Below are 54662 nucleotides of genomic sequence, written 5' to 3'. Positions count from 1 at the left end.
CGCGGCCGCTGGGGCCGGCGGGCGCCTGAGCGCGGCCCGCCGACCGGGACCGCCGCGGGGTCCCCGAAACCGCAGCGCCCAGCCGCGTTGCCTTGGGCCAAGGCGAGGTCTATACCGGCGCCGGGCGTCCCGGGTGCGGCAGGCCGCCGGACCGGCCATCGTCAGCACGACGGTCTCGCGGGGTCTGTCCCGGGACGTGCGATCGGGGCGCGATGAGGACGCATGATGACGGAGCCGACCCGCGTGGCGAAGACGACGAAAGCGGCCGATGAGGGCGGCGTCCTCGAGACGATCAAGGTCGTCGTCCAGGCCCTCCTGATCGCCCTGGTGGTGCGCACCTTCCTGTTCCAGCCGTTCAACATCCCGTCCGGGTCGCTCATCCCGACCCTGCTGATCGGCGACTACCTGTTCGTGTCGAAATACAGCTACGGCTATTCCAAATATTCGTTCCCGTTCAGCCCGCCGCTCTTCAACGGGCGCATCTGGGCGGCCGAGCCCCAGCGCGGCGACATCGCGGTGTTCAAGCTGCCGCGGGACAATTCGACCGACTACATCAAGCGCGTCATCGGCCTGCCGGGCGACCGCATCCAGATGGTCGACGGCGTCCTCACCATCAACGGCCAGGCCATCAAGAAGGAGGCCGTCGGCAAGCAGGACGTCTCCGCCGGCGCCGGCTACCGCGACCGGGCCACCTTCTACCGCGAGACGCTGCCGAACGGGATCAGCTACGTCATCCAGGAACTGGACATCTACGGCAACAAGCTCGGCCGCAACACGCCGGTCTACCAGGTGCCGGCCGGCCATTTCTTCATGATGGGCGACAACCGCGACAACTCGCTCGACAGCCGCGACATGACCTCCCAGGGCGTCGGCTACGTGCCGTTCGAGAACTTCGTCGGGCGCGCCGAGATCATCTTCTTCTCGGTCAACGAGGAGGGCGCGGCCTGGAAGGTGTGGGAGTGGCCCTGGACGGTGCGCTGGAACCGCCTGTTCAAGCCCGTGCACTGAGGGTCCATGGCCCGTCGACCCAAGCCAGACCTCGCCGTCCTGGAACGCTCCATCGGCCACGTCTTCAACGACCGCGCGCTCATCGACCGGGCGCTCACCCATATCAGCGCGCTCCCCGGCACGCCGGCGAACGGGCCGCACTACCAGCGGCTGGAGTTCCTGGGCGACCGCGTGCTCGGCCTGGCGGTGGCCGAGATGCTCTACCGCGCCTTCCCGAAGGCCAGCGAGGGCGAACTCTCGCGCCGGCTCGGCCATCTGGTCCGCAAGGAGACCTGCGCCGAAGTCGCCATGCAGTGGGACGTCGGGCCCTTCATTCGTCTCGGCATTGGGGAAAGCCAGTCGGGCCTGCGCAAGAAGGAAGCCATCCTGGGCGATGTCTGCGAGGCGGTGATCGCTGCGGTTTATCTGGACGGCGGCTTTCAGGCGGCGCAGGCTCTCGTGGAGCGCGCGTTCGGGCCCAAGATGAGCGAGCCCGGCCGGGCGACCCGCGATCCCAAGTCGATGCTGCAGGAATGGGCGCTGGGCCTCGCGCGTCCGGTGCCGGTCTATGAGGAGCGCGTCCGGTCCGGGCCGGACCACGCGCCGATGTTCCGGATCGCCGCCGTCGTCGAGGGCTTCGAGCCCTGCGACGGGGAGGGGCGGTCCAAGAGGCTGGCCGAGCAGGCCGCCGCCGAAGCGTTTCTGCGCCGCGAAGGCGTGCTGAAGGATTGAACGATGACCGATGAACCCGCCACGACCGAGGCGCGGGAGCCCGCCTCCGAGACGGAGCGCGAAGGCAGCCGGTGCGGCTTCGTGGCCCTGATCGGCGCGCCGAACGCCGGCAAGTCGACGCTGATCAACGCCCTCGTGGGCGCGAAGGTGTCGATCGTGTCGCGCAAGGTGCAGACCACGCGCGCGCTCGTCCGGGGCATCGCCCTGGAAGGCGCGTCGCAGATCATCGTGGTCGACACGCCCGGCATCTTCGCCCCGAAGCGCCGGCTCGACCGCGCCATGGTGACCTCCGCCTGGGGCGGCGCGGGCGACGCCGACGTGGTCGCCCTGCTGGTGGACGCCCGCAAGGGCGTCGACGAGGAGGTCGAGTCGATCCTGGAGAAACTGGGTGAGCTGAAGCGGCCCAAGGTGTTGATCCTGAACAAGATCGACACCGTCGACCGGACCCGGCTCTTGGCCCTGGCGCAGGACCTCAACGCCCGCCACCCCTTCCGCGAGACCTTCATGATCTCCGCCCTGAACGGCGACGGGGTCGACAAGGTGCGCCATGTGCTGGCCGGCATGATGGCCGAGGGGCCCTGGCTCTACCCCGAGGACCAGGTCTCGGACGCGCCGCTGCGCATCCTGGCGGCGGAGATCACCCGCGAGAAGATGTTCGAGCGCCTCCATGACGAGCTGCCCTACCAGTCCACCGTCGAGACCGACCAGTGGACGGTGATGAAGGACGGGTCGGCCCGGGTGGAGCAGACGATCTACGTGGCGCGCGAGAGCCAGCGCAAGATCGTGCTGGGCAAGGGCGGGCAGACCATCAAGGCCATCGGCGAGATGTCCCGCAAGGAGATTGCGGAGGCGGCCGAGACGAAGGTGCACCTCTTCCTCTTCGTCAAGGTGCGGGAGAACTGGGCCGACGACCCGGCCCGCTACCGCGAGATGGGCCTGGAGTTCCCGCGCGGAGGCTGAGCAGACCATCAGGGAGGCCCGCCGGCCTTGGAGTGGCGTGACGAGGGCATCGTACTGGGCGTGCGCCGGCACGGGGAGGGCAGCGCCCTCGTCGAGCTGATGACGCGCGAGCACGGACGCCATTCGGGCCTCGTGAGGGGCGCGCGGTCGTCCCGCATGGCGCCCGTGCTGCAGGCCGGGAACGCCGTCCAGGCGGTGTGGCGGGCGCGCCTCGACGAGCATCTGGGCTCGTACCAGATCGAGGGCGCGACCATGCGGGCCGCCCAGCTGATGGGCTCGCCGGCCGCGCTCTACGGCCTCTCGGTGCTAGGCGCCCTGGTGCGGCTCTTGCCCGAGCGGGACCCGCATCCGGCCGTCTACGAGGCGCTCGGCGTCGTGATCGGCGCGCTGGACGACCCGGCGCTGGCCGCTGCGCTCGTCATCCGCTTCGAGCTCGCGATCCTGACGGAGCTCGGCTTCGGGCTCGACCTTCTGCAATGCGCCGTGACGGGCGGCCGCGACGACCTCACCTATGTGTCGCCGAAATCGGGCCGGGCCGTCAGCGAGGACGCCGCCGGGCCCTGGCGCGACAAGCTGCTGGCCCTTCCCGCTTTCCTGCGCGAAGGGCAGGGCAGGGCGCTGCCCCGGCGCGAGGAGCTCGCCGCCGGCTTCGCCCTCACGGGCCACTTCCTGGCCCGCCACGTCTACGAGCCGCGCGGCCTGGCGGCGCCCGAGACCCGCTCCGCCTTCATCGCGGCGGCGCTGGACACGGGGGAGCGCGAGGCGAAGCGCGGTGGATAACGGCGGTCGCCCCGGGGGGCGGCGGCTTGCGCCGACTCTGGACGTTCGCTAAGCGTTCACGGTGGCGCGTCCCGCTCCGGGACGAAAGAGGATCGCATGGGCAAGCCGGTCGAGCCGCCTCCCGGGGGAGGGGTCGAGAGCATCAGTCTGAAGGAGGCGCTGGAAGAGCGCTACCTGGCCTATGCGCTCTCCACGATCATGCACCGCGCCCTTCCGGACGCCCGGGACGGGCTGAAGCCGGTGCACCGGCGCATCCTGCACGCCATGCGGCTCTTGCGGCTCGATCCGGGGACGGCCTTCAAGAAATGCGCCCGCATCGTCGGCGACGTCATCGGCAAATTCCACCCGCATGGCGACCAGGCCGTCTACGACGCGCTGGTGCGCCTGGCGCAGGACTTCGCGCAGCGCTACCCGCTGGTCGACGGCCAGGGCAATTTCGGCAATATCGACGGCGATAATGCCGCCGCCTACCGCTACACCGAAGCCCGCATGACCGAGGTGGCGCGGCTGCTGCTGGAGGGCATCGACGAGGACGCTGTCGACTTCCGCGACACCTATAACGGCGAGGACGAGGAGCCGATCGTGCTCCCGGCCGCCTTCCCGAACCTGCTGGCCAACGGGTCGCAGGGCATCGCGGTCGGCATGGCGACGTCCATCCCGCCGCACAACGCGGCCGAGCTCTGCGACGCGGCGCTCTACCTGATCAGCCACCCCAAGGCCACCTCCGAGCAGCTCCTGACCTTCGTGCCCGGGCCCGACTTCCCGACCGGCGGCGTCATCGTCGAGCCCCGGCCCAGCATGCTGGAGACCTACAAGACGGGCCGCGGCTCGTTCCGGGTGCGGGCGCGCTGGGAGAAGGAGGAGACGGGCCGGGGCAACTGGGTCGTGGTGATCACCGAGATCCCCTACCTCGTGTCGAAGGGCCGCCTCATCGAGAAGCTGGCGGAGCTGCTCAACGAGAAGAAGCTTCCGCTCGTCGGCGACGTCCGCGACGAGTCCGCCGAGGACGTGCGCGTTGTCATCGAGCCGCGGGCCCGCACCGTCGACCCGGCGATCATGATGGAATCGCTGTTCCGGCTGTCCGAGCTGGAAAGCCGCATCGGCATGAACATGAACGTGCTGTCGGGGGGCGTCATCCCCCGCGTGCTCGGTCTGGCCGAGGCGCTGCGCGAGTGGCTCGACCACCGCCGCGTCGTGCTGCTGCGGCGCTCGCGCCACCGCCTCGCCCATATCGAGAAGCGCCTGGAGATCCTCCAGGGCATGCTGATCGTCTATCTGGACCTCGACCGGGTGATCAAGATCATCCGCGAGGAGGACGAGCCGAAGCTCGAATTGATGCGCGTCTTCGAGCTGACCGAGAACCAGGCCGAGGCGATCCTCAACACGCGCCTGCGGTCATTGCGCAAGCTGGAGGAGATGGAGCTCAAGCGCGAGCTCGCCAGCCTGCAGGCCGAGAAGGGCCAGATCGAGAAGCTGCTCGGCTCCGAGGACGCCCAGTGGAAGACGATCTCGTGGGAGATCCGCGAGGTCCGCAAGACCTTCGGGCCGGAGACCAAGATCGGCAAGCGCCGCACCAGCTTCGCGGACGCGCCGGACGCCTCGACGGTCGACCTCGCCGAGGCCATGGTGGAGCGCGAGCCGCTCACCGTGGTGGTCACCCAGAAGGGCTGGATCCGCGCCCTGAAGGGCCATGTCCAGGATCTCTCGTCGCTGCAGTTCAAGGGCGACGACGCCCTGCACACCTCCTTCTTCTCCGAGAGCACGGCGAAGATCCTGGTGCTGGCGACCAACGGCAAGGTGTTCACCCTGGAAGCCTCGCGCCTGCCCGGCGGGCGCGGCTTCGGCGACCCGGTGCGCCTGCTGGCCGACATCGACCAGGGCGCCGAGATCGTGCATGTCTGGCCCCACCGGCCGGGCGCGAAGCTGCTGTTCTGCTCCACCGAGGGGCGCGGCTTCGTGGCGAGCTCCGACGACGTGGTGGCCAACACCAAGAAGGGCAAGCAGGTGCTCAATGTCGACGACCCGCATCGGGCGGCCCTCGTCGTCCCGGCCGAGGGCGACCATGTCGCCGTCGTCGGCGAGAACCGCAAGCTCCTGGTCTTCCCGCTCTCTCAGCTGCCCGAGATGGGCCGCGGCAAGGGCGTGCGCCTGCAGCGCTACAAGGACGGCGGCGTCTCCGACGTGAAGGTCTTCCGGCTCGCCGAGGGCCTCACCTGGCTCGACACCTCGGGCCGCACCTGGACGGTGGCGAAGCCCGAACTCGACGCCTGGCTCGGCAACCGCACCGAGGCCGGACGCCTGCCGCCCAAGGGCTTCCCGAAGAACAACAGGTTCGGGTGAGGCGCGAGCCAAGGCTCGACGAGGGCTAACCCACGGCCTCGCGTTCAATCACGGACGCGACCCACTGGTTCAGGCTTACGCCGGCGCGCTTGGCGGCCGTGACGGCGGCGCGGTGGACGGGCGGCTCAACCCGCACCACGAACTGACCCGAATAGGGCTTTTCCGGCTCTTCCCCGCGCTCCTTGCAGAAGGATAAATAGTCTTCAACGGAATCTTCGAGCGCTTTCTTTAGCTCGACGACCGAGCGCCCTGCGAACGTGATGACATCCCGCAGGTTCATCACCTCGCCATTTCAGTATCAAATGAAAGCAGCCTCGGATGGTCTCTGCTTGCTGATGAGACTATTCCACCCGCTGCCAGCCATGCGGCAGCAGCCGCTCCTGCGGGGTGAAGCGGGCCTTGTAGGCCATCTTGGGCGAGCCCTCGACCCAGTAGCCGAGATAGACATAGGGCAGGCCCATGCGGCGGGCGCGCTCGATGTGGTCGAGGATCATGTAGGTTCCGAGGCTGCGCTCGCCCTCGTCCGGATCGAAGAACGAGTAGACCATCGACAGGCCGTCGCCGAGCACGTCGGTGAGGCCGCAGGCCAGCAGGGGGCCGACGCCGCGGCCGTTGATGCCGGTGTCGGGACCGCGGCGGCGGAACTCGATCATGCGCGTCTCGACATGCGAGTCCTCGACCATCATGGCGAAGTCGAGCGCCGTCATGTCGGCCATGCCGCCCGAGGCGTGGCGCGAATCCAGGTAGTGGCGGAACAGGGAATATTGCTCGGAGGTGGGCGTGTTCTCGCGCATCTCGCCGACGAGGCCGGCGTTGGCGTCCATCACCTTGCGCATGTTGCGGGATGGCCTGAACTCGTCGACCAGCACGCGCACGGAGACGCAGGCCCGGCAGCCGTCGCAGGCCGGCCGGTAGGCGATCGTCTGCGAGCGACGGAAGCCGCCATGGGTCAGGACGTCGTTCAGCTCATGGGCGCGCTTGCCGATCAGATGCGTGAACACCTTGCGTTCGAGCTTGCCCTTCAGATAGGGGCACGCTGTCGGCGCCGTCAGGTAGAATTGCGGCTGATCGCGGGATTGAGTCGTCAATCCAAAGTCCTCGCCTCAGGTCTGCGCGATCACTCCGGGACGGGAACACGACGCACCTTCCCCACAGGATAGCACCAGCGGGACGAGCCTCAAGCCCATCCCGCCGGTTGTAAAGTTCAATTTACAATCAGGAGCCGCGGCGGACCGCGATCAGCCCGGCCAGGAGGTCGTGCAGCAGCCGGCGATCCTCGCGGACAAGGCCGATGAGCAGCACCAGCGGGGTCAGCGTGGTGACGCTGACATAGAACAGCACCGCATGGGCGGCGGCCACGATGAACGGGGCCGTGCGGCCGCTGACCGTGCGGATCTCGACGCCGAACATGCGCTGCCCGATCGTGCCGCGACGCGGGCCCGAGATCGTGATCCCGTTATAGAGCAGCGCCACCGTGGGCCAGAGCGGGGCGAGGAGAAGCCAGCTCAACCCGAACGTGAACACGCCCATCACGAGGAGCGCGAAGGCGAAGATCGCCCACAGCACGCCGATGACGACGAAGTCGACCAGCAGCGCACCTATGCGGCCGGCGATCACGCCGGACACGTCCGCTTGGCGGTAGGCGGTGTAGGTGACGACAGGCTCGTGGGTCATCGCAGTCCTTTCACGTCCCGCCCGTGGCGGCGGGCCATCTCCCGCCCGCGGCGGGGTCGCGCCATGATGTGGCCCCGGACGGCCCGGCCTTCAAGATGCCGGCCGCGGCGCCGCCGTCAGACGCTGCGCCGGTCGATGCGCTTGGGGGCGAGGCCGTCGGCCGCCAGGGCCTCCAGCACCTGGCGGGTGTGCTCTTCGCCGCGGGTCTCCACCGTGACGTCGATGGAGACGCCCTTGGCGGGCACGTCGAGGAAGAGCCGCCCGTGCGAAACCTCCAGGATGTTGGCGCCGAGTTCGCCGAGGCGGGACGCGATGGCGCCGAGCAGGCCTGGCCGGTCCGCCGTGGTGATGCGGAAGGAGGCGATCCGCTCTTCCCTCTCCAGCGAGCGCACCATGATGGCGGCCAGGAGCCGCGCGTCGATGTTGCCGCCGCACAGGATGAGGCCGACCTTCATCCCCTTGAACCGCTCCGGCTCGGCCAGCAGCGCGGCGAGGCCGGCCGCCCCGGCGCCCTCCGCCATGCTGCGGGCCAGCGTCGCGAAGCAGTTCACCCCGCGCTCGATGGCCGGTTCGTCGACGAGCAGGATCTCCTCCACGAGGTCGCGCACGATGGGCAGCGTCAGGCTGCCGACCGTCTTGACCGCGATGCCTTCGGCCAGCGTCGGCCCGCCGATGGGGCGGTCGAGACCCTGGATGGCGTTGACGAAGGACGGGTAGAGCGCCGCCTCGACGCCGATGATGCGGATCGCGGGGTTCAGCGCCTTCGCGGCGACGGCGTTGCCGGCGCAAAGCCCGCCGCCGCCGATCGGGATCACCAGCATGTCGAGGTCGGGCCGCTCGGCCAGCATCTCCAGCGCGATGGTGCCCTGGCCGGCGATGACGGCGGGGTCGTCATAGGGGTGCACGAGAACGAGGTCGCGCTCGATGCGCAGCGCCTCGCAGCGCTCGCGGGCCTCGTAGAGGGTCTCGCCGTCGAGCACCACGGCGGCTCCGTAGCTGCGCGTGTTCTCCACCTTCACCAGCGGCGTGGTGGCCGGCATCACGATGGTGGCGGGGATTCCCAGGAGGCCCGCATGATAGGCGACCGCCTGGGCGTGGTTGCCGGCCGACATGGTCACGACGCCGCGCCGGCGTTCGTCCGGCGTCAGCTGCGACAGCCGGTTCAGCGCGCCGCGCTCCTTGAAGGAGCCGGTCGACTGCATGTTCTCGTATTTCACGAAGACCTGCGCGCCGGTCAGCGCCGAGAGGCGGGGGGCGGGAAGCATCGGCGTCTTCTGCACCCGCCCCTCGATGGTGCGGGCGGCCGCGCGGACATCGTCGATGCTGACGCAGTAGGGGGAGGGGGCTGGGCTCGCAGGTTCCGTCATGGCGGTCAGACCCGTCTGGGCAAGAGGTCCCGCCATCCGAAGAGCCCGCCCGGGCGAAGGCCGAGCGTGATGCTGAGCAGGGCGTAGATGGCGATGTCCCTGGATTCCAGCGGCATCGTAGCCGACCACAGCGCTTCCGCCAGTCCGATCACGACGCCTCCGGCCAATCCTCCGCCCACCGAGCCGATCCCGCCGATGATCGCGGCCACCAGCGCCTTGAGGCCGAGCGTCAGGCCATAGCCGAAGCCGACGCCGCCCCAATAGGCCGTGATCACGAAGCCTGCCAGCCCGGCCAGGGCCGAGGACAGCGCGAAGGTGGCGAGGAAGATGCGCCGGCTGTCGACGCCGAAGAGCGCCGCCGCGCCGGGGTCGTCCGCGTAGGCCCGCCAGGCTCGGCCGAAGCGCGTCCGCCGCATGACGACCAGCAGCCCCGCCCCGGCCGCGAAGGACACGACGGTGACCAGCAGGGCGATGGGCGTGAAGGTGGTGACGAAGTCGCCCGAGCGCAGGAGCGGGACGGGGGCGTTCATGACGGGCGGCGCCCAGCGCAGGTCGTTGCCCTGGGTCAGGCGCTGGAACTCCGACAACGCCATCATCAGCCCCGTGGTGGCGATCAGGATGGGCAGGCCGGGGCCCGCCACCAGCGGGGCCACCACCAGCCGGCCGCTCACCATGCCGTAGAGGCTCGCGGCGTAGATCGACAGCGCCGCCGCCACGGCGAGCCCCGCCGAGGGGTCGCGCGCGCCGAGCTGCACCGCCAGCGTGACGCCGAGCAGCGCGCCATAGCCGCCCAGGGCCGCGATCTCGCCGAAGCCGAACACGATCCGGCCCACGAGCCCGTAGATGAGCGAGTAGGCGGCGGCCAGCAGGCCGTAGACGGCCGCCTGCGGCAGGCCGCCGACCACCTGCTGCAGCGCATAGGCGACTCCGTGCGAGACGGCGGGCACGTCGGCGGCTTCCGGGGCGCCGGGATCCTCCAGCAGCGCCTCGGGGGAGCCGAGATAGAAGCGCTTCAGATAGAGGAACGCCGCTTCGCCGAGGGGACCGCGCTCGGTCGCCACCCCGGTCAGCTCCGGCCGGCCGCCCGCGTCGGCGAATCGGCAGGCGATGAAACGCGTCCGCGACGGCTCGCCCGGCGGCTCCGCCCGATAGACGATCCGCAGGCCGCGATGGTCCTCCGCCGGCGTCTGCCGCCCCAGCGCGAGGACGCTGCCGGCGGGGTTGAGGGCCGGAATCACGGTCCGGCAGATCCGGGCCTGATCGGTGTCGATCAGCGTGGCGCAACCGGCGATGGCCAGGAGGAGAATCGCCGGGACTACGGCGTACGGGCGGAGCATTCCTGCAGGATAACGCCCGCCGCCGGCCTGTCACGGCCCGCGGTGAAGGCCTGAGGGATCGGCTCAGCCCTCGCGCTTCAGCTTCTCGGCGACGGCCGGAGCGAAATAGGTGAGGACGCCGTCGGCGCCGGCGCGCTTGAAGGCGATCAGGCTCTCCACCATCGCCTTCTCGCCGTCGAGCCAGCCATTGGCGGCGGCGGCGCGGATCATCGCGTATTCGCCCGAGACCTGGTAGGCGAAGGTCGGGACCGCGAAGGTCTCCTTCACGCGCCGCACGATGTCCAGATAGGGCATGCCGGGCTTCACCATGACCATGTCGGCGCCCTCCTCGAGATCGAGGGCCACCTCGCGGATGGCCTCGTCGCCGTTGCACGGGTCCATCTGATAGGTGCGCTTGTCGCCCGACAGCACGGCGCCGCTGCCCACGGCGTCGCGGAACGGGCCATAGAAGGCCGAGGCGTATTTGGCCGCATAGGCCATGATCTGCACGTCGCAGAGGCCGGCGCGGTCGAGGCCCGCCCGGATGGCGCCGACCCGGCCGTCCATCATGTCGGACGGGGCCACGATGTCGGACCCGGCCTCGGCCTGGTTGAGCGCCTGGCGCACCAGAACGGCGACGCTCTCGTCGTTCAGGATCACGCCGTCCTCGAGCAGGCCGTCATGGCCGTGGCTGGTGTAGGGATCGAGCGCGACGTCGGTGAGGATGCCGATATGGGGCACGGCCTGCTTGACGGCCCGGCAGGCGCGGCAGACCAGGTTGTCCGGGTTGAGGGCCTCGCCGCCGACCGCGTCCTTCAGGCTCGGATCGGTGTAGGGGAAGAGCGCGATCGCCGGGATGCGCAGCTCCGCGGCGCGTTCCGCCTCGCGGACGATCTCGTCGACGCTGAGGCGCTCGACGCCGGGCATCGACCCCACCGGGATGCGCACGCTCCGTCCCTCGACGACGAACAGCGGCCAGATGAGGTCGTTGGCGGTGAGCACGTTCTCGCGCACGAGGCGGCGGGCCCACTCGGACTTGCGATTGCGGCGGGGCCGGTGGGTCAGGTCGAGGCGCGGACCGCGGAGTTCGGCGGCGGCTTCGTCCCGCAGGGCGGGCGAACCCTGCGGGGCGGGGCTCTGGAACGGGGTGACCCGGGACGCCATCGGCGTGTCCTCCGCAGATCGGCGTCCCTGATCCCGGGCGCCAGGTTGGAAGATTTCTGAACTTCCCAGTATCACCAACCCGGTTCGCCTGAAAGCGGCCAAGGGCCGCGCCCGCATTTGTACTCATCCGGCGGGAGGGGTTGCGCGTTGACGCGGAGGGTGTCGCAAGCTTCACTCCGCCCGCGACCCTGACCGGCCGCTTCGATCCCTCTGACGTGAGCGCCTCATGACCCCATCGCCGCAATCGCCCGAGAGCCCCGCAGCGACCGACGCGGCCCAGGCCGGCGCCGAAGCGATCTGCGAGGTGCGCGGCGCCGCCGGAGTCATCGTCCTCAACCGGCCCAAGGCGCTGAACGCCGTGACGCTCGGCATGGTGCGGGCGATCAGGACGGCGCTCGACGCCTGGGCGGCGGACCCGCGGGTGACGCGGGTGGTCATCGCCGGGACGGGCGAGAAGGCGTTCTCGGCGGGCGGGGACATCCGTCAGCTCTACGAGCTCGGCAAGGCCGGCCGGCGGGAGGAGGCGCTCGCCTTCTGGCGCGAGGAATACGCCCTCAACGCGCTGATCCAGGGCTACCGGAAGCCCTATGTGGCGCTGATCGACGGCATCGTCATGGGCGGAGGCGTGGGGCTGTCGCTGCATGGCAGCCACCGAGTGGCGGGGGAGCGCTATCTGTTCGCCATGCCGGAGGTGGCGATCGGCTTCTTCCCGGACGTGGGCGCGACCTATGCGCTGCCGAGGCTTCCCGGCGAGACCGGCGTCTGGCTGGCCCTGACCGGCGCCCGGGTCAAGGCGGCCGACGCGCTGGCGCTCGGTCTCGCCACGCATGCGGCGCCGTCCTCGGCCTTTCCGGCCATCATGGACGCGCTCGTGGCCGGCGAGCCGGTCGACGCGGCGCTGACGGCCCACGCCCGCTCGCCGGGCGAGGCGCCGGTGGCGGCGCTCCGGGCCGAGATCGACCAGTGTTTCGTCGGGCTCAGCGTCGCCGAGATCCTGGAGCGGCTCGACACCCATGCGGCCGCCGGGTCGGAGTTCGCCTCCGACGCGGCCGCCATCATCCGCGACCGCTCGCCCACCAGCCTCTCGGTGGCTCTGGAGCAGATGCGGCGCGGCAAGGACATGGGCTTCGCCGAGGCGATGCGCACCGAGTTCCGCATCGTGTCGCGCATGGTCGACACGCCCGACTTCTACGAAGGCGTCAGGGCCGCGGTGATCGACAAGGACCAGTCTCCCCAGTGGTCGCCGGCGTCGCTGTCGCATGCGACAGCCGAGAAGGCGGCGGCCTATTTCGCGCCGCTGCCGCCGGACCAGGAGCTCGTCCTGCCGGAGCAGGGCGCGTGAGGGCCGAGCAGCATCGCAGCCAGTCGCTCCAGGATCCCGGCGCCGACCGCGCCGGCGTGCCGTGGGACCGCGCGCTGGTGGCCTTCATGCGGCTGATGGCGGCCGTGTGGGTGGTCAAGGGCCTGTCCTACTGGCTCACCATCCTGGGCGTCGACCCCCTGGGCGGGCCGACCTTCGAGGCGCTGCCGCCGGCCGGCCGGGCGGTGGTGATCGTGTTCGCCGTGCTGGATCTCGTGGCCAGCGTCGGGCTGTGGCTGACCAGCACCTGGGGCGGGGTGATGTGGCTGCTGGCCATCATGAGCCACATCCTGGTGGGGAGCTTCGCGCCGGTCGGACCCCAGGCGCTGGGGATCGGGATGGTGGTCGCGGAGGGCGCCGCCGTGATCGTCTACATCATCCTGTCCTGGCTGGCGGCCCGGGACGTCTAGCCGCGCCTCGCAGTCGCGTTGAGTCAACGAAGTGCAAACGGGCGGGATGGATAGCATTTAAGCTTGATTCACCCCGAAGTTGTGAACACTCGATTCATCTCGTTGTTTAAACTGGCTTTCATCTGCTGAAGTTACTTTCGCTGTCAACGAGGTCGGGAAACGTCGGCCACAGGGATAGCAGAGAGGCGGATTATGAAAGCGGCAATCAAGACCATCGACGCTCGCGAGACGTCTTCGGCTGCGCCGGAAGTGCAGCCGCTCTACATCGAGGCTCTGACCCTGGTGGAGCGGCTGCATCGCCGCCTGCTGGACGTCATCAAGGACGAATTCGACCGGCGCGGCCGCTCGGACGTCAACAGCGTGCAGGCGCTGCTGCTCTACAATATCGGCGACAAGGAGCTGACGGCCGGCGAGTTGCGGACCCGCGGCTACTATCTCGGCTCGAACGTCTCCTACAACGTCAAGAAGCTCGTCGAGATGGGCTACCTGCACCACCAGCGCTCGCGGATCGACCGCCGCTCGGTGCGCATCAGCCTGACCGAGCAGGGCAGGGCCGTGCACGACATCGTCAAGGGCCTCTACGACAAGCATGTCCGCACGGTCGAGCAGATCGGCGGCATCTCGTCGGAGGAGTTCAAGCTGGTCAATACGGCCCTGGGGCGCCTCGAGCGCTTCTGGACCGACCATATCCGCTACCGGCTCTGACGCCGGGCCGCGGCCCGTTCCATGGACGCGTGAAAGGCCGGGGCGATCCCGGCCTTTCTCCGCTCCGGGCGACGAGTCAGGCGTGGCCGGCGCGGCTCAGCGCGGCGATGCCGTCGCGCAGCGTCCTGGCGGCGGCCTGCAGCTTCTCGAGCGCTTCGGCCGATCCGGCGGTCGGCGAGGCGGGAGCGCCGAGCACCCGGATGGCGTCCGGGCGGGCGGCCATATGCGGCGAGAGCCGCTCGATCAGCTGCTCGACCTTGGCGAGGCTGGCGCGCAGATCGGCCATGATCACGTCTTCTTGAGACCTGAAGCCGCCGGCGAGTTGGGCCTGTTGGAACGTGAGCATGGGTGACCTCCGTGCGTGACCATCGATGGCCCGCACTATCGCTCAGCCCAGGCTTCGCCTCGATCCGGTTCGGCTACGCAGGCGCTAGGCGGAGCCTCAGTAGGCTCCGACGGCGTCGGCGGCGCCGGCCCGGGTCCGTGGCGCATGGGACACAGGTCCCAGCGGCCTCCCGAAACGGGCGCGGCCGCCTTAAATTCGCCGGACTGCGGCACGCTTTTCAGCCCCGACCACATTGGCTGTTTCCAAGTGAAAACGGTTCGTTTACTGCGATCGTCCAAGGATCGCCCGTGACGTCCCCGATCACGCAACCTCAGTAGATCACGCATCATGACCTCATTCCGATCGATGTCCCGCCGCGAGTTCGCCCTGTCCGGTCTGGCGACCCTGGCCGTCGCATCCACGGGGGGCTTCTCGAGCGCCTTCGCGCAGAGCGCCGGGCAGGCCGAGTGGCGTCAGAACTACGACGCGGCCACCAGCCTCAAGGTCGTGCGCTCGACGACGCCGGTCCTGTCGCCGCTGACCCTGCAGGCGACCGAGCAGACCATCGAGACGTACCGCCAGCTCGTCGCCCAGGGCGGCTTCCCGGCGATGCCGCAGGCCAACCTGAAGCTCGGCTCGAAGGGCCCGGCCGTGGTGGCGCTTCGCCGGCGCCTCGCCGCCTCCGCCGACCTGGACCAGAGCGCCGGCGCCTCGCCCGTGTTCGACAGCTTCGTCGAGGCCGGCGTGAAGCGCTTCCAGGAGCGCCACGGCCTGATGCCGACCGGCATCGTCAACGCCGCCACCGTGACGGCGATGAACGTTCCGGCCCAGGTGCGCCTGCGCCAGCTCGAGACCAATGTGGTGCGCCTGCGCAGCTACGCCGGCAATCTCGGCGGCCGCTTTGTGGTCGCCAACATCCCGGCCGCGCTGGTCGAGACGGTCGAGAACGGCCAGGTCATGACCCGCCACGCCGCCGGCGTCGGCAAGATCGACCGCCAGTCGCCGGTGATGACGACCCGCGCCACCGACATCAACTTTAACCCGTTCTGGACGGTGCCGGCGTCGATCATCCGCAAGGACCTCATCCCCAAGATGCAGGCCGACGCGAACTACCTCACCGAGAACAAGATCCGCATCATCAGCAAGGACGGGCAGGAGATCTCGCCCTCGCAGGTGAACTGGCGCTCGGACGAGGCGACGCACTACATGTTCCGGCAGGATCCGGGCGGGGACTTCAACTCGCTCGGCGTGGTGCGCATCAACATCGCCAACCCGTATGGCGTCTACATGCACGACACGCCCGCCAAGGGCATCTTCGGCGACGACTTCCGCTTCGTGTCGTCGGGCTGCATGCGCGTGCAGAACGTCCGCGACTACATCACCTGGCTGCTCAAGGACACGCCCGGCTGGGGCCGCGAGCAGATCGACGCCGCCATCGAGGGCGGCCAGCGCGTCGACGCGCGCCTGGCCCAGCCGGTGCCGGTGTACTGGGTCTACATCACCGCTTGGGCGACCCCCGAGGGCCTCGTCCAGTTCCGCGACGACATCTACAACAAGGACGGCCTCGGCTCCGTCCCTGTCGCCTCCAACGCCGCCGTCCAGCAGCAGGACGACGACCAGTAAGCGCATCTGCATGCGACGAATGCGAAAGGGCGGCGCGGTGGCGTCGCCCTTTTTCGTGCGGACCCCCGGGTCAAGCCGAGGGCAGGCTCTTTTCCCCGCGACGCTGTCTTCCCCGGCGGCGCGCAGCGCCGGGAAGGGGAAGCGCCGCAGCCGGCCCCCTCGCCCCGGAACGGGGAGAGGGTTGGGGTGAGGGGTGGCGCGTATCCCCTCATCCGACCTCGCTGCGCTCGGCCACCTTCTCCCCGTGCCGGGGAGAAGGGGACGCTGTCATCCCCGGCGGCGCGCAGCGCCGGGAAGGGGATCCAGAGAGGTTTGGCGAGGGCGCCTTCCGCCCGGCTCTTCTGGATCCCCTTCCCGCGCCTTCGGCGCGCCGGGGATGACGGAGGGGGTGGGGCTGGACCGTTGGGAAGCGCCGCAGCCGGCCCCCTCGCCCCGGAACGGGGAGAGGGTTGGGGTGAGGGGTGGCGCGTATCCCCTCATCCGACCTCGCTTCGCTCGGCCACCTTCTCCCCGTTCCGGGGAGAAGGGCACGCTGTCATCCCCGGCGGCGCGCAGCGCCGGGAAGGGGATCCAGAGAGGTTTGGCGAGGGGCGCCGTTCGCCCGGCCTCCTGGATCCCCTTCCCGCGCCTGCGGCGCGCCGGGGATGATGGGGGAGGGTTGAAGAATTCTCATTCCTACTCGCCGCCCTCAGACGCCGATCGCCGATTTGATCCGGCCGGGCGTCATCGGCAGCTCGCGGCAGCGGACGCCGGTGGCGTCGGCGATGGCGTTGGCGATCGCGGCGGCGGCGGGGCCCTGGCTGGCTTCGCCGGTGCCCAGGAAGGGCTGGCCCGGCCGGTTGACGATGTGCACGTCGATCCGCTCCGGGACCGCCGAGAAGCGCAGGATCGGATAGGTGCTCCAGTCCCGGCTGAGGATGCGGGTGCGGTCATAGGCGACCTCCTCGAGGAGGCTCCAGCTGGCCGACTGGATGACCCCGCCCTCGATCTGGTTGCGGATGCCGTCCGGGTTCACGGCGTCGCCGCTGTCGACCGCGGCGGTCACGCCGAGCAGCCGCACGCGGCCGGTCTCCCGCTCGACCGCGACCTCCACCGCGATCGCCGCGTAGGCGCCGAGATTCTTGTAGCGCGCGAAGGCGAAGCCGCGCCCCCGCCCGGTTGTCCTGGCGTCCATGGCGAGGGGCTTCGACCAGCCGGCCTTGTCGGCCGCCAGGGCGATCACGTCGCGGGCGCGCGCGTCCTTGAGATGCTTGAGCCTGAACGCGACCGTATCGGCGCCGGCGGCCGCCGCGAGCTCGTCCATGAAGCTCTCGATGGCGAAGACGTTGAGATAGGCGCCGAGCCCGCGCATGGCGGAGACGCGCAGCGGCATCTCGGGCACGAAATGGTGCAGGATGCGCTGGCTCGGCAGGTCGTAGAGCGGAATGGCGTTGCGGTCGCCGCCGCCTTCCGGCTGCGGCAGGGGCTTCGGCGCGGCCGGAGCGAAGGGCTTCTCCAGGAGCTGGGCGGAGAGGAGCTGCCCGGCGCCGGGCGGGCGTGTGGAGTGGGTGTTGCTGCGCACCTCGTAGCGCCAGTCGACGATGGCCCCCGAGGCGTCCAGCGCCGCCGAGGCGCGGCTCATCATGACGGGGCCGTAGGGCTCGAAGCGGTGCTCGTCCTCCCGCATGTACTGCACGCGGACGGGACGGCCCGGCAGCGCCCGCGCCAGCAGCGCGGCGTCGGCGGCGGCGTCGTCCGCGCCGTTGTGGCCGTAGCAGCCGGAGCCCTCCACATGGATGCAGCGGACCTTGTCCTCGGGCGTCCCGAGCATCTCGGCCAGCGCGGCGCGCAGCGGGAACATGCCCTGCGCGTGGGTCCAGACCGTGAGGGCTCCGTCCTGCAGCTGAGCGACCGCGCAGGAAGGGCCGATCGACCCGTGCAATTGGTAATGGCGGCGATACTCCGCCTCGACGGTGCGGACCGCGGCGGCGGGCGCGCCGCGCTTCTCGTTGATGACCGTGTCCTCCGAGCGCAGGCCCGCCAGCGTCTCGAACACGCGTTCGCGGGCCGGCAGGGAGGCCGTCTCCGTCCAGCGCGTCGCCGCCGCAAGCGCGCGCGCGGCCGTCACCGCCTGGAACTCGCGCTCGGCGACGACCGCCAGGTAGCGCCCGTCGCGCACGACCTTCAGGACGCCCGGCATGCGTTCCACGGCGGCCGTGTCCACCTCGGCCAGCGCAGCCGCGGGGCTTGGCGGGCGCACCACCCGGCCATGCGCCATGCCGGGGAGCCGCAGGTCCTGCACATAGGCGGGTCCGCCCGCGACCTTGGCGGGGATGTCGACGCGCGGCAGCGACCGGCCCATCACGCGGCGCTGGTCATGGGGCTTCAGGCGGGACTGCGGCGCTGCGGTCGCGCGCAGCTCCTCGCCAGCGACAAGCTCGCCATAGCGGACGGAGCGGCCGTCCGGCGCCAGGATGCGGCCGTCCCGGACCTGAAGCTCGCCGACGGCGAGCGCCAGGCGGGCCGCCGCGAGGCCGAGCAGGATCTCGCGCACCTGGGCGCTCGCGTGCAGGATCGCCGTGCCGCTGTCCTGCATGGAGTGGCTGCCCGCCGTGAAGCCCTCATTGGCGGTGCGGGCCGTATCGGCGGTGACCAGCGTCAGCCTGGACGGATCGACGTCGAGCTGCTCGGCGGCGATCTGGAGGAGGGCGGTCTTGATCCCCTGGCCGAGCTCGGCCTTGCCGGTGAACACCGTGACGGCGTCGTCCTCTCCGACCCTGATCCAGGCGTCGAGGCGCGGCTCCGCCTTGAGGCTGCCGGGCAGCGGGCCGGCCGGCGTCGGCGCCTTGCCGATGTTCTGAGGCTCCTGCGCGGTCTCAGGCGCCTCCTGCGACAGCGCGGATCGGCCGGACAGGCTGAAGGACAGCACGAGGGCGCCGCCTCCGGCGAGGAGGGCGCGGCGGGTCGGGGCGGGCAAGGCGGTCATCACAGCGCTCCCTGCCTGGCGGGCGAAGAGTCGGCGGTGCGGCCGCCCGCCTTGGCGGCGCGGCGCACGGCCGCCAGGATCCGCATATGCGTCCCGCAGCGGCACAGATTGGCGTCCATGTGCTCGCGAATCTCGGCTTCGGTGGGCGAGGGCGTCTTCAGCAGGAGGGCGTGGGCGCGCATGACCATGCCGGCGATGCAGTAGCCGCATTGGGCCGCCTGCTCGTCGATGAAGGCCTGCTGCAGCGGGCCGGGCTTCTCGGGCGAGCCCAGGCCCTCGACGGTGACGATGTCGCGCCCGGCCAGCAGCGAAGCCGGCATGAGGCAGGAGAACACCGGCGCGCCGTCCACCACCACCGTGCAGGCGCCGCACTGGCCAAGCCCGCAGCCGAACTTCGCGCCGTTGAGCTGCAGCTCGTCGCGCAGGACGTAGAGGAGAGGCGTCCCGGGCTCGGCCTCGACGCGATGGGTCTTGCCGTTGATCCTGAGATCCACCATGAGGGTTTCCTCCGAACGCGTTCGTTTCGTTGCTCTCTTCAGTCGAGAGCTTGTTGCGCTACGCCGTCTGCCGGGGCGGCGGGAACGGCCTGCGCGGGACGCCCGCGGATCCGCAGGACGGCCGCCTGGACGTCCGGCCAGGGCGGCTGGTCGGTGAAGCGCGCCCGCAGATAGGCGGCGAGATCGGCGATCTGGCCGGGCGTCAACGCGTCGGCGAAGCCCGGCATGAGGGGCCCGGGCGCGCCCTGCGGCGTCCTGATTCCGTTCAGCACGACGTGCAGGACGTTGTCGGGAACGGGCGCAAACAACGAGGTGTGCTGCGCGAGGGACGGAACCGTGAAGGGCGTCCGCCCGCCGGTCGCGTGGCACTGGGCGCAGGCGCCCTGGTAGACGGCGGCGCCGCGCGCCAGGGCGGGATCCCTGGACCCGTCCGGCTCGGCGCGGGCCATCAGGCCGTCCCGCCGCGCCTTGTTGAACGGTCGGGGCGGACCCATGCGGTCCGCCACATAGGCGGCGATGGCGCGCACATCCGCCTCCGGCGCGCCGGCGAGGTTGGCGGTCACGGCCGCCATCGGGCCGACCGCGCCGCCATGGGCGGAGTCCCAGGAGCGCAGATAGGCGTAGAGGCTGTCCGCCGTCCAGGGCTCGGCCGAGGGCGAGGTCTCGTTCAGCGGCGGCGCCCACCAGCCCTCCGCCGCGCCGCCGTTGAAATGGGCCTTGGCGTCCTCGCCGCCGAACCGGGTCCGGGGCGTGTGGCAGGCGCCGCAATGGCCGAGCGCCTCGGCCAGATAGGCGCCGTGGTTCCACTGGTCCGATTTCGTCGGATCGGGACGGAACCGCTTCCGGTCGAGATAGAGCCAGTTCCAGCCGGTGACGATGGGCCGGAACCCGTAGGGGAAGCGCAGGCGGTTTTCGGGCGCTGTCGCCCGCACCGGGGTGCGGGTCATCAGGAAGGCGTAGAGGGCGTCGATGTCGCCGCTCGCCAGGCGCGTGTAGTGGCTGTACGGGAAGGCGGGGTAGAGACGCCGCCCCTCGCGGTCGACGCCCTCCCGCATGGCGCGGGCGAAGGCCTGCGCCGACCAGCGGCCGATGCCGGTGTCCGGATCCGGCGTGATGTTGGTGCCGTGGATGGTCCCGTATGGCGTCTCCAGCGCGACGCCGCCCGCGAAGGGCCTGCCGTTCGGGGCGGTGTGGCAGCTGGCGCAGTCGCCGATGGCGGCGAGTTCGGCGCCGCGCCGCACGGATTCCGGCGCGAAAGAGGCGGCCGGGGGCGCGTCGGTCGGCTTCAGCGGGCGGGACTGCAGGAGGGTGAGGCCCACGCCGGCGACGGCCAGGATCAGCAGCAGGGCGACGAGGTGGCGGATGCGCATGCGGAGGCTCCGCCCGCGGCGGCTCGCGGGCTCGGGACTGTTCAACCGTCCGGCGGTCGCCGGGGTTCCGTCCCCGGTTGGGGCCGGGGTTTCGTCCCCGGCTGGGGCCGGGGTTCCGTCCCCGGCTGGGGCCGGGGTTTCGTCCCGGGCGGGAACCAGGCGCGGCGGCGCTCATTGGCTCAGGACGACGCGACCACGCAGGAGGCGACGATGAGCGGACCACGCGACGACGGCGGCGCGCCCAAGCCCGGAGAGATGGGCGGAGCGCTGAACCAGAACAACCAGAGCGGCGCCGGCCAGAACGCCGAGAGCCCGGACGGCGGGACCCGGAAGGGGCCGCTCGCCCATCAGGGCCCGGTGGGCGGCGGCGAGGAGAACGCCGAGATGCGCCGGCGCGGCGCCGGCAAGGACACGGCCGACGAGCGGGTGGCGGGCGGGCGCGACTGAGCCGGCCTGGCGAGAGGCGGCGGAGCGATCCGCCGCCTCGGGCGTTGATGCGGGGACTGGGAGGCCGTCACGCCATCAGGAGACGCCATGATGTCCCATACGAAGCAGACCTCTTCTTTCGTCGCTCTTGCGCAGGCGGCGGTCCTCGGCTGCGCGGCCGCGCTGGCGGCCGGATCGGCCCTCGCCCAGGACAGGGTGATGCCGGCCCCGTCGACGCAGTCGCCCCAGGCCGCCCAGGGCGAGAAGCAGCAGAGCGGGAAGATGTCGGGGCAGGGCTCGGCGGGCACGGCGGCCGAGACGACGGGATCGGTCGCCGCCACGGGCGACACGCCCAAGGCCGGCCTCGACGCCGACTGCAAGACGACGCTCGCCCAACAAGGCTCGAAGGATCGGGCGGCCGTCGAGAAGTGCGGCCAGAAGGCCGAATAGGCGAGAGGCGGCGCGTCGCGCGCGCCGCATGTCATTCAGGCGACGAGGTCCCCGTATTCCGGATTGTCGGCGATGAAGCTGCGCACATAGGCGCAGGCCGGAATCACCGACTTGCCCGTGCTGCGGACCTCGTCGAGGACGCGCGAGACCAGCTCGGCGCCGACGCCGCGGCCCCTCAGGGCCCGGTCCACCTCCGTGTGGTAGATCGCGAGCCGGTCGCCGCGCTCCTCATAGAGGGCGTGGGCGACCGGGACTCCGTCCTGCGCGAGATCGAAGCGCCGGAGCGCATGGTCGTGGGTGAGCGCGTAAGTCATGCCGGACGCTTCGAACCTCCCTCGGCTCAATCGCAGACGCGGACGCGGCGGATGAACATCCTGCCCCAGGCGTCATAGACGCGCTGGCGTTCGATGAAGCAGGTTCCATAGCCGCCCACATAGGCCGGGGCGTAGCCGTAGCCATAGGCCGGGTAGCCGTAGCCGTAGCCATAGGCCGGCGCCGCCAAGGCGCCCAGCGCCAGGCCGCCGACGAGGCCCGCCGCGACGGGCGCGCCCCAGCCTCCGCCCCGCCAGTAGCCGCCGCGATATCCCCAACCACCGCCGCGATAACCCCAACCGCCGCCGCGCCAGGCTCCGCCATGGAAGCCGCCCGGACGGAATCCGACCCCGCCGCCCCGCCAGGCGGCCTCGGCCGGGAGAGTGAACGCGGCGACCGCCGCGAGCGCGGACGCGGCCAGCACCATTGTCTTCGTCGTCGTGACCATCGCGTGTCTCCTTCTGGAAACGATCGCGGCTTCAACTCCCGGGAATGCTTCATGTTCCGGCATGCGGTCGCGAGCGTCCTGGCGAGGATGCTCAGCCTGAATTGAGGCGGGGCTTGGGCGGAGCCGGCGGCCCGGGGGGCGGCTTCAGGCGGCCGGCCTGACGGCCTCGCCGGGCGGCGCGTCGTCCTCCGCGCGGTCCTCGCGGCCGACGCAGCGGGCGAGCCGCTCGGCCGCTTCGGCCGGAGGCATCCGGTCCACGAACCAGTCGCGCAGGACCAGGCGGTCGGCGTCGACGAGCTTCTTCTGGCCGTCGTGGCAATGAGCGGCGACGGCTTCCAGCCATTGCGTGAAGCAATTCTGCATCGTGCTGCTCCGCGTTCTGCGACGGGCGAAGCGGAGCACCGAAGTCCGACGAAAGCGTGGCGCTGCGCTGCGAAACGAGCGCCGGCGGCCGCTCAGAAGCGAAGGCGGTCGAGCTCGGGCAGCAGGACGACGCTCTCCTGCTCGTTGGGATCCGTGCGCGAGATGATGGCGACGCAGGGCTCCGTCCCCGGGTTGTAGGGCAGGTGCGGCACGTCGGCGGGGATGTAGAGATAGTCGCCCGCGCCGACCTCCATGTGGTGTTCGAGGTTCTCGCCGTAATACATCGCCGACTGGCCGCTCAGAACGTAGAGCGCGGTCTCGTGCGACGCGTGCTTGTGCGCCTTGGCGCGGCCGCCCGGCGGGATGGTGACCATCTGAAGGTGGATGCCCTTCGACCCGACGGTCTCGGCCGAGACGCCGGGCTTGTAGGGGAGCGCCTGCTTGCCGGTGAATTCGGCGCCTGGGCGCACCTTGCGGCAGGTCGGAGCGGCGGAGGCGCCTTGGGCGGCTTCGGCATGGGATGCGGACATGGATCTCTCCTCAAGTCTGCATGAGGGGTCATGCCCGCATTGAGCGCCGAGCCCGCGCGTTCGGCAAGCGCGGCCTGCCGCTACCCGCGGGCGAACTCCTCCCGCAGGAAGGCGCCGGCCGCCCGCGTCGCGGCGAGCGCGGCCGGGACGTCGCGGACCATGCGCATGAAGCCGTGCAGCACGCCGGGCCAGCTGTCCAGGCGGTAGCGGACGCCGGCCTCCGCGAGCCTCTGGGCGAGGATGAGCGTGTCGTCGGTCAGCGGATCGAGGCCGGCGCAGTTGAGGTAGAGCGGCGGCAGGCCGGCGAGATCGGCGTCGAGCGGCGCGGCCGCCGGGGGCGGCGCTGCGGCGGCCTCGCCCAGATAGTTGGCCCAGTACCACCGCATCCCGGCCGTGCCGAGCAGGTAGGAGCCGTCGCCGCAGCGCAGATGGCTCGGAGTGTCGAAGATCGGCGCGAAGCAGCCATAGAACAGCGCCGCCGTGCGCGGCAGGGGACGGCCCGCGGCCTTCCGGGCCACCATGGCCCCGAGCGCCAGATTGGCCCCCGCCGAGTCGCCCGCGACGGCGACCCGCGACGCGTCGGCGTGGACGCCGAGGCCGCCCTGCGCGATGAAGTCGAGCCCGGCCAGCACGTCGTCGAGCGGGGCCGGGAAGGGATGCTCGGGCGCCAGCCGGTAGTCCAGGCCCAGCACGGCGCAGCCGGACGCGCCGGCGAGGTTCTGCATGAGCGCGTGGTGGGATTCGATGGACCCGAAGGTCCAGCCTCCGCCATGGGCGTAGAGCACCACCGGGGAGGCGGGCTCGGCCGTCGGCCGGAAGAGCCGCGCCGGGATGGGTCCGGCCGGGCCCGGGACCGCGAGGTCGCGGATCTCGGCCATCGCATAGGGCGAAAAGTTCAGCGGGCGCTGCAGCGTCTCGAACAGCGCGCGTCCCTCGGCCGGCGGCATCGTGCGGTAGTCCACGGCGGGCTGGGCGCGGGCGCGGTCGAGGAAGGCCTGCGTGGCGGGATCGACATACAGCGTCATGGAAGGCGGCTCCGGAAGGACGAAGCGCGGCGACCGGTCTGCTCCCGGATCGTCTCGCGCCCGACTCGCATCATTCGCCGGGGATCCTAGCCGGCCCCGACGCCGCTTGCACGATACGCGGCGCGAAGGGCGGGGGCGCCCTAGATGGTGGCCTTATCGCCCGAGGTCAGGCGGCGCCAGCCGTCGTGGATCTGCGTGGCGACCGACTGGAAGCTGCGGTTCGCCACCTCCCAGTTGACCATGTTCTGGCCGGGGGCGGCGCTGGAGTCATGCACATAGGCGACGCCGACGGCGAGCAGGAACCCCATGATCATTCCGGTGAGCGTACGCATGGCGCCTCCTCGTCGTGAGCGCGGGGACAATCGCGCGGCCCCGGTGAAGGTTCCGGGACCGCCCGCGACGCGAGCGCCGCGGGCGGATCCCTCATTGCTGCTGCGGCTGGGCGTTCTCGCCGGACAACAGCGGGGTGATGCGCCGCAAGGTGACCCGCCGGTTCTCGCGCGAGGGCGCCTGCGTGTTCACCTTGAGGTACTGCTCGCCATAGCCCTGCGTGGTCAGGTTCTCCGGCGGCACCGCGAAATCCCGGGTCAGGATCGCGGCCACCGACTGGGCGCGGCGGTCCGACAGGGACAGGTTGTCGACGTCCGAGCCGACCGCGTCGGTGTGGCCCTCCAGCAGGAACACCTCGCTCGGGTTCGCCCGCACCGCCTGGTTGACGGCCTGGGCGAGGGTGGCGAGCCGCGGCGCCTGGTCGGGCGGCACGGTCCACGAGCCGGTCTCGAAGTTGATCGTGTTCACGTCGACGCTGCGCATGTGGGCGCGCAGATCCGGGCTGTAGCGCACTTCGTCGAGCGTGTAGCGGCGCGGCACGGCGGCCACCGGCGGGGCCGTGATCGTCTCGTAGATCAGGCGCTCGTCGGCGATGTCGGCGTCCACCACATAGCGCTCGCGCGGAATGCGCAGCGGCGGGGGCGGGAGTTCGATCACCTCGTCCTCGAAGCTGCGCGGCGGCCCGCGCCAGCCATTGTCGATCAGCACGACCTCGCGGCCGTCCGGGCTCCGGCGGATGCGGCGCAGCAGTCGGCCGCTCTCGTCGGTGACCGTGACGACCTCCTCGCCGCCGCCGCGGTCGTAGATGGTCACCTGCTCGCCCTGGCGGCGCTCGGTGCGGACCGAGCCGCCCAGCTCGCGGAAGCGTTCGGTCTCGTCGTGGCGCAGGAACACGCGGTCGTTCTCGCCGCGATAGATGGTGCGGCCGGGCTCCTGGATGACGGTGACGCCGTCCTGCGTGACCTCGCGGCGGCGCTGGCGGACGTCGTCGAAGTTGCGTGCGCCCTCGGACGCCATGTAGCCGCCCACGAAGCCTGCCGCCGCCCCGAGCGCCGCTGCGCCCGCCGGACCGATGCCGCCCCGGCGCGGCGCCGCGGCGGAGGGTTGGCCGGGCTGCTGGCCCGGGACCTGTCCGGGCGCGAGCTGGGCCGGCGCGCCAGGCGGCGCGGCCGGGGGCGGGGCGAAGCCCGGCGCCTGAGTCTGGGCGGGGGCTCCGGGCGGACGCCCGCCGGGCTGGCCGGCGACGGGCGGTTGACCCGGCTGGGGCGCGAGGCCCTGCGGGGCGGGCGGCGCGCCCGGCGCGGGCGGCTGGCCGGCGACGGGAGGCCGGCCTTGGCCGGGGACGGGCGGCTGTCCCGGCGCGGCTTGTCCGGGCGCGGGCTGGCCTGGGGCGGGCTGTCCCGGCGCGCCGGGCCTTCCCGCCGCTCCCGGCTGGCCGGGCGCGCCGGGAATGCGCCCGGGCTGGACCTGGCGCGGCGTTCCTGGAGCGGGCGGCGCGCCGGGCGCGGGCGGCTGCGCCGCCGCCGGGGGCGGGGGCGGGACGGCGCCGGGCGCCGGAGGGCCGCCGGGCGCGGGCGGCTGCGCCGCCGAAGGAGCGCCGGGGGCGGGGTTCACGGCCTGGGCCGGAGGGAGGCCGGGGCGCGGTCCGCCGGGACGCAGCGCCGGCGAACCGGGCGGCGCTCCGCGCGGCGCTTCGCCGGGCGCGGCGCCGAGCCCGGGCCGGGCGGGCGCGGCCCCGGGGGGCGCGGCGGCGGCGGGCGGAGGAGGAGGAGGAGGAGGAGGGGCCGCGGCGGCGGGCGGCCGCGGCGCGCCGGGCGGCGGGCCGCCGGGTCCCGAGCGTCCCGGAGCGGGCTGGCCCTCGACGCCCGGCGCGGGCCGCGGCGCGGTCTGGGCGGCGGGCGGGGGAGGAGGCGCGGCGCGAGGGGGCGCGGGAGGCGCGATCCCGGCGGGCGGCGGCGGAGGCGGCGCAGGCGCGCGCGGCGGGGCCGCCGGCGGGGCCGGCTGGCGCGGAGCGGCGGCCGGAGGGGGCGGCGGAGCGACGGGGGGCGGGGCGGGACGCGGCGCGGCGGCCGGCGGGGGCGCGGGCGGAGCAGGCGGGCGCGGGGCCACGACCGGCGGCGGCGCGGCGGGAGGCTGCGGCCGCGGCGCCGCGCCGGGCGGCGGGCCCGGCGGGAGGCCGGGCGCGGCCTGGGGAGGTCGTCCGCCGGGACCGGGACCTGCCGGACCGGGACCTCCCGGCGCCGGGCCCCGCTGCCCCGGACCTCCGGGCTGGCCCTGCGGTCCGCCCCGGCGTTGAGGCCCTCCCTCGGCCGGCTCGGGCGGCTGCCCCTGGGCCAGCACGATCGGCGGGTCCGATGCGACGCGCGCCGCGGCGACGTCGGCCGCGGACCGGCGCGCCGCATCCGTGGACGCGAAAGCGGGCTGGCCAAGGAGCAGCGCCGGACCCATCACGCCGGCGAGCAGAAGGTCTCTTGTCTTTGTCATGATCTCGTCTTGCCGTTTCGGGGGCGCCAAGCTTTCAACCGAGAGCGACCCTCGTGTGGCCGGCTTGCGGCGAACATGGGGCGGCCCGAAGGGCGCTCGGGGCGGCGCTTCTGGGGCAGGCGACGTCAGCCCACCCCAGCGCCGCCGGATCTTCTCCCGACATCCCTCGTTCGACGGTTGCGGCGCCGCGTGTCCGCGCGCCAGGCCGCCTCAGGCCCGCGACGCCCTGCTCACGGCAGCGTCACGAGCGTCGCGGCGACACCGGCGGCCAGATACGCGAACACGAGCAGGCCTAACGTCCGTCTCATCAGCTTTCGCAGTCGCATTGCGGTCAGTTCCGTCATGCCTTGCCTCCTGCGGCTATGCGGGACGCCCCCAGACCACGCATGAGGCTACGCCTGCGGACGGCGCCGCAGCGTGCGGTGGCTCACACCTCCGGCGGGCGGTGCGGCTTCGCACCGTCGCGGCAGGGGGCCGCTGCGGGCTAGCGCCCGGTAAGCAATCCAAGGTTGCATTAAGAGATGTCGCCTAGGGTCCGTTCGAGCCCGGCGCGGTGTCGGGCTCGCGGATCCCCCGTCTATGCGTCCAGGCTCCATCTGGTTGAGCTCCGTCGGCCTCGCGGCCGTCATCTGCGTCTGCGTGGGCGCCCATGTGTACGAATACGCCGCGCTGGCGCGGAAGGACGCGGAGGTCTACGCGACGAACATCGCGACGGTGACGGCGGCCGGCATCGAGCAGATCTTCGCCAACGTCGACAGCAACATCAAGGTGACACGAAACATCTTCACCGAGATCAAGGACATCGATGCGTTCGAGTACAAGGTCTCGCGCTATGTCCACCCGGACCAGCATACGCTGCAGATCGCCATCCTGGATCGCAGCGGCTACCTGATCTATTCGTCACGGCCGGTGAAGGGCAAGTTCGACCTCAGCGACCGGGCTTACTTCCAGTTCCACGCCAATGTGGCCGACGACCAGCTCTATGTGAACTCGCCGGTGCCGAGCAAGCGCGAGGTCTGGAACGGCCAATGGTTCATTCCGGTCAGCCGCCGCATCACCAATCCGGACGGCACCTTCGGCGGCGTGGTGGTGGCCACGCTGGACCCCTATTCCTTCTCCCGCGTCTTCGACGACATCGACATCGGAAACGACGGGGCGCTCACGATGCTGTCCGAATACGGGGCCGTGGTGTCTCGCCGGGGACTGACCAAGGACACGATCGGCAAGTCCATGGCGGGATCGCAGCTGCTGACGCTGGCGAGACGCAACGCCAAGGGCCTGTTCTACGGGGTCGACGAGATCGACGGCGCGCCGCGGCTGATGGCCTATCGGGCGCTGGGGACGTCGGGCCTGACGGTGGCGGTCGGGCTGTCGCATGACAGGGCGTTCGGGGCCGCCGAACGACAGACGGGCTTTGGCGTGATGCTCGCCTTGCTGAGCTCCGCCCTCGTTCTCGGCCTTGGCGGCGCGGTCGCGCGCAGCCGCACGAAGCTCTTCTCCAACCAGCGGCTGCTGGAGATCGCGGCCGCCTCGAACGACGCCAAGGACGCCGAGCTCACCGCCCTGCAGGCCCAGGAGGCGCGGCTCAGGCGCGAGCTGGAGATCGCCACCGGGCTCGACGCTTTCGAGGAGCATGTGCGCAGCAGCACCTCCGAGATCACCGCGTCGATCGAGCGGCTCGGCTCGGCCTCCTCGCTGCTCTCCGCCCGGGCGGCGGACACGCGCCGGCACGCCGCCGAGGTGCTGGGCGTGTCGGGCCGCGCCCTGCACCGGACCGAGCAGGTCGTCGAGATGGCGAGCGAGCTCGTCACGCTCAGCGAGCGCATCAGCGACAGCGCCGCCGCCAGCTCGGCGCTGGCCGAACGCTCGGTGGACAGCGCGCGCGAGACCGACCTCGCCGTGAAGGACCTCGATGCGGCCGCGTCCGAGATCGACTTCGTGGCGAGCTTCATCTCGGGCGTGGCCCGCCAGACCAATCTGCTCGCCCTCAACGCGACCATCGAGGCGGCGAGGGCGGGCGAACGCGGCCGCGGGTTCGCCGTCGTGGCCGGCGAGGTGAAGGCGCTCGCCGAGCAGACCAGCCAGGCGGCGCAGAAGATCGCGGTGCAGACCCAGGCCATCAAGCATGCGGGCGGGCGCACCTCGGCGGTGGTCCGCGCGGTGGTCCAGAGCATCCACGACGTGGCCGGGATCAGCCGGACCGTGGCGCTCGCCACGCATGAGCAGGCCAGCTATTCGGCCGAGATCGAGCGCTCGATCGCGAAGGTCCAGGACGAGAACGAGAAGCTGGCGGGCGCGGCTGAGAGCCTGAACGGCGCGACCGGCGAGGCGGAGGCCGTGGTGGCGGCGGTCGTCGACGTGGCGAGTTCGCTGCGGGGCCACGCCGACCTGCTGAGATCCAGGAGCGAGACCGTGTCGGGCGCGCTGATGCGCGCTCCGGCGGCCGCGCCATAGCGGGCCAGACGCGAAGGCCGGCAAGACAAAACCGGCGAAGCGGGATGCGCTTGCCGGTTCGTCCTTCGACCGTCATGGGCGTGGGCCGGACCGCGATCCGCCCCGTCCCGTCAGGCCGCGGTCACATGGCGCGGTGCATCCGCTTGCGGCTGTGCTTCATCTTCTTGTGCGAACGGGTCATCTTGCGGCTGGAGCCCGTGGACATGTCCATGCCGGTGCGGGCCGAGGCGCCCATGTCGCCCTGCATCATGCTGCGCGAGCCGGTCTGGCCGGCGGTCGAGGAGGTCGGCGACTGCTGGGCCAGCGCGAGGCCCGGGATGGCGATGGCGAGGCCTGCGGCGAGCATCATTGTCTTCATCATGGCGTTTCTTCCTCATGGTTAGGAACCGCAGCCCAACGGCGGGTCGGGAAGGGAGTTCCGGGGGAGGAACCGGAGGTCTTTGCGCCAATCGTCGCAGGCTCGCCCGAAGGCGGGGGGATCACGCGGGCGCGCCGCCGAAATCATATCCGCCGGCGCGGTCCCAGGGACCGCCGCGATAGATCCAGAGGTCCAGACCGTCGATCTCGAAGTCGAAGGGCTCGAACACGGCGCAGAGCCCGTCGAAGGTGCGGCGCGCGCGCTCCGCCGGGACCTTGTTCTGCAGGGTGACGTGGGGTCGGGCCGGCCTGAGGTCCTGCGGGGTGAGCCACAGCCGCCAGCGGTCCGCGAGGTCCTGCCGCAGACGCGCCAGCCCCGGCGACTCGACGGCGACCTGCACGCCCTGCCCGGTGAAGCGCAGATGCGTGGCGCGGGCGGGAAGCGGGTCCAGCCGCCAGGCGCATTCGATGAGCTCGTCCTCGATCTCGGCGAGGGCGTCGCCCGGCAGCTTGTGGAAGAGCGTCAGGTGGGCCGGGACCTGGTTGCGGTCGGCCGGATAATGCGCGCGACGCCGGGCCTCGAACCAGGCCGCCGCGGCGCCGCCGAGCCGAGCCGTGAGGATCAGGGGATCCGGCCCCGCGACGCCCTCGCCGGCGGCCGCGTCGGGCTCGCCGTTCCGCCCCTGATCCTGCACCGGACGGCTCAGTCCGGCGTGAAGGCGAGGGCGACGCCGTTCATGCAATAGCGCAGGCCGGTGGGCGGGGGGCCGTCCGGGAAGACGTGGCCGAGATGTCCGCCGCACTGGCTGCAATGCGCCTCGGTGCGCAGCATGCCGTAGCTGCGGTCCTCGCTGGTCTCGACCGAGCCGGGCAGGGGGGTGTTGAAGCTCGGCCAGCCGGTCCCGCTCTCGAACTTGGCGCCGCCCCTGAACAGGGGCTGGCCGCAGCCGACGCAGGAGAACACGCCCGGGCGCTTCTCGGCCAGAAGGGCGCAGCTCCCCGGGCGCTCCGTCCCGTGGCCGCGCAGCACGTCGTACTGCTCTGGCGTGAGGATGCGCCGCCACTCCTCGTCAGTGTGGCTCACCGGATAGGATTTCGTCGCCGCAAGGGCCATGGAACACTCCTCGAAGGGGGACGGCGCCGGGCGCCGCCGGATCGGGACAGCGGCAATATAGTCCTTCGGCGGGTTCCGAACAGGGCGGGAGCTCTCAAGCCTCCGCGAGCCGCCGCCGAAGACACCCGATCGCAAGAAGGATCTGCGCCGTTATCGAGCCCACGCCCCACATTGGCGGCTTGGGTGCACTGCAAAAATTCTTTTCGCGGCTGCGAGAAAAATCTTGGCGAAACGGTGGAACCGGAGGCGACATCGTGGCGTTGCAGGATCATCTCAATCCGACCTCGCCAGCCCGAGCGCCAGCGCGGCCAACCTCCGAAAAGCTGAATGCGCGAACGCATCTTGTTCGTCACGCCGGAATTCGCGGGCTTCGCCAAGGCCGGCGGGCTTGGAGAGATTTCGGCCGCCCTGCCGCGCGCGCTGCGCAGGCTGGTGGACGTCCGGGTTCTGATCCCCGGCTACCGGGAGGTCGTCGCCTCGGCCGGGCCCATGCAGGTGGTGATGGGCCTGCCCGCCAGGGGCGCGATCCCGGCCTGTTCGATCGCCCGCACCCAGACCGCCGACGGCATCGTGGTCTATGTCCTGATCTGTCCGGAGCTGTTCGACCGCCCCGGCTCGCCCTATGGCGACCAGCACGGCGTCGACTGGCCGGATAACGACCTGCGCTTCGCCAGGCTCAGCCTCGCCGCCGCCGAAGCCGCGGGTCCCTACCCGCTCGAGGGCTGGCGACCGGACCTGCTGCATGTCCATGACTGGCCGGCGGCGCTGACGCCAGCCTATCTGGCGTGGCGCGACAGCGCCGTGCCCTGCATCCTGACGGTGCACAACCTGGCCCACCAGGGCCTGTTCCCGCCCGAGCGGATGGAGCGCCTGGGCATTCCCGAGCGGGCCTACCAGATCGACGGCGTGGAGTTCCACGGGCAGGTGTCGTTCCTGAAGGCGGGGCTGTTCTACGCCAACCACATCACCACGGTGAGCGAGACCTACGCGCACGAGATCACTACGCGCGAGCATGGCTGCGGGCTCGAGGGCCTGCTGCGGGCGCGCTCCGACGAGGGTCGGCTGACCGGCATCCTGAACGGCATCGACGAGAGCTGGGATCCCTACACCGACCCGCATCTGGCCGCGCCCTTCGAGCCGGGCCAGTGGCGCGGCAAGGCGAAGAACGCGCACAGCGTGCGCAAGGCGTTCGGCCTGGCGGTGTCGCGCGGACCTCTGTTTGCGGTGGTGTCGCGGCTCGTGCCCCAGAAAGGCGTCGACCTGACCATCGAGGCTGCGGAGTCCATCGTCCGGCAGGGCGGGCAGATCGTCGTCACCGGCAAGGGCGAGGCGCGGTTCGAGACCGAGTTGAAGGCGCTGGCCCGAAAGCACCCGGGGGCCGTGGGGATCTCCATCGGCTTCGAGGAGCAGCTGGCGCGGCGCATTTACGCCGGCAGCGACTTCCTGCTGATGCCGTCGCGGTTCGAGCCCTGCGGGCTGAGCCAGATGTACGCCCAGCGCTTCGGGTCCTTGCCGGTGGCCTACGCCACGGGCGGGCTCGCCGAGACGATCGACGACGGCGCCACGGGCTTCCTGTTCGAGAAGTCGAGCCTGGCGAGCTTCCTGGGCGCCGTGTACCGGGCCTTCGACGCCTATCGCAGCGCCTCGCGGCTGGAGGAGATGCGGCGGGCCGCCATGGCGTGCGACCGAAGCTGGGCGAGGCCGGCGCAGGACTACGCCCGCCTCTTCGGCCGGGCGCTGGGGGGCGCCCGCGAGGCGGCCGCCTAGGTCCGCGACAGGACCATGCAGTCCAGCACGGCGACGTAGTGGCAGCCGGCGGCCGCCAGCACGAAGCCGTGCCAGATGGCGTTCTGGAACCGCAAGCTCTCCCAGACGTGGAAGATCACGCCCAGCGAATAGAGCAGCCCGCCGGCGGTGAGCAGCCACATCGCGGTGGTCGGCAGCGCCTTGGCGAGCGGATCCAGCGCGAACACGATGGCCCAGCCGAGCGCGAGATAGATGGCGATGGCGAGCCGGTCGAAGCGGCCGGGCAGCAGGATCTTCATGGCGGCGCCCGCGATCGCGCCCGTCCACACCGTGATGGACAGGCTGGGCGCCCAGAGGCTCTCCCGCAGCACGGTCATGAAGGGCGTGTAGGTGCCGGCGATCATGACGTAGATGGCCGAATGGTCGAAACGCCGCAGCAGCCACTTCAGGCGCGAAGGCGGGACCATGTTGTAGGCCGCCGAGAAGCCCAGCATGGCCACCAGGGCGGCCGAGTAGACGATGACCGAGGTGAGCTCGAGCGCGCCGGTCACTCCGGCCGCGAAGACGATCAGCAGCGCCGCGCCGATCAGGCCTCCCACGACGCCCACGGCGTGAATGCAGCCGTCGGCGACCAGCTCGGCGAGGTCATAGACGCGCGTGAGACCCGCCGGCCGACCGTCCATCCCGCATCCCTTCTCGCCGTATCGTTCATACATCAACCATGAATGCGGCTGAAGCGGGTTCGATCCCCGGCGAGAGCGGCCGCCCCGGGTTTATTTTTCGGGGGAGGGGGCGCCCGCCGCCCCCTGGGCCTCGGCGGCCGCGGCGGCGGGCGATTGGCCGGGGCGGTAGAACCAGTGCCCCTCGGCGGCGACGCGGGCCACGATGGCCGCGTCGATCTCGGACGGGTCGACCTCTTTCAGCAGGGTCCAGTCGCCCGGCGGCAGGCCCCGGCCATCGCGGTCGGCGCAGACCGCGAGGGAGAATTGCGCGTTGGTGAAGAGATAGAGCGGCAAGGGCTTGGCTCCCGAGGCGCGCCATTCCGCACCAAAGCCGTACAATGCCCGAGCGGCCGGCGGGTTGCGCGCGCCGATGACATGGGGCCCGGCGGATCGTTGACAATCCGTCGCCGTTGCAACCCCATGGCGCGTGGGCCGCGTCTCGTCGGCCGCAGCGAACGCATGGCGCAACAAGACGCTGAGAGGAACTCCATGGAGCAAAGCCGTCGTGAAATCCTGTCGCTCGCGGCCCTGGCCGGCGCGGGCGTGGCGCTCGCGCCAGGGGCGCAGGCCCAGGTGACCGCCTCCCCCAAGACCCTGTTCCCGGTGGCGCAGACCACGATCCCGATCGTCGGGACGGACCAGGTCTTCCCGGTGCGCAGGATCTACTGCATCGGCCGCAACTACGCCGCCCATTCCCGCGAAATGGGGTCCGACCCCAATCGCGAGCCGCCGTTCTTCTTCCAGAAGCCGAGCGACGCGATCCAGAACGTCAAGGTCGGCGAGGTCGCGGACCATCCCTATCCGTCGCTGACGAAGAACTACCACTACGAAGTGGAGCTGGTGGCGGCGCTGAAGAGCGGCGGCCGCAACATCCCCATCGACAAGGCGCTGGAGCACGTCTTCGGCTACGCGGTCGGCCTCGACATGACGCGCCGCGACCTGCAGCGCGCCATGGGCGACGAGAAGAAGCCCTGGGAGATCGGCAAGAGCTTCGACCGCTCGGCGCCGATCGGGCCGCTGCATCCGGCCGACAAGACGGGCCCGTTCGAGAAGGGCGCGATCTCGCTGGCCGTGAACGGGCAGGTGAAGCAGTCCAGCAACCTGTCCAACATGATCTGGAGCGTGGCCGAGCAGATCTCCAAGCTCTCGGAAGCGTTCGAGCTGATGCCCGGCGACATCATCTACTCCGGCACGCCGGAGAATGTCGGCCCGGTGGTGAAGGGCGACGTGCTGCTCTGCAAGATCGAGGGCCTGCCCGACATGTCGATCAAGATCGTCTGACCTTCGGCCCGGTGCGATGGCGCGGCGGCGCAACGGCCGCCGCGCCGGCGAGGCGGACGCTGGCGGGGCGGAACCGCCGGACCGCGCCGCCGCTTTCCCGCCCATGACGGTCTTCTTCACCAGCGACACCCATTTCGGCGACCCGCGCGTGCTGCGGATCGACCGGCGCCCCTTCGCGTCCCTCGAGGCGCATGACGAGGCGCTGATCGCGAACTGGAACGCCGTCGTGGGGCCCGCCGACGAGGTCTGGCATCTCGGCGACTTCGCGCTCGGCAAGCCGGACGGCCGGGCCGACGCGCTGCTCGACAGGCTGGCCGGGACCAAGCATCTCGTCATCGGCAACAATGACGGGCCGGCCACGGTCGCGTCGACCCGCTGGGCCAGCGTGCAGCACTACGCCGAGATGGAGCTCGACGGGGTGAAGCTGGTGATGTGCCACTACCCGTTCCGGACGTGGAACCGCATGGGGCAGGGCGTGCTCGACCTGCATGGCCACAGCCACGGCAAGCTGACCCCCGCGCCGCGCCAATACGACGTCGGGGTGGACGTGCACGACTTCCGGCCCGCGACGCTGGAGGAGGTGCGCAGGCGACGGCGCAGGGCTCCCGCGGCCCCGGCGCGGGCCCCCGCCTGAGCGGCCCGGCGCGGCCGGCGCCCGCCCCCGGACCGAGCGCTCCCGGCGCTTGACACCCCGTCTCGCCGCAGACTATATCCGCGACGCCTCGCGGGGGTGCAACGACCGAACCCCGCGACAGCCGCAAGGCCCTGGGGCGGAGTAGCTCAGCTGGTTAGAGCAGAGGAATCATAATCCTTGTGTCGGCGGTTCGATTCCGTCCTCCGCTACCATTTTCGCCCGCAGAACATTTCGGGGTCGCCTTCGCCACGGCGTTCTGGTCTGGCGTCGTCGCAATCCCGACACAATCGCCTGTCATATAGTCTTCGTGCTGCGGTCCTTGGCTTCGCTTTGAGGATCGCCTGACCCGAGCTTTCGTCCGACCACGGATGTACTGGCGAGTTGATGGTTCGGGGCACACTGGGAACGCCGCCTTGGGGAAACTCATGGCGGCTTTTTCGTGTCTGGGCTGCATGTTGCGGCTCCGGAAGCACCGCACGCCGGCGCCTTGCGCTTCGCCCACACGCTTAGCCTCTCACGGGATGGGCCCTCCCTCCTTTTCGGTTGCTCATCGTGCGCTAGTGCATTAGTGCATGGAAAAACCCGGGAGGATCCGCCGTGCTCAATCGCCGTGACATTCTGGCCGCCGCAGCCTCGACGGCCGCCCTTTCGACGGCCGCCTTGGGGTTGGCTTCGCGGGCGTCCGCCCAGTCCAAGTCCGAGATCACGATCAGCCGTCAGCCGGGCATCCTCTACATGCCCCTGCATGTCATCGAGAAGCACAAGCTCATCGAGAAGCACGCCGAAAGGCTGGGCGTGAAGGGCCTCGTCGTCAAATGGCTGTCCTTCAGCAATGGCGGCGCCCAGCAGGACGCGCTGATCTCCGGCAATGTGGACCTGGTGAACACCGGCACCGGTCAGCTTCTGCTGCTGTGGGACCGCACCAAGGGCGGGATCAAGGGCATCGTGGCGAGTTCGGCGCTGCCGCTGAAGCTCGTCAGCCGCGACCCGCGCATCAAGACCCTCAACGATCTCGGCCCGACCGACAAGATCGCGGTGCCGACGGTCAAGACCTCGACCCAGGCCATCCTCCTGCAGATGGCCGCGGCCAAGATGTTCGGCCCGGACCAATACGCCAGGTTCGATCCCAACACGGTGCAGATGGGCCATCCGGACGGCTTCATCGCGCTGAAGAACGCCAGCCACGAGGTGCGCAGCCACTTCGCCGCGCCGCCCTTCGATTATTACGAGCTGAAGGAGGTCCCGGACGCGCATGTCGTGATCAACTCGGCCGAGATCATCGGCGGGCCGCTGTCGCAGGGGCAGTTCTTCACGACGACGAAGTTCGCCGACCAGAACCCGAAGGTGATCGAGGCGGTGCGCAAGGCGGCCGAGGAGGCGAAGGCCTTCATCGAGACCAATCTCGCGGACGCCATCGAGGCCTACAAGGAGATCAACAACGACAAGACGCCGGCCGAGGTCCTGAAGGACCTGCTCGGCCAGCCCGGCATGATGGAGTGGAACCTGTATCCGCAGGGCACCATGAAGTTCGCCGCGCACCTCAACAAGGTGGGGACGCTGAAGACCATGCCGGCGTCGTGGAAGGACTACTATCTTCCGATCGCCCACGACCTGCCGGGCAACTAACCCGGCCGGCTGCGCCGACCCGGCCGGCTGCGCCGGCTTGCCTTTTCCGGCGCAGCGTCATTTCTGAAGATCCGTTTTCGCGCAGACCAGGATTTCGCCATGGCCCCCCTTCTCGACGTGAACGGCGTGACGCTGCGCTACAAGACGCCGGGCGTGCTGGTCACCGCGACCGAGCGGGTCAGCTTCTCGGTCAACGCGTCGGACCGGTTCGTGCTGCTCGGTCCCTCGGGGTGCGGGAAGTCGACGCTGCTGAAGGCGGTGGGCGGCTATCTCACCCCCAGCGAAGGCTCCATCTCCATCAAGGGCCGCAAGGTCACGGAGCCGGGCGCGGACCGGATGATGGTGTTCCAGGAGTTCGACCAGCTGCTGCCCTGGCGCACCGTGCTGGAGAACGTCATGTTCCCGCTGCAGGTGGCGCGCGGGCTGAGCCGCCGCGACGCGGAGGCCAAGGCTCGGGCCTCGCTCGAGAAGGTGAACCTGACCCGCGCGGTGGACAGCTACCCGCACACGCTGTCGGGCGGCATGAAGCAGCGCGTCGCCATCGCCCGCGGCATGGCGATGGAGCCCGACATCCTGCTGATGGACGAGCCCTTCGCGGCGCTCGACGCGCTGACCCGGCGCACCTGCCAGGACGAGCTGCTGCAGCTCTGGCAGGACACCAAGTTCACGGTGCTGTTCGTGACGCATTCGATCGCCGAGGCGATCAAGATCGGCAACCGCATCCTGCTGCTCTCGCCGCATCCGGGGCGGGTGAAGGCGGAGGTGATCGACGTCGACAAGGTCTCGGCGGAGGACGGCACGGCCGCCCAGCTGGAGAAGAAGATCCACGAGCTTCTGTTCGCCGATGAAGCGGCCCACGCGGAGTGAGCGACATGACCGACCACGCCGCCGTTCCCCCGTCCGCCGCCGCGCCGCCCGCGCGGGCTTCGCGCGTGTTTGAGACGCGCGTCGGCGCGGCCACCATCACGATGCGCGACCAGGCCGCCGACGGCGCCCATCTGGGCGAGGTGGAGCGCAAGCTCAGCTCCTGGGAGCTGATCTGGGACAACGGCTTCGTCCGCAAGGCGGCGCTGATCCTGATGCTGTGCGTCGTCTGGGAGATCTATGGCCGGGTCCTCGACAACCCGCTGCTGTTCCCGACCTTCTCGGACACGCTCCAGGCCATGTGGGAGCGGATCGAGAACGGCGTGCTGATCAACCGCGCCTGGACGTCCATCAAGGTGCTGGTGATGGGCTATGTCGCCGGCGTGCTGCTGGCCGCCGTCCTGACCATCGCGGCCATCAACACCCGGCTCGGGACGGACTTCCTGGAGACCATGACGGCGATGTTCAGCCCGCTGCCGGCCATCGCGCTGCTGCCGCTGGCGCTGATCTGGTTCGGCCTGGGCAATGGCAGCCTCGTCTTCATCCTCATCCACTCGGTGCTGTGGGCGGTGGCGCTGAACACCCATTCGGGCTTCCGGGCCGTGTCGCAGACCATGCGCATGGTGGGCCGGAACTACGGATTGCGGGGCCTGCCCTATGTCTTCCGCATCCTGATCCCGGCGGCGTTCCCGTCGATCCTGACGGGCCTGAAGATCGGCTGGGCCTTCGCGTGGCGCACGCTGATCGCGGCGGAGCTCGTCTTCGGCGTGTCGTCCGGGCAGGGCGGCCTCGGCTGGTTCATCTTCGAGAACCGCAACCTGCTCGACATTCCGGCGGTGTTCGCCGGGCTGCTCACCGTGATCGTGATCGGGCTCGTGGTGGAGAACCTGATCTTCCGCACCCTGGAGCGCCGCACGGTGCTGAAATGGGGCATGCAGAACTGAGGCGGGTCGGCCGGCGTCCCACACGGACGTGAGTTGTGCCTCGCCGGCGGATGCGCCAACCTCCTCGCCGATCGGCGCCCAGCCCAGGCGACTCACACTGGCGCGCGCGCCGGCGTGGGAGGTCGACATGGAGTTGAGACGGTTGTTGCCGGTCGCCGCCGCCGCGGCGCTCGGGTTTTTCGCAGCCACGGCGCAGGCCGCCGACTATCCCAAGCCCGTCGAGGGCGACTGGGTGGTGAAGGACTTCCGATTCCATACGGGCGAGACGCTGCCCGAGGTGAAGCTGCACTACGTCACCGTGGGCGACCCCTCGGGCGAGCCGGTGCTGGTGTTGCACGGCACGGCGGGTTCGGCGGGCAGCATGCTCACGCCCGGCTTTGCCGGCGAGCTCTTCGGGGCGGGGCAGCCGCTCGACGCCACGAAATATTTCATCATCCTTCCCGACGCGCTCGGGGCGGGCAAGTCCTCCAAGCCGTCCGACGGGCTCAGGGCCAAGTTCCCGCGCTACAATTACGACGACATGGTGCTGGCGCAGCACCGCCTGGTCACCGAGGGCCTCGGCGTGCGCCACCTGCGGCTGGTGCTGGGCAACTCGATGGGCGGCATGCATGCCTGGACGTGGGGCGTGACCTATCCGGACGAAATGGACGCGCTCGTCCCGCTGGCGTCGCAGCCGACCGAGATGTCGAGCCGCAACTGGATGATGCGGCGCATGATCATCGATTCGGTGCGCAACGACCCGGACTGGAAGAACGGCGACTACACTTCCCAGCCCAAGGCGCTCAGGGTGGCGAACGCCTTCTACGGGATCGCCACGAATGGCGGGACGCTGGCCTATCAGGCGGTCGCGCCGACGCGCGAAAAGGCCGACAAGTTCCTGGACGAGCGGCTCGCCGCGCCGTTCCCGAACGACGCCAACGACTTCATGTACCAGTGGGACGCGTCGCGCGACTACAACGCCTCCCCCCGGCTCGATCGCCTCAAGGCGCCGCTGCTGGCCATCAACTCGGCCGACGACGAGCGCAATCCGCCCGAGACCGGCGTGCTGGACCGCGCCATCGCCAAGCTGCCGAACGCCAAGGTCTATCTGATCCCGGCGAGCGAGCAGACCCGGGGGCATGGCACCACCGGCATCGCGAATTTCTGGAAGGAGCAGCTGAGGGCGTTCCTGGAGACCGCGCCGCGCCGCACCGCCACGGCGGCCAAATAGAGACGCAGCGTGGCGCTCCCGGCCTAGACGGCGGGGAGAGCCGCGTTCAGTCCGGCGCGTCCGGCACCACCGCCGTCGCCTCGATCTCGACCAGCGCGCGGGTCTCGACGAGGCGCACCACCTGCACGAGCGCCATGGCGGGGTAGTGCGCGCCGAAGACGTCGCGATAGGCGGCGCCGATCGCCTTCAGATTGGCGGCGTAGTCCTCGATGTCGACGACATACCAGGTGAGGCGCACGAGATGGCGGGGCTCGGCTCCGCCGCTCGCCAGGATGGCGCGGATGTTCTCCAGCGTTCGGTGCACCTGGGCGACGAGTCGGTCGGGGAAGCGCTCCTGCGCGTCCCAGCCGACGACGCCGCCGGTGACCAGCAGGGCGCCGCGCGCCAGCATGCCGTTGGCGTAGCCGCGGGGCCGCGGCCAGCCTTCCGGCAGAAGCGCCTCGGGGAGGAGGAGGGGGCGGCCCGCCTGTTTCGTCGTCGCCGTGTCGCTCATGCGGACCTCAGCAGCGGGTCGGCGTCGGCCGCGGCCTGCCGGCGCAGGGCGAAACGCTGGAGCTTGCCGGTTTCGGTGCGCGGCAGCTGGGCCACGAACGCGATCGCGCGGGGATATTTGTAGGGGGCGATGTCCGCCTTCACGAACTCCTGCAGCTCCTGGGCGAGGGCCGGGGAGGCGGCGGCGGGGTCGCGCAGCACCACATAGGCCTTGACGATGGAGCCGCGCTCGTCGTCCGGCGCGCCGACGACGCCGCACTCGGCGACCGCCGGATGGGCCAGCAGGGAGGCCTCGACCTCCGGCCCGGCGATGTTGTAGCCGGCCGACACGATCATGTCGTCGGAGCGGGCCTGGTAGCGGAAATAGCCGTCCTCGTCCTGCAGATAGGCGTCGCCGGTGACGTTCCAGCCGTTCTCGACATAGTTGCGCTGCCGGTCGTCGGCGAGGTAGCGGCAGCCGGTCGGACCGCGCACCGCAAGGCGCCCGACGACGCCGCGCGGGACCTCGCGCCCCTGCGCGTCGACGACCTTCGCCTCGTAGCCCGGCACCACCAGGCCGGTCGCGCCGGGGCGGACTTTCTCATAAGGGGCGGCGATGAAGATGTGCAGCATCTCGGTCGCGCCGATCCCGTCCATCAAGGCGAGGCCCGTCGCGGCGCGCCAGGCCTCGAAGGTCGCGGGCGGCAGCGCCTCGCCGGCGGAGACGCAGCGGCGCAGGCTGCTCACGTCATGCCCGGCGAGCTTGCCCAGCATCGCCCGGTAGGCGGTCGGGGCGGTGAAGCAGATGGTGGCCCGGAAGCGCGCGACGCCGGCCAGGAGATCGTCCGGGCCCGCCCGCTCCAGGATGGCGGAGGCCGCGCCGGCCCTCAGCGGAAACAGGACGAGCCCGCCCAGCCCGAAGGTGAAGGCGAGCGGCGGGGAGCCGATGAAGACGTCGTCCTCCCGGGGCTTGAGCACCTGCCGCCCATAGGCGTCGCAGATGGCCAAGAGGTCGCGATGGACGTGCATCGTGCCCTTGGGCTGGCCGGTGGTGCCCGAGGTGAAGCTGATCAGGCCAACGTCGTCGGCGGCGGTGTCCACCGCCTTGAAATCCGGCGACGCGGCGGCCGCGAGCGTCTCCAGCGATCCCGGGGCGCCGTCGCCCCACGGCACGATCCGGGTCAGGTCGGGCGAGAGCTCGCGCGCGGCCTCCAGGTCAGCGGTGAGGCGCGCGTCGCACAGCGCGAGGCTCACCTTCGCCTTCTGGATCGGGTAGGCGAGCTCCCTCGCGCGCAGCAGCGGCATGGTGGCGACGACGACGCCGCCCGCCTTCAGGATGGCCAGATAGGCCGCGACCAGCATGGGCGAGTTGGCGGAGCGCAGCAGCACGCGGCCGCCCGGGACGAGGCCGAGCTCGCCGACCAGCACGTTGGCGATGCGGTTCACCTGTTCGGCGAGCTCGGCGTAGGTCCAGCTCACGCCGGGCGACAGGATGCAGGGCCGGTCGCCGCGCCCCGCCTCCACCCAGCGGTCGAGAAGCTCGGTGACGGCGTTCAGCCGCTCCGGATAGCGCAGCTCCGGCAGGTCGAACAGAAAGGTCGGCTGCAGCTCGGGCGGCGGCAGGTTGTCCCGGGTGAAGGTGTCGACATGCGCTGAGTGAGCCATGGCGTTCTCGCTCCGTTGCGTGTCAGGTTCGCGGCTGGGCGGCCCCGGCGGCGTGCGATTTCAGGATCTCGCGGGCGATGACCAGCTTCTGCACCTCGGTGGCGCCCTCATAGATCCGCAGCGCCCGGATCTCCCGGTAGAGGCTCTCCACCTTCACCCCGGTCTTCACGCCGAGGCCGCCGAAGAGCTGGACCGCCTTGTCGATGACGCTCTGGGCGCTCTCGGTGGCGACCATCTTGGCCATGGCGGCCTCGCGGGTGACGCGCGGCGCGCCGGCGTCCTTGGTCCAGGCGGCGCGATAGACCAGCAGCGCGGCGGCGTCGATGTCGGTCGCCATCTCGGCCAGCGAGGCCTGGGCGAGCGGCAGGTCCGCCATCGGCCGGCCGAACAGGATGCGGGACCGGGCCCGGTCGAGCGCCTCGTCATGGGCGCGCCGGGCGAAGCCGAGCGCGGCGGCGCCCACCGTCGAGCGGAACACGTCGAGGGTGGCCATCGCGATGCGGAAACCGTCGCCGGGGCCGCCGAGCCTGTTCGCGACGGGGATCCGGCAGGCCTCGAAGGCCAGGCGCGCCAGCGGGTGCGGGGCCATGACGTCGATGCGCTCGGCGATGCGAAGGCCCGGGGCGTCGGCCGGGACCAGGAAGGCGGAGAGGCCGCGCGCGCCGGGCGCTTCCCCGGTGCGGGCGAAGACGACGTAGAGGTCGGCGATGCCGCCGTTCGAGATCCAGGTCTTGCCGCCGTCGAGGCGGACATGGTCCGGCCCGTCGGGCGTCGCCGCGCAGGCCAGGGCGGCGACGTCGGAGCCGGCCTCCTCCTCCGACAGCGCGAAGGCGGGGATGACCCGGCCGGCGGCGACGTCCGGGAGCCAGCGGGCCTTCTGCTCGGCCGTTCCGAACAGCGCGATGGGGCCGGAGCCCAGGCCCTGCATGGCGAAGGCGAAGTCGGCGAGGCCGTCGTGATAGGCCAGCGTCTCGCGCGAGACGCACAACGTGCGCACGTCGTAGCCATCGCCCTGGCCGCCGAACTCCGCCGGCGCGACGGCTTTGAGCCAGCCGGCCCGGCCGAGCTCGGCGACGAGGCGCCGGCAGGTTCCATCGACTTCCGCGTGGTCCACGGCGGACGGAAGGACGGCCCGCGCCCAGGCGTCCAGCGCGCGGGCGCGCTCGCCGTGGCGGGGCTCGAAGAAGGGCCAGTCCAGGTAGGAGCGGTCGGGCATGTCAGTCGCCTTCGAAGACGGGCTTCTGCTTCGCCGCGAAGGCGCGGTAGGCGCGGCCGAAATCCTCCGTCTGCATGCACAGGGCCTGGGCCACGGCCTCCGCCTCGATGGCGTCGTCGACGCTCATCGCCCACTCCATGTGCAGCATGCGCTTGGTCATGGCGTGCGCGAAGGTCGGCCCGGCGGCGATCTCCGCCGCGAAGGCCTTGGCGTCGCCGAGGAGGGCCTCGGGCGCGCAGAGGCGATTGAAGAAGCCCCAGCGTTCGGCCTCGTCGCCCGGCAGAGCGCGGCCGGTGTAGAGCAGCTCGGAGGCGCGGCCCTGGCCGACGATGCGGGGCAGGATCGCGCAGGCGCCCATGTCGCAGCCGGCGAGGCCCACCCGGTTGAACAGGAACGCCACCTTGGCGCGGGGCGTGCCGAAGCGGATGTCCGACGCCATCGCGATGATGGCGCCGGCGCCGGCGCAGACGCCGTCGATCGCGGCGACCACCGGCTGCGGGCAGGCGCGCATCGCCTTGACCAGCTCGCCCGTCATGCGGGTGAACTTGAGCAGCGCCACCGTGTCCATGGCGACCAGCGGCCCGATGATCTCGTGCACGTCGCCGCCGGAGGAGAAGTCGCCGCCCGCGCCCGTGACCACCACGGCCTTGACCGCCTCGTCCTTGGCCAGCGCGCGGAAGACGTCGCACAATTCGGCATAGGATTCAAAGGTCAGCGGGTTTTTCTTCTCGGGGCGATTCAGCGTCACGACGGCCGTCCGGCCCTCGACCGCGAGGCTGAAATGCGCCGCGGGATAGCCGGAGAGCGGCAGGGTCGCCTGGCTGGCGGGCGTCATGGGCGGTCCTCCTCGGCGGATGGTTTGGACGGCGGCGCCATCCCTTGCGACGCTGTCGCCACGGACGACTTGGCCTTGCCGAGAAGCCGCATCAGCTGGCCGATCTCGGTCTCCGACAGGCCGCCGAACAGCGTCGCGATCCAGTCGGCGTGCTCGGCCGCCATGGCGCGGAACTCGGCCCGGCCCTTCGGGGTGAGGGTGATCACCTGCACGCGGCGGTCGTGTTCGGCGGTGCGGCGGTCGAGGTCGCCCGAGGCGAGCAGCTTGTCGACGATGTGGGTGACGTTGCCGTTGGACACCATCATCCGCTTGGACACCTGGGACAGCGTCATGCCGTCGGGGGCGCGGTCGAGCTGCGCCATCAGGTCGAAGCGGGGCAGGGTGATGTCGAAGCGCTCGCGCAGCCGGGAGCGGATCTGCGTCTCGATCAGGTTGGCGCAGGTGAGCAGCCTGAGCCAGAGCTTCAGCTCCTCGTGATGGGCGGCGGGCTCCTCGAGCGCCTTGGTTTCGGCGTCCAGCATCATGCCGACATCTCCCCGCCATCGACCACGACGGCCTGGCCGGTGACCGCGGCGGCGCCGTCGGACACGAGCCAGAGCGCGGCCGCCGCCACCTCGTCGGGCCGCACGAGGCGCTTCATCGGCTTGCTCTCGGTGAATTCGCGCATCAGCTCCTCGGGCGCGCGTCCCTGCTTGGCGGCGCGCTGGACCATGCCGTCGCGGACGAGGTCGGTCTCCGTGAAGCCGGGGCAGACGGCGTTCACGGTGACGCCGGACGCCGCGGTTTCGAGGGCCAGCGCCCGGGTGAATCCCAGCATGGCGTGCTTGGCGGCCGTGTAGGCCGTCATGAAGGCGTAGCCCTTGAGGGCCGCGGTCGACGCGACGTTGAGGATGCGCCCTCGCCCGGCGGCCAGCATGGCGGGCAGCACGGCGCGGCTCGCCAGCACCGGCGCGGTGAGGTGCTGGGCCAGCATGTCGGCGAAGGCGTCGTCGGACTGCTTCAGGAAGGGGCCCGAGGCGGCCGTTCCGGCGTTGTTGACGAGGATGTCGACGGGGCCGCCCGCCAGAGCGCGCTCGATCGCCCAGCGCAGGGAGGCGGCGTCCGTGACGTCCGCGACGACGCCATGGCCGGCGTCGCCGGCGTCCACGACGGCCGTGAGGGCGGCCTCCGAGCGGCCGAACACGATCACATTGGCGCCCGCCTGCGTGAGCGACCTGGCGATGGCGCGGCCGATTCCGCGGCTGCCGCCGGTGACGATCGCCCTGCGCCCGCTCAGGTCGGCCATGCGCTTTGATCTCCCGAACGCGTCGGCTCCGAATGCTTCAAGCTTAAAATAACGCCGGCCCGTTGCGCAAGCGCGATGATGGGGCCTGCGGCGGCTCGCCCGGCCCCCGGCCGTCCGAGATGTTTTAATGTTGAAACAATTTGCCTGCCGTGGCCGGCCATGCCAACAATTATGGCTGGAGCCCATCGGGTTTACTGTCCTAGTGTTCGGCGCCCTGGGTTTCGCCCGGGTTCGAGGGGAGGGGTCTTTCACATGAGGCGTATCGCTCATTCCATCAGGTTCCTGGCGGCCGCGACGGCCGTCGGCGCTGTTGCGGCGTCGATCTCGGGCGCGAGCGCGCAGGAGGCCTTGAAGATCGGCCTCGTCAGCGTCCTCTCCGGACCCCAGGCCGCGCTCGGCCAGCAGGTGAGGGACGGCTTTCAGCTCGCCGTGAAGGACATGGGCGGCAAGATGGCCGGCCGCCCCGTCGAGGTGATCGTGGTCGACGACGAGCTGAAGCCGGACGTCGCCGTCACCAAGGTCCGCGCTCTGCTGGAGCGCGACAAGGTGGACTTCGTCGTCGGGCCGGTGTTCTCCAACGTGCTGCAGGCGATCCACAAGCCGGTCACCGAGGCGGGCACGATCCTGATCTCGCCCAACGCCGGCACGTCCAACTTCGCCGGCAAGCAGTGCAGCGAGAACTTCTTCGTCACGTCCTACCAGAACGACCAGCCGCACGAGGTGCTGGGCAAATACGCGCAGGACAAGGGCTACAAGCGCGCCTACATCATGGCCCCGAACTACCAGGCGGGTAAGGACTCGCTGGCCGGGTTCAAGCGGCACTTCAAGGGCGAGATCGTCGACGAGGTCTACACGCCGCTCGGACAGCTCGATTTTTCGGCCGAACTCGCCAAGATCGCCGCGGCGAAGCCCGACGTGCTGTTCACCTTCATGCCCGGCGGCATGGGCGTGAACCTGGTCAAGCAGTACCGCCAGGCCGGCCTGGCCGACAAGACGCCGTTCTTCTCCGCCTTCACGGTGGACGAGTCGACCCTGCCGGCGCAGCAGGACGCGGCGGTCGGGTTCTTCGGCGGCATGAGCTGGGCGCCGAACATGGACAATCCGCAGAACAAGAAGTTCGTGGCGGGCTACGAGGCGGCCTTCAATGTCGTGCCGGGCTCCTACGCCATGCAGGCCTATGACGCGGCGCAGCTGATCAACAGCGCGCTGACCGCCACCAAGGGCTCCACCTCCGACAAGGCGGCGCTGCGGGCGGCCATCAAGAAGGCGGACTTCCCGTCGCTGCGCGGCAAGTTCAAGTTCAACACCAATGGCTACCCTATCCAGGACTTCTACGTCGTGAAGGCCGCCAAGCGCGCCGACGGCAAGTACCAGACCGAGATCGTCGAGAAGGTGTTCTCCGACTACGGCGACACTTACGCGGCGGAGTGCCCGCTGAAGTAAGGCCGCCGACCCCGGGCTTGGGCCGCGTCGCGGCTCCGGCCGGGGGCGTGCGCCCTGGCCACTGGATCCCCGAACCGGCATGTCGTTCACGCTCCTCACCATCCAGATCCTGAACGGGATGCAGCTCGGTCTCCTGCTGTTCCTCGTCGCCGCGGGCCTGACGCTGGTGTTCGGCGTGATGGACTTCATCAACCTCGCGCATGGCGTGCAGTACATGCTGGGCGCCTATCTGGCGGTGGCCTGCATCGGCTGGACCGGCAACTTCGCGGCGGGGCTCGCGCTCGCCCTGGCCGGGACGCTGGCGATCGGTCTCCTGATGGAGGCGCTCGTCTTCCGCCGGCTCTACGGCCGGGACCATCTCGACCAGGTGCTCGCCACCTTCGGGCTGATCCTGTTCCTCAACGAGGCGGTGAAGATGGTCTGGGGCGCCGCGCCGCTCAGCGTGCCGGTGCCCGAATGGCTGCAAGGGTCCGTGCTGCTGGGCGAGGGCGTGCTGTACCCGGTGTACCGCTTCGCCATCATCGCGGCGGGGCTGGGCGTGGCGCTGGGGCTCTGGGTCCTGATCGAGAAGACCCGCATCGGCATGCTGGTGCGGGCGGGCGCGTCCAACGCGCCGATCGTGTCGGCGCTCGGCGTCGACATCAGCCGGCTGTTCATGATCGTCTTCGCCTTCGGGGCGATGCTGGCGGGCTTTGCGGGCGCGATGGCGGCGCCGATCCTGTCGGTCGAGCCTGGCATGGGCGACAGCGTGCTGATCCTCGCCTTCGTGGTCATCGTCATCGGCGGCATCGGCTCGATCCGCGGCGCCTTCGTGGCGGCGCTCCTGGTCGGCCTGATGGACACGCTGGGGCGGTCCTACTCGGTCGACCTGCTGCGGCTGTTCTTCCCGCCCGCCGCGGCGCGCGGGATCGCAGGCGGGCTGTCGTCGATGTTCATCTATGTCCTGATGGCGGTGGTGCTGTTCTTCCGGCCCGACGGGCTGCTGCCGGCCCGGGGGCGGACATGAGCCGCGACGCCGCCCCCGCCGCGGCCCCGGCCGTTGCGCCGGCGCCGCGCGCCGCTCGCCCGCCTTTCGGCGCAGCCGCGCCGGCCCTGATCTTCCTGGCGCTGGCCCTGGCGCCGCCGCTGATCGCCTGGACGGGGCAGGGGCACTGGCTCTCGCTCGCCACGCGCATCGTCATCTACGGCGTGGCGGCGCTGTCGCTCGACCTGATCCTGGGCGTCGGCGGGCTGGTGAGCTTCGGTCACGCCGCCTTTGTGGGGCTCGGCGCCTATGCGACCGGCATCCTGATCGAGCACGGGCGCGGCGACCTCCTGATCGTCGTCCCGGCGGCGCTCGCGGTCTGCGCCGTCTTCGCCGCCTTCACCGGGGCGGTGTCGCTGCGGACCAAGGGCGTCGCCTTCATCATGATCACGCTGGCCTTCGGCCAGATGGCGTATTTCTTCTCGCAGGCGCTCTACGCCTATGGGGGCGACGACGGGCTGACGCTCTCGGCGCGCTCCACCCTGGCGGGCCTTCCGGTGCTGAAGAACAAGACCGCGTTCTTCTATCTCTGCCTCGCCGTGCTGGCGGCGTCCTATGGGCTGGTGCGCCGGATCGTGGGCTCCAGCTTCGGCCGGGCCCTGCAGGGCGCGCGCGACAACCCCGTCCGGGTGGCCTCGTTCGGCTTCGAGGTGATGCGCGTGCGCCTCGCCGCCTATGTGATCTCCGGCATGATCGGCGGGCTTTCGGGCGTCCTCCTGGCCAACCACGCGGAGTTCGTCAGCCCGGCCTACATGGCCTGGCAGCGTTCGGGCGAGCTCATCTTCATGATCATCATCGGCGGGCTCGGATCGCTGTGGGGCGCCATCGTGGGAGCCGCCGCCTTCCTGCTCCTGGAGGAGTGGCTGGCCGGCTTCTCCGAACACTGGAAGCTCGGCTTCGGCGCGCTGATCGTGCTCTTCGTGCTGTTCACGCGGGGCGGCCTGGCGCAGCTCGCCGAGCGGCTCGTCCGCGGGCGCGCGGGCGAGAGCGGAGGGAAACCGGCATGACCGAGCGGGCCGCGCCGATGATCGCCCTCTCGGGCCTGCGCAAGAGCTTCGGGGCGCTGAGGGTGACGGACGGCGTCTCGCTCGACGTCATGCCGGGCGAACTGCATGCGCTGATCGGCCCGAACGGGGCCGGGAAGACCACGCTCATCCACCAGATCGCCGGGACGCTGCGGCCCTCCGAAGGGCGCATCCGGATCGACGGCGCCGACGTCACGCGCGCCACCCCGCAGGCGCGCTCGCGCGCCGGGCTGGCGCGCACCTTCCAGATCACGTCGATCATCCCGTCGCTGGACGTCCTCGGCAATGTCGCGCTCGCCGCGCAGGCCCGGGCCAAGCGGCCGCTGCGGCTCTTCGACCGCGCGGCCGAGGACGAGGCGCTGAACGGCCCGGCCCGCGCGGCCGTGGCGGCCGTCGGTCTCGCGGCCCGCGCGAGGGTCCCGGCGGGCCGGCTCTCGCATGGCGAGAAGCGCGCGCTCGAGCTCGCGATGGCGCTGGCGCTGCAGCCCAAGGCGATCCTGCTGGACGAGCCCATGGCCGGAGTGGGACGCGACGAATCCGCAAGGCTGATCGAGCTTCTGCGCAGCCTCAAGGGCCGCTACGCCATCCTGCTGGTGGAGCACGACATGGACGCGGTGTTCGCGCTCGCCGACCGGGTGAGCGTGCTGGTCTATGGCCGGCTGATCGCGACCGGCACGCCCGCCGAGGTGCGCCGCGACCCGGCCGTGCGCGCCGCCTATCTCGGCGACGAGGCGGCCTGATGCTGGAGGTCAGCGGCCTCGTGTCGGGATATGGCGACGCCCAGGCGCTGTTCGGGGTCTCGCTCGAGGTCGGGCCCGGCGAGGTGGTGACGCTGCTCGGCCGCAACGGCATGGGCAAGACCACGACCGTGAGCACCATCATGGGCCTGCTGCGGACGCGCGAGGGCACGGTCCGCTTCGCCGGACGGGATCTCACCACCGCGCCGCCCTACCGCCGCGCCCAGGCGGGCCTCGGCCTGGTGCCGGAGGGCCGGCAGGTGTTCCCGACCCTGAGCGTGGAGGAGAACCTCGTCGCCACCGCGGCCGACCGCTTCGGGCGGGGGCGCTGGACGCTGCAGCGGGTCTACGCCTTCCTGCCGCGGCTGGAAGAGCGCAAGGGCAACCGCGGCAACGAGCTGTCGGGCGGCGAGCAGCAGATGCTGGCCATCGGCCGGGCGCTGATGACCAATCCCAAGCTGATCATCCTGGACGAGGCGACGGAGGGACTGGCGCCCATCATCCGGCAGGAGATCTGGTCGTGCCTCGCGGCCCTGAAGGCCGAGGGCGAGTCGATCCTGGTGATCGACAAGCATGTCGACGCGCTGGCCCGCATCGCCGACCGGCATGTCGTGCTGGAGAAGGGGCATGTGGTGTGGACCGGCTCCACCGCCGAGCTCATGGCCGACGCCAGCGTGAAGGACCGTTACCTTCACCTTTGAGCCGATCTATCATCAGCAGCCTACAGGGAGGGCAAACCATGAAACCGATGACCGCAGGCGTGACGCCGGCCGGCCAAGGCATCGACGGAATCGTCTGGAACATCCTAGGCCAGACCTATGTGCCCAAGCACCTGACGGAGAGCTCCTTCTCCTGGCACGCGACCTTCCCGCCCGGGACCTTCGTGCCGCCGCACATCCATCCCAACCAGGACGAGTTCATCTATGTGCTGGAGGGGCGCTTCGACCTCGTCCTCGACGGGCAGGAGGTCGGCGCCGGTCCGGGCGACCTGATCCGGCTGCCGCGGGGCGTCCCGCACGGCATCTTCAACAAGTCCGACGCGCCGACCAAATGCGTGTTCTGGGTGTCGCCCACCGGGCCGCTCTACGACCTGTTCTGGGGCATCCACTCCATGGCTGAGCAGAACCCCGCCGACGTGGTGGCGCTCGCGGCCAAGCACGAGGTCGACTTCCTGCCGCCGCCGCCCGACGGGGCCTGATGAGCGCTTACCCTCTCCCGCCTGCGGGAGAGGGGCAGGGGCGAGGGCGTCGCCTTGCTTCACACCGTACGAACGCTGCCGTCATCCCCGGCCGGAGCGGTGAAGCCGCGGAGGGGAAGGGGATCCAGGGGCCGTTTGCACCCAGTCCGCTGGATCTCCTTCCCGACCTGCTCCGCAGGTCGCCGGGGATGACGGTTGGGAGGTTCCGCAACGGACGCTGCGTCACCCCGCCCTGCGGTTCACCTGCGTCAGCGCGAAGCCGGCCTTGCCGGCGTAGCTCTTCACGATCGCCTCGCGCCGCGCGTAGCTGAGCACGCGCTCGACGTCGTCGAAGCCGCTGGGGGCCAGCGCCTCCACGGCGTCGATGACGCGCTCGGGGCCGCCCTGGCGGTTCATGGCGCAGATCTCGGCCGTCTTGGGCAGGCGCTCCGCCTCGTAGACGGCCAGGGCGTGGCGCGGGTGGTCAGCCGCCGCGAGGCTGTCGGCGAGGCAGCGGGCGTCGAGGATGGCCTGGCTCGCCCCGTTGGAGCCCACCGGATACATCGGGTGCGCGGCGTCGCCGAGCAGCGTCACGCGGCCATGCGTCCAGCGGGGCAGGGGATCGCGGTCGCACATGGGATATTCCCAGAACTGCGGCGTCGCGCGCACCAGCGCCTCGATGTCCACGCCCGGCACGGTGAAACGGCGGGCGAAGGGCAGCACGTCCTCCAGCCGGCCCTGGCCGGACCAGGTCTCCTTGGGCGGCGGCTTGTCGGGATCGCCGAGGCGGACGTTCACGACCCAGTTGGTGAGGCGCGTGTCGGGCCGCTCGCCCTTGCCGATGGGGTAGAGCACGAGCTTCGCCTGCATGCCGCCGGCGATGATCATGCTCTCGCCGTCAAGGAATGTCGGCCAGTCGATCGCCCCACGCCACATGCGCACGCCCTGCCAGCGGGGCGGGCCCTGGTCGGGGAAGTAGCGCGCCCGCACGGCCGAGTGGATGCCGTCGGCGCCGACGAGCGCGTCGGCGCGGATCGTCTCGCCGGCCCCCCCGAAGCGGGAATCGGCGAAATGGGCGGTGACTCCGCCCTCGTCCTCGATGAGGCCGAGAAGGCGCCGGCCCGTGCGCACCGAATCCGGGCCGAGCCGCTCCACCACGGCGTCATGGATGAGCTTCTGCAGGCGGCCGCGATGGATGGAGAATTGCGGCGACTTGAAGCCGGCGTAGACGCCGCGCGGCTCCTGCCAGACGGTCTGGCCATAGCGGTTCATGTAGACGAGCTCGCGGGTGCGGATGCCGGCCGCGTCCAGCGCCGGCAGGAGGCCGAGCTCCTCGAGCTCCACGATGGCGCGCGGCAGCGTGTTGATGCCCACCCCGACCTCGCGGATCGTGGAGGCCTGCTCGTAGACGGTGGCCCTGATCCCCCGCCGGTGCAGCATCAGCGCGGCCGTCAGCCCGCCGATCCCGCCCCCTACGATGATGACATGCATGCGGATTTTCCCCCCCGAAGCTCCCGCTAAAAAGGACTAACCGACGACCTCGCGCAACCGCTTCCGTGGCGCCCGCTTAATGCCCGTTGTCTTGCTCGTCCGGCCGAAACCTCACAATGCCCCTCGTCCTTCGAGACGCGCCCTTTGGGCGCTCCTCAGGATGAGGGGCTTGGAGGGGCGTCACCGATGCGTGCGCCTTCGCCCGTTTTGTGCGACTTCGGCCGCGCCTTGAGCTTCAGTTCGGTCAGGTCGGCCTTCTCGCGCGGCGTGTTGCGCTTCAACTGCTCCCAGCCCGGCTGATAAGGCTTGGGCGTGAACGCCTCGGCTCCATACCAGGCCGCGGCGCGCAGCGCGAAGGCCGGGTCGGCGAGGTGGGGTCGGCCGAAGGCCACGAGGTCCGCCCGGCCGGCCGCCAGGATGGTGTTGGCCTGGTCGACGCTGGTGATGTTTCCGACGCACATCGTGGCGACATGGGCCTCGTTGCGGACCTGGTCGGCGTAGGGCGTCTGGAACATGCGGCCATAGAAGGGACGCGAGGCCGGGCTGGTCTGGCCGGTGGAGACGTCGACGAGGTCGACGCCGGCCTGTGCGAAGGCCTCCGCGATCCGGACGGCGTCGTCGCCCGTGATGCCGCCTTCGATCCAGTCGGTGGCCGAGATGCGCACCGACATGGGCTTGTCGGCCGGCCAGGCCTCGCGCATCGCGGCGAAGACCTCGAGCGGAAAGCGCAGGCGGTTCTCGATCGAGCCGCCATACTCGTCCGTCCGCCGGTTCGTGACCGGCGACAGGAAACTCGCCAGCAGGTAGCCGTGGGCGGCGTGGAGCTCGACCATGTCGAAGCCGCAGGCGTCGCCGCGCTGCACGGCGGCCACGAACTGGTCGCGGATCCGGTCCATCCCGGCGCGGTCGAGCGCCTTGGGGACGGCGCTCTCGGGATAGTAGGGCAGGGGCGACGGGCCGACGATGTCCCAGCCGCCCTCCGGCAGCGGCCGGTCCATCCCCTCCCACATCAGCTTCGTCGCGCCCTTGCGGCCGGCGTGCCCGAGCTGCAGGCAGACCTTGGCCGCCGAGTGGGCGTGGACGAAGTCGACGATGCGCGTCCAGGCGGCCTGCTGGGCGTCGTTCCACAGGCCGGCGCAGCCGGGCGTGATGCGGGCGTCCGGGGCCACGCAGGTCATCTCGGTGAAGAGGAGGCCCGCCCCGCCCATGGCGCGGGAGCCGTAATGGACGAGGTGGAAATCGCCCGGCAGGCCGTCCACCGCCGAATACATGCACATCGGCGACACGACGATGCGGTTCGGGGCGGTCAGGCCGCGCAGCCGCAGCGGCTGAAAGGCCGGCGCGACCGGACGGTCCACGTCCACCGGGCAGCCCTGGGCCGCCAGGGACTGGGCGAAGCTGCGGTCGACGGCCCTGACGAAGTCGGGCGCGCGGAGCTCCAGATTGTCATAGGTGATCGACTTCGCCCGCGTCATCAGGCCGAAGGCGAACTGCACGGGGCCCATCCCGAGGAAGCGCTTCACGTGCTCGAACCAGACCAGGCTGACGTCGGCGGCGTGCTGGGTCTTCTCCACCTCCTCGCGGCGGCCCGTTTCGAACCGGCGCAGCGCCTGGGCGACGTCGCCCTGCTGGGCCTTGAGCGCCTGGTGCAGGGCGATCGCGTCCTCCATGGCGAGCTTGGTGCCGGATCCGATGGAGAAATGCGCCGTGGCCTTGGCGTCGCCGAGCAGGACGATGCGGTCGTCCATGGTCCAGCGCTCGTTGCGGATCATGGGGAACTGGCGCCAGAGCGACCGGTTCGCGATCAGCGGGTGGCCCTGGAGCTCCTCGGCGAAGACGCGCTCCATGAAGGCGACGCTCTCGGCCTCCGACATGTGGGCCAGCCCGGCCCTGGCGAAGGTCTCCGGATCGGTCTCCAGCACCCAGGTCGAGCGGTCGGCCTCGTACTGGTAGCAATGGGCGATGAAGACGCCGTAGTCGGTCTGCTTGAAGAAGAAGGTGAAGGCGTCGAAGGGACGGGTCGATCCCATCCAGGCGAAGCGGTTGGGACGCAGGTCGACCTCGGTCCCGAAATGCTCCCGATGCGCCTCGCGGAAGCGGGAGTTCACGCCGTCCGCCACCACCACGAGGTCGGCCTCGTCGGGGCCGGGCAGCGTCTGCGCTTCGCGCCCGAAGACCAGCTCCACGCCGAGCGCCCGCGCGCGCTCCTGCAGCAGCATCAGCAGCGTGCGCCGCGAGCAGCCGCAAAAGCCGTTGCCGCCGATGCGGTGCTGCTCGCCGCGGACATGGATGGCGATGTCGTCCCAATAGGCGAAGGCGTCGGTGATCGCCTCGTAGCTCTCGCGGTCGGCGCGCTCGAAATTGTCGAGGGTCTGGTCGGAAAAGACGACGCCGAAGC

56 protein-coding genes and 1 tRNA gene (2 of these 57 only partly in view) are annotated in these 54662 nt (G+C 70.9%); 27 read left to right on the top strand and 30 right to left on the bottom strand.

Going from position 1 to position 54662, the window contains the following annotated elements:
• From acpS to parC, 6 genes are all read left to right on the top strand, one after another.
• Positions 1–29: the final stretch of a holo-ACP synthase gene (gene acpS / locus ACYVO7_RS12700; RefSeq protein WP_460450185.1), read on the top strand. Its footprint begins 385 nt before the window's first position; only the last 29 of its 414 coding nucleotides appear in the window; the start codon falls outside the window, past its left edge; the stop codon is at positions 27–29.
• Positions 30–225: 196 nt separating this feature from the next.
• Positions 226–1008 (top strand): signal peptidase I, encoded by a 783-nt coding sequence (gene lepB / locus ACYVO7_RS12695; RefSeq protein ID WP_460450297.1) that lies wholly within the window; start codon positions 226–228, stop codon positions 1006–1008.
• A gap of 6 nt (positions 1009–1014) precedes the next feature.
• Complete coding sequence (gene rnc, locus ACYVO7_RS12690) at positions 1015–1719, top strand: ribonuclease III (RefSeq protein WP_460450184.1); 705 nt, start codon at positions 1015–1017, stop codon at positions 1717–1719.
• A gap of 3 nt (positions 1720–1722) precedes the next feature.
• Positions 1723–2679 carry a GTPase Era gene (gene era / locus ACYVO7_RS12685; RefSeq protein WP_460450183.1) on the top strand — a complete coding sequence of 319 codons (957 nt, stop codon included), beginning with the start codon at positions 1723–1725 and terminating at the stop codon, positions 2677–2679.
• Between the two features lie 27 nt (positions 2680–2706).
• Entirely contained in the window at positions 2707–3459 is a 753-nt protein-coding gene (gene recO, locus ACYVO7_RS12680) for a DNA repair protein RecO (protein ID WP_460450182.1), read from the top strand.
• A 96-nt stretch (positions 3460–3555) separates the two neighbouring features.
• Positions 3556–5799: a DNA topoisomerase IV subunit A gene (gene parC, locus ACYVO7_RS12675; RefSeq protein ID WP_460450181.1), complete on the top strand. Its 2244-nt coding sequence runs from the start codon at positions 3556–3558 to the stop codon at positions 5797–5799.
• A 25-nt stretch (positions 5800–5824) separates the two neighbouring features.
• Here parC and ACYVO7_RS12670 read toward each other — a convergent pair whose 3' ends face one another.
• The 6 genes from ACYVO7_RS12670 to hemB all read right to left on the bottom strand — a co-directional run bounded on the left by ACYVO7_RS12670 (position 5825) and on the right by hemB (position 11320).
• A complete protein-coding gene (locus ACYVO7_RS12670; protein ID WP_460450180.1) occupies positions 5825–6079 on the bottom strand; it encodes a type II toxin-antitoxin system HicB family antitoxin in 255 nt (84 codons plus the stop codon).
• 61 nt (positions 6080–6140) lie between these two features.
• A complete protein-coding gene (locus tag ACYVO7_RS12665) occupies positions 6141–6887 on the bottom strand; it encodes an arginyltransferase (protein ID WP_406853676.1) in 747 nt (248 codons plus the stop codon).
• 127 nt (positions 6888–7014) lie between these two features.
• Positions 7015–7473, bottom strand: a complete 459-nt coding sequence (locus ACYVO7_RS12660; protein WP_460450179.1) for an RDD family protein — start codon at positions 7471–7473, stop codon at positions 7015–7017.
• A gap of 116 nt (positions 7474–7589) precedes the next feature.
• Positions 7590–8840, bottom strand: coding sequence for a threonine ammonia-lyase (locus tag ACYVO7_RS12655; protein WP_460450178.1), 1251 nt, complete (start codon positions 8838–8840; stop codon positions 7590–7592).
• Between the two features lie 5 nt (positions 8841–8845).
• The gene (locus tag ACYVO7_RS12650) at positions 8846–10177 is read right to left on the bottom strand and encodes a branched-chain amino acid ABC transporter permease (RefSeq protein WP_460450177.1); all 1332 of its coding nucleotides are present in this window, start codon (positions 10175–10177) and stop codon (positions 8846–8848) included.
• Between the two features lie 63 nt (positions 10178–10240).
• Positions 10241–11320: a porphobilinogen synthase gene (gene hemB / locus ACYVO7_RS12645; RefSeq protein ID WP_460450176.1), complete on the bottom strand. Its 1080-nt coding sequence runs from the start codon at positions 11318–11320 to the stop codon at positions 10241–10243.
• A gap of 226 nt (positions 11321–11546) precedes the next feature.
• Here hemB and ACYVO7_RS12640 point away from each other — a divergent pair, with 226 nt between their 5' ends.
• The 3 genes from ACYVO7_RS12640 (at position 11547) to ldtR (ending at position 13795) form a co-directional block, all read left to right on the top strand.
• On the top strand, positions 11547–12662 hold the full coding sequence (locus ACYVO7_RS12640; RefSeq protein ID WP_460450175.1) for an enoyl-CoA hydratase/isomerase family protein: 1116 nt from the start codon (positions 11547–11549) through the stop codon (positions 12660–12662).
• Positions 12659–13090 (top strand): DUF6163 family protein, encoded by a 432-nt coding sequence (locus ACYVO7_RS12635; protein ID WP_460450174.1) that lies wholly within the window; start codon positions 12659–12661, stop codon positions 13088–13090. The genes ACYVO7_RS12640 and ACYVO7_RS12635 overlap by 4 nt, the downstream gene beginning before the upstream one ends.
• A gap of 192 nt (positions 13091–13282) precedes the next feature.
• Positions 13283–13795 carry a transcriptional regulator LdtR gene (gene ldtR, locus ACYVO7_RS12630; RefSeq protein ID WP_460450173.1) on the top strand — a complete coding sequence of 171 codons (513 nt, stop codon included), beginning with the start codon at positions 13283–13285 and terminating at the stop codon, positions 13793–13795.
• A gap of 76 nt (positions 13796–13871) precedes the next feature.
• On the opposite strand, the gene ACYVO7_RS12625 is transcribed toward ldtR, so the two are convergent.
• Positions 13872–14141: a hypothetical protein gene (locus tag ACYVO7_RS12625; RefSeq protein WP_460450172.1), complete on the bottom strand. Its 270-nt coding sequence runs from the start codon at positions 14139–14141 to the stop codon at positions 13872–13874.
• Positions 14142–14468: 327 nt separating this feature from the next.
• Between ACYVO7_RS12625 and ACYVO7_RS12620 the strand changes: the two genes are divergently transcribed.
• Positions 14469–15743 (top strand): L,D-transpeptidase family protein, encoded by a 1275-nt coding sequence (locus tag ACYVO7_RS12620; RefSeq protein ID WP_460450171.1) that lies wholly within the window; start codon positions 14469–14471, stop codon positions 15741–15743.
• A gap of 688 nt (positions 15744–16431) precedes the next feature.
• Here ACYVO7_RS12620 and ACYVO7_RS12615 read toward each other — a convergent pair.
• From ACYVO7_RS12615 to ACYVO7_RS12605, 3 genes are read right to left on the bottom strand one after another with little or no spacing between them, the layout of a single operon-like run.
• On the bottom strand, positions 16432–18708 hold the full coding sequence (locus ACYVO7_RS12615; RefSeq protein WP_460450170.1) for a xanthine dehydrogenase family protein molybdopterin-binding subunit: 2277 nt from the start codon (positions 18706–18708) through the stop codon (positions 16432–16434).
• Complete coding sequence (locus ACYVO7_RS12610; RefSeq protein ID WP_460450169.1) at positions 18708–19205, bottom strand: (2Fe-2S)-binding protein; 498 nt, start codon at positions 19203–19205, stop codon at positions 18708–18710. The genes ACYVO7_RS12615 and ACYVO7_RS12610 overlap by 1 nt, the downstream gene beginning before the upstream one ends.
• A gap of 38 nt (positions 19206–19243) precedes the next feature.
• Positions 19244–20575, bottom strand: coding sequence for a c-type cytochrome (locus tag ACYVO7_RS12605; protein ID WP_460450168.1), 1332 nt, complete (start codon positions 20573–20575; stop codon positions 19244–19246).
• A gap of 210 nt (positions 20576–20785) precedes the next feature.
• Between ACYVO7_RS12605 and ACYVO7_RS12600 the strand changes: the two genes are divergently transcribed.
• A complete protein-coding gene (locus tag ACYVO7_RS12600; RefSeq protein WP_460450167.1) occupies positions 20786–21022 on the top strand; it encodes a hypothetical protein in 237 nt (78 codons plus the stop codon).
• Positions 21023–21109: 87 nt separating this feature from the next.
• A complete protein-coding gene (locus tag ACYVO7_RS12595; protein ID WP_460450166.1) occupies positions 21110–21451 on the top strand; it encodes a hypothetical protein in 342 nt (113 codons plus the stop codon).
• Positions 21452–21486: 35 nt separating this feature from the next.
• Here the strand turns inward: ACYVO7_RS12595 and ACYVO7_RS12590 are convergent, their stop codons facing one another.
• The 7 genes from ACYVO7_RS12590 to ACYVO7_RS12560 all read right to left on the bottom strand — a co-directional run bounded on the left by ACYVO7_RS12590 (position 21487) and on the right by ACYVO7_RS12560 (position 26943).
• Entirely contained in the window at positions 21487–21765 is a 279-nt protein-coding gene (locus tag ACYVO7_RS12590; RefSeq protein WP_460450165.1) for a GNAT family N-acetyltransferase, read from the bottom strand.
• Positions 21766–21791: 26 nt separating this feature from the next.
• Positions 21792–22211 (bottom strand): hypothetical protein, encoded by a 420-nt coding sequence (locus ACYVO7_RS12585; RefSeq protein WP_460450164.1) that lies wholly within the window; start codon positions 22209–22211, stop codon positions 21792–21794.
• A gap of 144 nt (positions 22212–22355) precedes the next feature.
• Positions 22356–22574, bottom strand: a complete 219-nt coding sequence (locus ACYVO7_RS12580) for a hypothetical protein (protein WP_460450163.1) — start codon at positions 22572–22574, stop codon at positions 22356–22358.
• 92 nt (positions 22575–22666) lie between these two features.
• On the bottom strand, positions 22667–23104 hold the full coding sequence (locus ACYVO7_RS12575; RefSeq protein ID WP_460450162.1) for a cupin domain-containing protein: 438 nt from the start codon (positions 23102–23104) through the stop codon (positions 22667–22669).
• An 80-nt stretch (positions 23105–23184) separates the two neighbouring features.
• On the bottom strand, positions 23185–24129 hold the full coding sequence (locus ACYVO7_RS12570) for an alpha/beta hydrolase (protein WP_460450161.1): 945 nt from the start codon (positions 24127–24129) through the stop codon (positions 23185–23187).
• A 140-nt stretch (positions 24130–24269) separates the two neighbouring features.
• Positions 24270–24461 (bottom strand): hypothetical protein, encoded by a 192-nt coding sequence (locus ACYVO7_RS12565; protein WP_460450160.1) that lies wholly within the window; start codon positions 24459–24461, stop codon positions 24270–24272.
• Positions 24462–24552: 91 nt separating this feature from the next.
• A complete protein-coding gene (locus ACYVO7_RS12560) occupies positions 24553–26943 on the bottom strand; it encodes an OmpA family protein (protein ID WP_460450159.1) in 2391 nt (796 codons plus the stop codon).
• A 579-nt stretch (positions 26944–27522) separates the two neighbouring features.
• On the opposite strand from ACYVO7_RS12560, the gene ACYVO7_RS12555 reads away from it, so the two are divergent.
• The gene (locus ACYVO7_RS12555; protein ID WP_460450158.1) at positions 27523–29397 is read left to right on the top strand and encodes a methyl-accepting chemotaxis protein; all 1875 of its coding nucleotides are present in this window, start codon (positions 27523–27525) and stop codon (positions 29395–29397) included.
• Positions 29398–29518: 121 nt separating this feature from the next.
• Here the strand turns inward: ACYVO7_RS12555 and ACYVO7_RS12550 are convergent, their stop codons facing one another.
• The 3 genes from ACYVO7_RS12550 to msrB form a co-directional block, all read right to left on the bottom strand.
• Positions 29519–29758: a hypothetical protein gene (locus ACYVO7_RS12550; RefSeq protein WP_460450157.1), complete on the bottom strand. Its 240-nt coding sequence runs from the start codon at positions 29756–29758 to the stop codon at positions 29519–29521.
• Positions 29759–29876: 118 nt separating this feature from the next.
• A complete protein-coding gene (locus tag ACYVO7_RS12545) occupies positions 29877–30449 on the bottom strand; it encodes a 2'-5' RNA ligase family protein (RefSeq protein ID WP_460450156.1) in 573 nt (190 codons plus the stop codon).
• An 8-nt stretch (positions 30450–30457) separates the two neighbouring features.
• Complete coding sequence (gene msrB, locus ACYVO7_RS12540; protein ID WP_460450155.1) at positions 30458–30868, bottom strand: peptide-methionine (R)-S-oxide reductase MsrB; 411 nt, start codon at positions 30866–30868, stop codon at positions 30458–30460.
• Positions 30869–31195: 327 nt separating this feature from the next.
• On the opposite strand from msrB, the gene glgA reads away from it, so the two are divergent.
• A complete protein-coding gene (gene glgA, locus ACYVO7_RS12535) occupies positions 31196–32635 on the top strand; it encodes a glycogen synthase GlgA (protein WP_460450154.1) in 1440 nt (479 codons plus the stop codon).
• Here glgA and trhA read toward each other — a convergent pair.
• Entirely contained in the window at positions 32632–33297 is a 666-nt protein-coding gene (trhA, locus tag ACYVO7_RS12530) for a PAQR family membrane homeostasis protein TrhA (protein ID WP_460450153.1), read from the bottom strand. The two genes, glgA and trhA, sit on opposite strands and share 4 nt — an antisense overlap.
• 90 nt (positions 33298–33387) lie before the next feature.
• Positions 33388–33630: a hypothetical protein gene (locus ACYVO7_RS12525; RefSeq protein ID WP_460450152.1), complete on the bottom strand. Its 243-nt coding sequence runs from the start codon at positions 33628–33630 to the stop codon at positions 33388–33390.
• Between the two features lie 195 nt (positions 33631–33825).
• Between ACYVO7_RS12525 and ACYVO7_RS12520 the strand changes: the two genes are divergently transcribed.
• From ACYVO7_RS12520 to ACYVO7_RS12490, 7 genes are all read left to right on the top strand, one after another.
• On the top strand, positions 33826–34617 hold the full coding sequence (locus ACYVO7_RS12520) for a fumarylacetoacetate hydrolase family protein (RefSeq protein ID WP_460450151.1): 792 nt from the start codon (positions 33826–33828) through the stop codon (positions 34615–34617).
• Between the two features lie 103 nt (positions 34618–34720).
• Positions 34721–35251 (top strand): metallophosphoesterase family protein, encoded by a 531-nt coding sequence (locus ACYVO7_RS12515; RefSeq protein WP_460450296.1) that lies wholly within the window; start codon positions 34721–34723, stop codon positions 35249–35251.
• A gap of 135 nt (positions 35252–35386) precedes the next feature.
• Positions 35387–35463 (top strand) — tRNA-Met (locus ACYVO7_RS12510).
• A gap of 385 nt (positions 35464–35848) precedes the next feature.
• Complete coding sequence (locus tag ACYVO7_RS12505; RefSeq protein ID WP_460450150.1) at positions 35849–36877, top strand: ABC transporter substrate-binding protein; 1029 nt, start codon at positions 35849–35851, stop codon at positions 36875–36877.
• 99 nt (positions 36878–36976) lie between these two features.
• Positions 36977–37744, top strand: coding sequence for an ABC transporter ATP-binding protein (locus tag ACYVO7_RS12500; protein WP_406853642.1), 768 nt, complete (start codon positions 36977–36979; stop codon positions 37742–37744).
• 101 nt (positions 37745–37845) lie between these two features.
• Positions 37846–38685 (top strand): ABC transporter permease, encoded by an 840-nt coding sequence (locus ACYVO7_RS12495; protein WP_460450295.1) that lies wholly within the window; start codon positions 37846–37848, stop codon positions 38683–38685.
• Between the two features lie 127 nt (positions 38686–38812).
• A complete protein-coding gene (locus ACYVO7_RS12490) occupies positions 38813–39895 on the top strand; it encodes an alpha/beta fold hydrolase (protein ID WP_460450149.1) in 1083 nt (360 codons plus the stop codon).
• A 46-nt stretch (positions 39896–39941) separates the two neighbouring features.
• Here the strand turns inward: ACYVO7_RS12490 and ACYVO7_RS12485 are convergent, their stop codons facing one another.
• Genes ACYVO7_RS12485 through ACYVO7_RS12460 form a run of 6 tightly spaced genes read right to left on the bottom strand, consistent with a single transcriptional unit; the run spans position 39942 to position 45367 of the window.
• Positions 39942–40388 carry a RidA family protein gene (locus ACYVO7_RS12485; protein WP_460450148.1) on the bottom strand — a complete coding sequence of 149 codons (447 nt, stop codon included), beginning with the start codon at positions 40386–40388 and terminating at the stop codon, positions 39942–39944.
• Complete coding sequence (locus ACYVO7_RS12480) at positions 40385–42031, bottom strand: benzoate-CoA ligase family protein (RefSeq protein WP_460450147.1); 1647 nt, start codon at positions 42029–42031, stop codon at positions 40385–40387. Before ACYVO7_RS12480 ends, ACYVO7_RS12485 begins: the two co-directional genes overlap by 4 nt.
• A 22-nt stretch (positions 42032–42053) precedes the next feature.
• Entirely contained in the window at positions 42054–43247 is a 1194-nt protein-coding gene (locus tag ACYVO7_RS12475) for an acyl-CoA dehydrogenase family protein (protein WP_460450146.1), read from the bottom strand.
• Between the two features lies 1 nt (position 43248).
• Positions 43249–44082, bottom strand: coding sequence for an enoyl-CoA hydratase family protein (locus ACYVO7_RS12470; protein ID WP_460450145.1), 834 nt, complete (start codon positions 44080–44082; stop codon positions 43249–43251).
• Entirely contained in the window at positions 44079–44606 is a 528-nt protein-coding gene (locus tag ACYVO7_RS12465; RefSeq protein ID WP_460450144.1) for a MarR family winged helix-turn-helix transcriptional regulator, read from the bottom strand. Before ACYVO7_RS12465 ends, ACYVO7_RS12470 begins: the two co-directional genes overlap by 4 nt.
• Positions 44603–45367, bottom strand: coding sequence for an SDR family NAD(P)-dependent oxidoreductase (locus ACYVO7_RS12460; protein WP_460450143.1), 765 nt, complete (start codon positions 45365–45367; stop codon positions 44603–44605). The genes ACYVO7_RS12465 and ACYVO7_RS12460 overlap by 4 nt, the downstream gene beginning before the upstream one ends.
• 252 nt (positions 45368–45619) lie before the next feature.
• Between ACYVO7_RS12460 and ACYVO7_RS12455 the strand changes: the two genes are divergently transcribed.
• The 6 genes from ACYVO7_RS12455 (at position 45620) to ACYVO7_RS12430 (ending at position 50794) form a co-directional block, all read left to right on the top strand.
• On the top strand, positions 45620–46810 hold the full coding sequence (locus ACYVO7_RS12455; RefSeq protein WP_460450142.1) for an ABC transporter substrate-binding protein: 1191 nt from the start codon (positions 45620–45622) through the stop codon (positions 46808–46810).
• A gap of 79 nt (positions 46811–46889) precedes the next feature.
• Complete coding sequence (locus ACYVO7_RS12450; protein WP_460450141.1) at positions 46890–47816, top strand: branched-chain amino acid ABC transporter permease; 927 nt, start codon at positions 46890–46892, stop codon at positions 47814–47816.
• Positions 47813–48841, top strand: coding sequence for a branched-chain amino acid ABC transporter permease (locus tag ACYVO7_RS12445; protein ID WP_460450140.1), 1029 nt, complete (start codon positions 47813–47815; stop codon positions 48839–48841). The genes ACYVO7_RS12450 and ACYVO7_RS12445 overlap by 4 nt, the downstream gene beginning before the upstream one ends.
• The gene (locus ACYVO7_RS12440; protein WP_460450139.1) at positions 48838–49599 is read left to right on the top strand and encodes an ABC transporter ATP-binding protein; all 762 of its coding nucleotides are present in this window, start codon (positions 48838–48840) and stop codon (positions 49597–49599) included. The genes ACYVO7_RS12445 and ACYVO7_RS12440 overlap by 4 nt, the downstream gene beginning before the upstream one ends.
• A complete protein-coding gene (locus ACYVO7_RS12435; RefSeq protein ID WP_460450138.1) occupies positions 49599–50297 on the top strand; it encodes an ABC transporter ATP-binding protein in 699 nt (232 codons plus the stop codon). The genes ACYVO7_RS12440 and ACYVO7_RS12435 overlap by 1 nt, the downstream gene beginning before the upstream one ends.
• A 38-nt stretch (positions 50298–50335) precedes the next feature.
• Positions 50336–50794: a cupin domain-containing protein gene (locus ACYVO7_RS12430; RefSeq protein ID WP_460450137.1), complete on the top strand. Its 459-nt coding sequence runs from the start codon at positions 50336–50338 to the stop codon at positions 50792–50794.
• Positions 50795–51016: 222 nt separating this feature from the next.
• Here ACYVO7_RS12430 and ACYVO7_RS12425 read toward each other — a convergent pair whose 3' ends face one another.
• Positions 51017–52264, bottom strand: coding sequence for a flavin-dependent oxidoreductase (locus ACYVO7_RS12425; protein WP_460450136.1), 1248 nt, complete (start codon positions 52262–52264; stop codon positions 51017–51019).
• 155 nt (positions 52265–52419) lie between these two features.
• Positions 52420–54662 carry the 3' portion of a bifunctional salicylyl-CoA 5-hydroxylase/oxidoreductase gene (locus tag ACYVO7_RS12420; protein WP_460450135.1) on the bottom strand. It continues 121 nt past the right edge of the window, so the window shows 2243 of its 2364 coding nt (coding positions 122–2364); its start codon lies beyond the right edge, outside the window; its stop codon occupies positions 52420–52422.

The organism is Alsobacter sp. SYSU BS001988, assembly GCF_054796215.1.
The sequence above is the reverse complement of the archived record's forward strand: the minus strand, read 5'-3'. Positions and strand labels throughout refer to the sequence as shown.

What these genes read in the sequence shown, in the direction of transcription:
- lepB (WP_460450297.1), top strand. Translation starts at nt 226, where the DNA reads ATGACGGAGCCGACCCGCGTGGCGAAGACGACGAAAGCGGCCGATGAG.
- rnc (WP_460450184.1), top strand. Translation starts at nt 1,015, where the DNA reads ATGGCCCGTCGACCCAAGCCAGACCTCGCCGTCCTGGAACGCTCCATC.
- era (WP_460450183.1), top strand. Translation starts at nt 1,723, where the DNA reads ATGACCGATGAACCCGCCACGACCGAGGCGCGGGAGCCCGCCTCCGAG.
- parC (WP_460450181.1), top strand. Translation starts at nt 3,556, where the DNA reads ATGGGCAAGCCGGTCGAGCCGCCTCCCGGGGGAGGGGTCGAGAGCATC.
- ACYVO7_RS12670 (WP_460450180.1), bottom strand. Translation starts at nt 6,079, where the DNA reads ATGAACCTGCGGGATGTCATCACGTTCGCAGGGCGCTCGGTCGTCGAG.
- ACYVO7_RS12660 (WP_460450179.1), bottom strand. Translation starts at nt 7,473, where the DNA reads ATGACCCACGAGCCTGTCGTCACCTACACCGCCTACCGCCAAGCGGAC.
- ACYVO7_RS12655 (WP_460450178.1), bottom strand. Translation starts at nt 8,840, where the DNA reads ATGACGGAACCTGCGAGCCCAGCCCCCTCCCCCTACTGCGTCAGCATC.
- ACYVO7_RS12650 (WP_460450177.1), bottom strand. Translation starts at nt 10,177, where the DNA reads ATGCTCCGCCCGTACGCCGTAGTCCCGGCGATTCTCCTCCTGGCCATC.
- hemB (WP_460450176.1), bottom strand. Translation starts at nt 11,320, where the DNA reads ATGGCGTCCCGGGTCACCCCGTTCCAGAGCCCCGCCCCGCAGGGTTCG.
- ACYVO7_RS12640 (WP_460450175.1), top strand. Translation starts at nt 11,547, where the DNA reads ATGACCCCATCGCCGCAATCGCCCGAGAGCCCCGCAGCGACCGACGCG.
- ldtR (WP_460450173.1), top strand. Translation starts at nt 13,283, where the DNA reads ATGAAAGCGGCAATCAAGACCATCGACGCTCGCGAGACGTCTTCGGCT.
- ACYVO7_RS12625 (WP_460450172.1), bottom strand. Translation starts at nt 14,141, where the DNA reads ATGCTCACGTTCCAACAGGCCCAACTCGCCGGCGGCTTCAGGTCTCAA.
- ACYVO7_RS12620 (WP_460450171.1), top strand. Translation starts at nt 14,469, where the DNA reads ATGACCTCATTCCGATCGATGTCCCGCCGCGAGTTCGCCCTGTCCGGT.
- ACYVO7_RS12615 (WP_460450170.1), bottom strand. Translation starts at nt 18,708, where the DNA reads ATGACCGCCTTGCCCGCCCCGACCCGCCGCGCCCTCCTCGCCGGAGGC.
- ACYVO7_RS12610 (WP_460450169.1), bottom strand. Translation starts at nt 19,205, where the DNA reads ATGGTGGATCTCAGGATCAACGGCAAGACCCATCGCGTCGAGGCCGAG.
- ACYVO7_RS12605 (WP_460450168.1), bottom strand. Translation starts at nt 20,575, where the DNA reads ATGCGCATCCGCCACCTCGTCGCCCTGCTGCTGATCCTGGCCGTCGCC.
- ACYVO7_RS12600 (WP_460450167.1), top strand. Translation starts at nt 20,786, where the DNA reads ATGAGCGGACCACGCGACGACGGCGGCGCGCCCAAGCCCGGAGAGATG.
- ACYVO7_RS12595 (WP_460450166.1), top strand. Translation starts at nt 21,110, where the DNA reads ATGATGTCCCATACGAAGCAGACCTCTTCTTTCGTCGCTCTTGCGCAG.
- ACYVO7_RS12590 (WP_460450165.1), bottom strand. Translation starts at nt 21,765, where the DNA reads ATGACTTACGCGCTCACCCACGACCATGCGCTCCGGCGCTTCGATCTC.
- ACYVO7_RS12585 (WP_460450164.1), bottom strand. Translation starts at nt 22,211, where the DNA reads ATGGTCACGACGACGAAGACAATGGTGCTGGCCGCGTCCGCGCTCGCG.
- ACYVO7_RS12580 (WP_460450163.1), bottom strand. Translation starts at nt 22,574, where the DNA reads ATGCAGAATTGCTTCACGCAATGGCTGGAAGCCGTCGCCGCTCATTGC.
- ACYVO7_RS12575 (WP_460450162.1), bottom strand. Translation starts at nt 23,104, where the DNA reads ATGTCCGCATCCCATGCCGAAGCCGCCCAAGGCGCCTCCGCCGCTCCG.
- ACYVO7_RS12570 (WP_460450161.1), bottom strand. Translation starts at nt 24,129, where the DNA reads ATGACGCTGTATGTCGATCCCGCCACGCAGGCCTTCCTCGACCGCGCC.
- ACYVO7_RS12565 (WP_460450160.1), bottom strand. Translation starts at nt 24,461, where the DNA reads ATGCGTACGCTCACCGGAATGATCATGGGGTTCCTGCTCGCCGTCGGC.
- ACYVO7_RS12560 (WP_460450159.1), bottom strand. Translation starts at nt 26,943, where the DNA reads ATGACAAAGACAAGAGACCTTCTGCTCGCCGGCGTGATGGGTCCGGCG.
- ACYVO7_RS12555 (WP_460450158.1), top strand. Translation starts at nt 27,523, where the DNA reads ATGCGTCCAGGCTCCATCTGGTTGAGCTCCGTCGGCCTCGCGGCCGTC.
- ACYVO7_RS12550 (WP_460450157.1), bottom strand. Translation starts at nt 29,758, where the DNA reads ATGATGAAGACAATGATGCTCGCCGCAGGCCTCGCCATCGCCATCCCG.
- msrB (WP_460450155.1), bottom strand. Translation starts at nt 30,868, where the DNA reads ATGGCCCTTGCGGCGACGAAATCCTATCCGGTGAGCCACACTGACGAG.
- glgA (WP_460450154.1), top strand. Translation starts at nt 31,196, where the DNA reads ATGCGCGAACGCATCTTGTTCGTCACGCCGGAATTCGCGGGCTTCGCC.
- trhA (WP_460450153.1), bottom strand. Translation starts at nt 33,297, where the DNA reads ATGGACGGTCGGCCGGCGGGTCTCACGCGCGTCTATGACCTCGCCGAG.
- ACYVO7_RS12520 (WP_460450151.1), top strand. Translation starts at nt 33,826, where the DNA reads ATGGAGCAAAGCCGTCGTGAAATCCTGTCGCTCGCGGCCCTGGCCGGC.
- ACYVO7_RS12515 (WP_460450296.1), top strand. Translation starts at nt 34,721, where the DNA reads ATGACGGTCTTCTTCACCAGCGACACCCATTTCGGCGACCCGCGCGTG.
- ACYVO7_RS12500 (WP_406853642.1), top strand. Translation starts at nt 36,977, where the DNA reads ATGGCCCCCCTTCTCGACGTGAACGGCGTGACGCTGCGCTACAAGACG.
- ACYVO7_RS12495 (WP_460450295.1), top strand. Translation starts at nt 37,846, where the DNA reads ATGCGCGACCAGGCCGCCGACGGCGCCCATCTGGGCGAGGTGGAGCGC.
- ACYVO7_RS12490 (WP_460450149.1), top strand. Translation starts at nt 38,813, where the DNA reads ATGGAGTTGAGACGGTTGTTGCCGGTCGCCGCCGCCGCGGCGCTCGGG.
- ACYVO7_RS12485 (WP_460450148.1), bottom strand. Translation starts at nt 40,388, where the DNA reads ATGAGCGACACGGCGACGACGAAACAGGCGGGCCGCCCCCTCCTCCTC.
- ACYVO7_RS12480 (WP_460450147.1), bottom strand. Translation starts at nt 42,031, where the DNA reads ATGGCTCACTCAGCGCATGTCGACACCTTCACCCGGGACAACCTGCCG.
- ACYVO7_RS12475 (WP_460450146.1), bottom strand. Translation starts at nt 43,247, where the DNA reads ATGCCCGACCGCTCCTACCTGGACTGGCCCTTCTTCGAGCCCCGCCAC.
- ACYVO7_RS12470 (WP_460450145.1), bottom strand. Translation starts at nt 44,082, where the DNA reads ATGACGCCCGCCAGCCAGGCGACCCTGCCGCTCTCCGGCTATCCCGCG.
- ACYVO7_RS12465 (WP_460450144.1), bottom strand. Translation starts at nt 44,606, where the DNA reads ATGATGCTGGACGCCGAAACCAAGGCGCTCGAGGAGCCCGCCGCCCAT.
- ACYVO7_RS12460 (WP_460450143.1), bottom strand. Translation starts at nt 45,367, where the DNA reads ATGGCCGACCTGAGCGGGCGCAGGGCGATCGTCACCGGCGGCAGCCGC.
- ACYVO7_RS12455 (WP_460450142.1), top strand. Translation starts at nt 45,620, where the DNA reads ATGAGGCGTATCGCTCATTCCATCAGGTTCCTGGCGGCCGCGACGGCC.
- ACYVO7_RS12450 (WP_460450141.1), top strand. Translation starts at nt 46,890, where the DNA reads ATGTCGTTCACGCTCCTCACCATCCAGATCCTGAACGGGATGCAGCTC.
- ACYVO7_RS12445 (WP_460450140.1), top strand. Translation starts at nt 47,813, where the DNA reads ATGAGCCGCGACGCCGCCCCCGCCGCGGCCCCGGCCGTTGCGCCGGCG.
- ACYVO7_RS12440 (WP_460450139.1), top strand. Translation starts at nt 48,838, where the DNA reads ATGACCGAGCGGGCCGCGCCGATGATCGCCCTCTCGGGCCTGCGCAAG.
- ACYVO7_RS12435 (WP_460450138.1), top strand. Translation starts at nt 49,599, where the DNA reads ATGCTGGAGGTCAGCGGCCTCGTGTCGGGATATGGCGACGCCCAGGCG.
- ACYVO7_RS12430 (WP_460450137.1), top strand. Translation starts at nt 50,336, where the DNA reads ATGAAACCGATGACCGCAGGCGTGACGCCGGCCGGCCAAGGCATCGAC.
- ACYVO7_RS12425 (WP_460450136.1), bottom strand. Translation starts at nt 52,264, where the DNA reads ATGCATGTCATCATCGTAGGGGGCGGGATCGGCGGGCTGACGGCCGCG.